Consider the following 57671-nt stretch of genomic DNA (forward strand, 5'->3'; position numbering starts at 1 on the left):
CCACCACGTGCACCACGTCCACCGAACGGTCGGCGAGCCGCTCGGCGTCCCGGATCGTGCGGGCATAGCCGGCAGCCAGGCTGTCCATAATGCAGCGGGTGATGGCGGCAGGATCGTTCGGCAGTACTTCTCCGGTTCGGCGGACCGCTGCACGGATGCGCTCCGGCATATTGTCCGGGGCGATGAAGTAGGGATCGTCCGGGTTGATCTGCGGCCCGCCGGGAGGCAGCGCAGCTGCCGCCGTCAGCAGGGCCGTCAGTTCGGGCTGGAACCCTTCCCCGGCCCAGGTCCGCTGGCATTCGCTGAGGAGCCAGAGTCCGCCCATGTTGCGGAGGTAGCGGATGGTGCCGTCCACGCCGCGCTCATTGGTGAAGTTGGCTTCCCGGCTGGCCTCGGTGAGGACCGGGTGCTTCAGCTCGAGCCCCACGAGGGACCAGGTGCCGGAGGAGATGTACGCAAAGTCTTCTTCCTGCGCCGGGACAGCTGCGACGGCGGAGGCCGTGTCATGTGATCCCACTGCCACTACCCGGGTCTGCTGGGGCAGTCCCACTTGGGCGGCGATGGCCGGCAGGAGGGTGCCGACGGTTTCGCCGGGCTGGATCAGCGGCGGGAACAGGTCCTTCCGCAGGCCCAGGGCAGTAAGGAACTCGGTGGCCCACTCCCCCGCCACGGCATCAAACAAGCCCGTGGTGGAGGCGTTGGTCGCCTCGGTCCTTCGCTGCCCCGTCAGGAGGAACGCGATCAGGTCCGGGATCAGGAGGGCCTGGAGGCCGTCCAGGTCCGGCTCGCTGGCCAGCTGGTAGATCGTGTTGAACTGCAGGAACTGCAGCCCCGTGGTCCCGTACAGCCGTGCCGGGTCCAGCTTCCGGTGCACCGGCTCCACAGCGGTCCGGCTGCGGTCGTCCCGGTAGCTGAACGGCTGGGCAGTCAGCTCGCCGGCGGCGTTGACCAGCCCGTAGTCCACGGCCCAGGTGTCGATGCCAATGCTGGCCACCTCCTCACCCTGTGCCGCTGCCACGGTGGCCGCCGCCGCGAGGCCCTTAAGGACCTCGCTGAAGAGGGCGTTGAAGTCCCAGCGGAGACCGCCGTCGATGTCCACCACACCGTTGGGGAAGCGGTGGACGACTTCGAGTTGCACGGAACCTTCGGCGACCCGGCCCAGGATGACCCGGCCCGAGGAGGCGCCGATGTCGACGGCGGCGAACGCACCGCCGTCGACATTCTGCACGTTGCTCATCGCAGGAAGGCTGCGGCCACTCCGGCGTCCACGGGGATGTGCAGGCCGGTGGTGTGGGACAGTTCGTTGCTGGTGAGGACGGCGGCGGCGTTGGCCACGTGCTCGGGCAGGACTTCACGCTTGAGCAGGGTCCGCTGGGCGTAGTACTCGCCCAGTTTTTCCTCGTCCACGCCGTACACGGCGGCGCGCTTGGCGCCCCAGCCGCCGGCGAAGATGCCCGAGCCGCGGACCACACCGTCGGGGTTGATGCCGTTGACGCGGATCCCGTGCTCGCCCAGTTCGGCCGCGAGCAGCCGAACCTGGTGGGCCTGGTCTGCCTTGGTGGCGGAGTAGGCGATGTTGTTCGGGCCGGCGAACACGGAGTTCTTGGAGGAGATGTAGACGATGTCCCCGCCCAGGCCCTGGGCGATCATGACCTTCGCGGCGGCCTTGGCCACCAGGAAGGAGCCCTTGGCCATGACGTTGTGCTGCAGGTCCCAGTCCTTCTCGGTGGTTTCCAGCAGCGGCTTGGAGATGGACAGGCCGGCGTTGTTGACTACCAGGTCCACACCGCCGAATGCCAGGACAGCGGCGTCGATCGCGGCTGCAACCTGCGCTTCGTCCGTCACGTCGGCCTGGACGCCGATGGCAATGTCCGGGCCGCCGAGCTCTTCGGCCACCTTTTCGGCGTTCTCCAGGTTCAGGTCGGCAATGACCACGCAGGCGCCTTCCGCGGCGAGGCGGGTGGCGATGGCCTTGCCGATGCCGGAAGCGGCGCCGGTGACCAGCGCGATGCGGGTGGCGTGGGACTTGGGCTTGGGCATGCGGGCCAGCTTGGCTTCCTCCAGCGCCCAGTACTCGATCCGGAACTTCTCGGATTCCTCGATCGGGGCGTAGGTGGAGATCGCCTCGGCGCCGCGCATCACGTTGATGGCGTTGATGTAGAACTCCCCGGCAACCCGGGCGGTCTGCTTGTTCGCCCCGTACGAGAACATGCCCACGCCGGGGACCAGCACAATGGCCGGGTCCGCGCCGCGCAGGGCCGGGCTGTCCTGGTCCGCGTGGCGGTCGTAGTAGGCCTGGTAGTCCTCGCGGTAGTCCGCGTGGAGTTCGTGCAGCCGGGCGATCGAGTCCTCGATCGATGCATCGGCGGGCAGGTCCAGGATCAGCGGCTTGACCTTGGTGCGCAGGAAGTGGTCCGGGCAGGAGGTGCCCAGGGCGCCCAGGCGCGGGTGCTCGGCGGCTTCGAGGAAGTCCAGGACGACGGCGTCATCGCTGAAGTGCCCCAGCTGCGGCTTGTCCGTGGAGGCCAGGCCGCGGATCACGGGTGCCAGGGCTGCAGCCTTGGCGCGGCGCTCTGCCTCCGGCAGGGCTGCGTAGCCGGGCAGCTTGGCGCCGAAGGGTTCCGCCTTGCCGTTGTCCGCGATGTACTTCTCGGCCTGCTCGATGATCCACAAGGAGTTGGTCTCGGCCTCTTCACTGGTGGTACCCCAGGCGGTGATACCGTGCCCGCCCAGGATGGTGCCGATGGCCTGCGGGTTGGCCTCCTTGATCGCGGCGATGTCCAGGCCGAGCTGGAAGCCGGGGCGGCGCCAGGGAACCCACACCACTTTGTTGCCGAAGATCTTGGTGGTCAGCGCCTCGCCGTCCACCGCGGTGGCGATGGCGATGCCGGAGTCCGGGTGCAGGTGGTCCACGTGCGCTGCGTCCACCAGCCCGTGCATGGCGGTGTCGATCGACGGGGCTGCGCCTCCCTTGCCGTGCAGGCAGTAATCGAACGCTGCCACCATCTCGTCTTCACGCTCAACGCCGGGGTAGACGTTCTTCAGCGCGTTCAGCCGGTCCAGGCGCAGTACTGCAAGGTTCTCTGCCTTCAGCGTGCCCAGGTCCCCGCCGGAGCCCTTGACCCACAGCAGCTGGACGTCTTCGCCCGTGACCGGGTCCTTTTCGGTGCCCTTCGCGGAGGTGTTGCCGCCGGCGAAGTTGGTGTTCCGCTTATCCGCACCCAGGCGGTTGGAACGCGAAATCAGATCTTCAACAGTCTTGTTAGCTGTGTTCTGCATGTCTGTGTTCTGCATGTTCATGCCTAAGCGCCCCATCCGGCTTGCTGGCCGCCCACGCGGTCCTCGTTGATCTTCTTCTGGTAACCGCTGGCCTTGAACGCTCCCAGCGGGTCCGCGGGCAGGCCGCGGGATTCACGCCACTCGGCCAGGACCGGCCGGACGTCGGTGTAGAACGCATCGTTGAAAATGCCGTTCGCGGCCAGCACATCACCGGAGCGCTGCGCTTCGGCCAAGGCTTCGGTGTCCACGAGCAGGGCCCGGGCAGTCATCTCCTGGACGTTCAGAACGGACCGGATCTGGCCCGGGATCTTCTCTTCCAGGTTGTGGCACTGGTCCAGCATCAGGGCCACACCGGAGTCCTTGCCGAAGCCACCGCCACGGATCACTTCGTACATGATGCGGAACAGCTGGAACGGGTCAGCCGCGCCGACAATCAGGTCGTCGTCGGCGTAAAAGCGGGAGTTGAAGTCGAACGAACCAAGCTTGCCCAGGCGCAGCAGCTGCATCACGATGAACTCGATGTTGGTACCCGGAGCATGGTGGCCGGTGTCCAGGCAGACAAACGCCTTCTCCCCCAGCGCCAGGGTCTGGGCGTAGGAGGTGCCCCAGTCCGGAACATCGGTGTGGTAGAAAGCCGGCTCGAAGAACTTGTACTCCAACACCAGGCGCTGCTCGTCACCCAGGGCGGCGTAGATCTCCTGCAGGGATTCGGCCAGGCGGTCCTGGCGGCCGCGGATGTCGTCCTGGCCCGGGTAGTTGGTGCCGTCAGCGAGCCAGATCTTCAGGTCCTTCGACCCGGTGGCGTGCATGATCTCGATGCAGTCCAGATGATGATCCACTGCACGGCGGCGGACGCTCTCGTTGGACGAGGTCAGCGAACCGAACTTGTACTCATCATCCTGGAAGGTGTTGGAGTTGATCGTCCCCAGGCCCACGCCCAGCCCTGCAGCGTATTCCTTCAACGCGGCGTAGTCATCCACCTTGTCCCACGGGATGTGCAGCGCAACGGTAGGAGCCAGCCCGGTCAGCTCGTGCACCTTGGCGGCATCCGCCAGCTTCTCCTGCACGGTACGCGGGGTGCCGGGCGTGCCGAACACCTTGAACCGCGTACCCGAATTTCCATAAGCCCACGAAGGGACCTCGATGGCAAGCTCCTCGAGCCTGCCCAGCGCCGTTGCTACGTCATTCATGATGATGGTTCTTTCCCGGTGTTGTTGAGCTGTGGTCTGGTTGGTATTGGTGTGTTCCGGTGCGGCCCCACTGCTGGAGCGCCCGGTGCGTGTCAGCGTGCGGAGGACTCTGCCGCCGCGAGCTGGCTGTCGAGGTTGAAGACTTCCTCCAGTACCTGGAACCCCTCGTCGGGCGCCTGGTCCGGGTCTTCGAAAAGTTTGGCCATCTCCGCCTGCCAGCGGGCGTTGACGTCCGCCAGGGCCATGCGGGCCCGTGCTGCGTCGAAGTCGTCGCATTCCAGGTAGCCGATCAGGAGCCCGTCTTCGCCGAGGAAAAGCGAGTAGTTGTTCCAGCCGGCGTCCTTGAGGGCCCGAAGCATCTCGGGCCACACGGCGGCGTGCCGTCGGCGGTATTCGTCCATCAGCGCCGGCTGGACCGAGGAACGGAAGCACACCCTCATTTGGAACTCTCCTGAACTCGCGGATCTTTGAATCGTTTCATTGTTACGATTCAAAGTACTCTTGAACCGGAGCAGGTGTCAAGCATTTCGGGACCTGTTCCACACCAGAACCGGGAGGCGCTAGAACCCGGCCCACCAGCACGGAGAATCATGAACCGCTCAGCCAGCATCAAGGACGTCGCCAACCACGCCAGCGTGGCGGTCGGCACGGTGTCGAACGTGCTGAACTACCCGGACAGGGTCTCGCAGCGGACCAAGGAGCGGGTGCTGCGGGCCATCGACGAACTGGGCTTCGTCCGCAACGACGCCGCGCGCCAACTGAGGGCCGGCCACAGCCGCACCATCGGCCTCATCGTCCTGGACGTGGGCAACCCGTTCTTCACCTCCGTGGTGCGGGCCGCGGAAGATGCGGCCGCCCTCCAGGGCAGCGCCGTGCTGTTGGGTGACAGCGGGCACGACGCCGGCCGCGAGGCCAATTACATCGATCTGTTCCAGGAGCAGCGGGTCCAGGGGCTCCTTATTTCGCCCGTGGGAGATGTCACTGAGCGCTTGGACCTCCTCCGCGAGCGCGGCGTGCCCACCGTCTTGGTGGACCGGCTGGCTGACGAGGAAAAGTTCAGCTCCGTGGCTGTTGACGACGACGCCGGCGGGTATCTCGCTGCCCGGCACCTGCTGGACACCGGCCGCCGCCGGCTCGCCTTTGTGGGTGGCTCCACGTCCATCCGCCAGGTAGCGGACCGCCTTCAGGGTGCCCGGCGCGCGGTGAAGGAAGAACCTGGCGCCACGCTGGAGGTGCTGGTATCTGAAGGCCAGACCGTCCTGGCCGGCCGCAGCGTCGGCAACATGCTGGTGGAGCGGGAGCGCGACGGACTTCCCGACGGGATCTTCTGCGCCAACGACCTCCTGGCGCTCGGCGTCATGCAATCGCTCACCATGACGCACACCTTCCGGATTCCCGAGGACATTGCCTTGATTGGCTACGACGACATTGATTTCGCGGTCTCGGCCGTGGTGCCTCTCTCCTCCATCCGGCAGCCCACCGAGGCCCTGGGCAGGACAGCCATCGAACTCCTGGCTGAAGAGGTTGAAGCCCAGCATCCCCGGCACCGCGCAGTCATCTTCACCCCGGAACTGGTGGTCCGGCAGAGCACCGCGGCGCCGTCCGAGTCCTGATCAGTACACCTACCCGTCCTGCTGCAGCCAGTCCATGCATTCGGTTCTGGACGTGAAGAAGCGGGTGGGGCACGGCGGAACGTGCACGCCCAGGAAGAAGTTCGCCAGGATCCGGTCCACCGGACTGGAACCCAGCAGCGCGATCCGGTTCGCCGCGCAGGGGATGGAGAACACGGAGCGGGCCGCCCTGGTGACGTTTTCCGTGGTGGCCATGTCAACGAGCATGGGGAAAGTCCCTTCCCCTGCTATCTCGTTAACAGCCGCCATTGCCGCCTGGGCGTCATGCTGTTCTATACGGACTTGCGGCTCCCAGATAAGGTGGATGACACCGTCGGAACGCAACTCCACGGTGCCCTTGCCACCATCAACCTTCACAGGCTCCATACCCAGTCTCCCTCCCAGTGCAGACTCCCCTATTCTGCTCCCACTTTGACCCGGCAGCGCCCTTACCTGTTTTCACAGCCCGCCCACAGGCTTCCCGAACCGCCAGCACAGCGCACCTCCGTAAGAAAGAAATATGACCCAACGCCCGAGACGACCATCCGCACTTATTGTTGTGCTGGGAATTGACGGTGCCGGCAAATCCACTTCCGCGCGCGAGGTGGCGGAACTTCTGCCTGGCACGCCAGTGCTGGTGCTCGGCAACTATTCGGGGAGGAAAACCATCGCTGGCCTGGCCCAGCGCTTCGCGGTACCCCTGCCCGTCCAGGCCGCGGATATCCTCGAAACCGCTGTCAGGGTCTTCAACGTCGTACTCAACCATCTGCGCGCCCGATGCTTTGACGGCCTGGTCATCATGGACCGGCATCTGTACTGCCAGCTGGCTCTGCGGAAAACCCGGGGCATCCGCCGCCGCCGGATGCTGGAAGCCCTGCTGGGACTGCTGCCGAAGGCCCAAGCTGTGGTCTACTTCGACATCCCGGCTGAGCAGGCGTACGAACGCATCGCCCTTCGGGGCGAGGACCAGGAAAGCCTCGAGGATCTCCAGAGGTTCCGGAAGGCCTACACGGAGCTTCCCTGGTACCCCGGATTCGCTGTTATTGATGCAAGCGGCACCACTAAGAGCAATGCCCTGCAACTGCAGCAGGTCATCGCCAACGCATTGGAATCTCCTGCCTCCCTCCCCCGATGACGCCACGCCGGAAATCGATTGCGGCAAACACTCTTACTGCTCTTGTGGGGCGGGGGTAGCAGAAGCAAGGATTGGTTATGGATGACCTGCGGCACAGAGCCAGACACCTGCTGCAGCGGAAGGACCTTGGCCTGATCGATCTCTGGATCCTCTACTGGAACCACGGCGGGCACTGCCATCCCTTCGATTTTGATGCCTTTATCCATGACGTCCTGCCTGTCGCGTGGTTCGACCTGGATGCCCTTCAGTCGGCGGTCGAGGAACTGTCCCTGGAAGCCATCGCCTAGGTTAGGGCCTCCGCCCTGCTGGGTACTTACCAGGAAACCAACGGTTCCAGGTAAGGCCGAAGCAGATTGGAGCAGCACATGCAGGGTGAGACGAGGGGATGGCGGCTGGTGGCGGCCGCAGGAAAGGGCGCAGTGTGCGGCCTTGCCGGAGTGGCAGTGATGACAGCCGGTGAAAAAGCCGAACAATTCCTTACGAAACGGCCGAACTCCTACGTGCCTGCCAGGACTCTTTCAACGCTCCTGGGCAGGGGGCCCGGGCAGGCGGAGAAACCATTCGTGTGGAACCACCTGATGCACTGGGGTACCGGGGCGGTGCTGGGCTCCCTCCGCGGCATGTGGGCCGCAACCGGCATCCGCGGACCCCTGGCCAACGCCAAACACACCGCCCTGCGGCTCGCCATTGACCAGACCCTCGAGAATGCCTCTGGGATGGGCGCACCTCCTACAACCTGGACTCCCCGCGAACAGGTGGTTGATGTGCTGCACAAGGCCGTCTACTCCATTGCAACAGGCGTTGCCGCCGACCGCTGGATTCCACCCCTGCTCGAATCGCGCAAAGGGACCACCAGCCACTAGGGCGGATGTGACTTGAGGGTGGCCAAACGGCGCAGCTGGTTGACGGAATCCCTGGCATTGCTGCAGCACTCCCAGGATGTTCTGGAGGAGAGATGGATCGTCCCAAGGAAACGACACTGAATTTTGCTGCCGCGAGCGCCCGGCCCGGAAGCGAGCCCGGGGAGGCACCTGTTCCCGGGCAGCAGGGTCTTGGCCTGGAGCCTGTCCGGGACACCCTGCTCTACGTCCCGTCCGGACTGCAGCCCCGCCAACCGGCCCCGCTTATCCTCCTGCTGCACGGCGCCGGGGGTGAAGCGGCCGGCGGCTTGTCACTGCTGTCTGCCTTTGCCGAAACGCACAAAATCATCCTGGCGGCACCGTCTTCCCGCGGCTCAACCTGGGACGGCGTCCGAGGATCCTTCGGCCCCGACGTGCAGATGATCAACCGTGCCCTGGAACGGATCTTCACACTGGTTTTCGTAGACCCGGAGCGCATCGCCGTGGGTGGCTTTTCGGACGGGGCGTCCTATGCGCTGGCCCTTGGCCTGGCTAATGGGGACCTCTTTTCGAGGGTCATTGCCTTCTCCCCGGGATTTGTCCCGCCCGTCCCGCACGCCGGCCAGCCCCGGGTCTTCGTTTCCCACGGGGACAGCGACAGTGTCCTCCCAATTGACCGCACCAGCCGCTAGCTGGTGCCCGTGCTCCAGTCGGACGGCTACGACGTCACCTACCGGGAGTTCCCTGGCCCGCACGCGGTACCGGCAGGCATCGCCCGGGAAGCTGTCGACTGGCTGGGCTGGCAAAGTTAACGGAACCGGAGCTGGATCTTTTCCACCCACGAGGAGCCGGTAGGCCACGCGGGGCGGCGCCATCTGCCAGGACCCCGGGTATTCCCACGCCGAGCGCCTTTTCCGGTGGATCCCGGGTCGGCTCCCTGGGCAACAAGCATCTTTTGAACCGTTACATGACTGGACGTCACGGACAATCGTGCCCCACACTGGATAAGGGAAAGCGCTTGCCGAATGGTGGGCGCGGAGGAACACCGTGCCCTGTCCGGGCGGAATGGAGCACCATGGGAACGCCAGCCGGCATGGTCGCCGGGACCGAGCCCCGGGACCTTGACAACGAAGTACCCGCCGACGCGCAGGCTGCCGCCGAGCCTGGTTCGGAGTACGCCCGCGGGCCTGCTGCAAGGGTGGCGCTGGTAGGTGTCCACGGCTTCGGCACGCACCACCTGCGGAACCTGGAACGCCTCCAGGCGGCCGGCGTCGTCGAACTCGTTGCCGTCGCTGACCCGAATGCCCCCGCTCCCGGTTCGGTCCCTGCAACAGCGCACGCGTTTTCAGGGCTGGCTGAACTGCTCGCGGAGACCAGCGGACTGGATCTGATTATTGTTGCCACGCCCATCCAGACGCATGCCCCGCTGGGCCTGGCAGCACTGGCCACTGCCGCCGACCTCTACCTGGAAAAACCGCCGGTCGCGTCGCTTGCGGACTTCAACCGGCTTTGCGACGCCGCAGAAGTGAACGGCCGGAGTGTCCAGATCGGCTTCCAGAGCCTGGGTTCCCACGCGCTGAAAGCCATTGAAAAGCTGCTCGCTGACGGAAGCATAGGCACCCTCCAGGGCATCTCGGCCACCGGTCGCTGGGTCCGGGACCGGGCCTACTACAAGCGGTCACGCTGGGCCGGCAAACGCACCATTGACGGCGTGGACGTGGTGGACGGAGTGGCCACCAACCCGCTGGCACATGCTGTGGCAACAGCTCTGAGGATTGCCGGAGCACGCACGACGGCAGATATCTCTTCCCTGGAAACCGAGCTCTACCGGGCCAACAGCATCGAGTCCGATGACACCTCGGTGATCCGGATCCGTACCAGTACAGGCCTGCCCATCACCTGTGCGCTCACGCTGTGCGCCACCGAATCCGTGGAACCCTACGTGACCCTCCAGGGCTCGGAAGGCACCGCCGTCTTCCATTACACGGAGGACCGCCTCACCGTGGAAACAGCAGCAGGGCGTTCCGAAGAGGTCTTCGGCCGGGACGACCTGACGGAAAACCTGTTGGCCCACCGCAACGGCGGAGCTGCGCTCATCAGCCCGCTCCTGGACAGCGGCGCTTTTATGCTCGTCCTGGAAGCCATCCGCACCGCCCCGCTACCGGCGCCCGTCGGCCAGGCGCACTTCCGTTGGGAGGGCGAGGGAGACGCGGCGCACGCCGTGGTCACCGGCGTTGAGGAGGCCCTGGCGCGTGCTGCCGGGCAGCATGCCACCTTCAGCGAGCTGGGGCTCCCCTGGGCCGAAACGGCCCCGCACGTCTTCGAATTGCCAACTTCCTGATATGTCTCCCGCACTCCGGCCGCAAAGCAGGCGCATGCTGTGACGGTCCAAGGCCAGCTGCAGGCCACCCACCTGCTGACGGACGGGCTCTCCCCCTGCCTTACGGCGGGGCCACGCCCCTCCTTCAACTGGCAGCTCGGGCAGCCCGAGGACCCGGATCCATCCCGCGCCCGCCAGACCGGCTACGAGATCGTGGTGGAAGACAGCGCAGGGTCGCCGCTGTGGAGTTCCGGACGGGTTGCGTCAAACTCCCCCGCCGCTGCGGCCTATGAGGGACCAGCGCTGGACGACGACGCGGACTATGCGTGGCGGGTCCGGGTATGGGACGCGGCGGGCTTGCCCGGCGCGTGGTCTGAGCGGCAGCAGTTCAGCACGGGCCTCTCTGATGCCGGATGGGGAGCGGACTGGGTGCACCGCGCGCCGGGTGGCCGCGCTCCGCTGGAGGTCCTTGACTCTGCATTGCGCGTGGCCGGCACACCTTTCCTGCCCGTTCCCTGCCCTCCGCTCCGCCATTTTCGGCTTCAAGCCCGCGTCCGGCCGGTGATGGGCATGGCTGGGCTCATCGTCCGGAGCTCCGGCCCTGGAACGGGGCTGCTGCTGGAGCTCAACGCAGCCGGCGACGTAGTGCTTCGTCGTGCCGCCGAGTGGCAGATTCCCGCACCTTCTGCCCCCGACACCGGGATGCTGGCCAGCACGCAGGCGGGCCCGGCTGCCAGGGAGTGGCGGAACCTGGACGTAACGGACGACGGCGGGACCATCACCGTTGCCGTGGACGGCGTCGAACTCCTCGTGTGGCGGGAGCCGGCAGCTTTCGGCGTGAAGGGCCGGCTGGCACTCCACCAAGGGCCCCGCAGCCGGGCCGAATACCTGTCGTTCCACGTTACGGACACCTCCAGTGGAAACGGAAACCCCGGCGAGCTGCTCCTTGACCACCAGTTCGATGCTGGCACGGACCTCGCCCTCGCCTACCGCGAACATTGGGCCGGCACCACAGCCCACCGACAGCCGGACGAGTGGACGTTGTTCAGCACCACCATCCGGCTCACCGGCACGGTGGCCCGGGCCCGCATCTTTATGGCGGCGAACCATCACGCCCAGCTTTCCCTGGGCGGCACGGTGTGCCTCACCACCACCTCCTTTGGCTATCCCGGTGAAGGGTATTACGACGCTGCCGACGCCACCGGGCTGCTCTCCGGACTTCCGGGCACGACGGCTGCCGACGCATCGCCGGGGCCGGACGTCGAGGTGCCGCTGACAGCGCTGCTGCACTGGTACGGCCCCGGGCAAGGACGCGCCGCGGGCCTGCCCGGCCTGCTGGTGCGGCTGAGCGTTGACTACACGAATGGCCGGCGTGAGGTCTTCGCATCCGGTCCAGACTGGATGGCTTCCGAGGCGCCCTACCGCCAGTCGGGGTACCGAAATGACGAAGGCGACCCCGTGGAGCACCTGGACGGGGCGGCCGCCGCAGCCCTGCCCGCCGTCGAACAGATGCCCCCCGCCCTGAGCTACGGCAGCCACCCGGGCCCGGAATTTCCCGCCGTGCATCCCCGCCGTACCCGGCTTGCGGAAGAGTTTGTAGCGCCGCAGGCGTTCCTGACCGCCGACGACGGAACGCTGGTGGCGGACTTCGGGCAGGTCATTCCCGGCCGGCCCGAGGTGGACTTCCTGACCGGCGTGCCGGGCCGCACGGTGATGATCCGCGCCGGCTATGTCCTGCGCGCGGACGGCAGGGTGGACACCGGCAAGACGGCCAGCCAGAACACCGACATGTCCTTCCCCTACACGCAGACAGCGGGCCTGCAGCAGTACAAGGCCACTGTGCACCTGGGCTTCCGGTACCTGGAGCTGCCCGGCGTGGATGCCGCGGACCTGTCCAAGGTTGGTGCCGTGGTGGTTCACGGCCGGCACCCCGGCGAAGGAAGTTTCAGCAGCTCCGATGCCACGCTGAATGACGTGTTCCGGCTGCTCCGGGACTCGGCGCTTTACGGGGTGCAGGAACAGTTCGTGGACACGCCCACCCGGGAGAAGGGCCAGTTCCTGGCCGACGCCGTTAACATCTCCTACGCCACCATGTCCCTCTTCGGTGAGCACGCGTACACTGCCCAGGCGCTCCGGGAATTTGGCTGGTCGGCGGCCCGCTACTGGACGGACGGCGAAGACAGGGGCCGATACAACGCCGTCTACCCCAACGGCGACGGCAAGCGGGACATCCCCGACTTCTCCCTCATGATCCCTGAGTGGGCCGAGGAGTACCACCGCCGGACCGGGGACCTGGCGTTGGTCACCGAACTGCTGCCGTGCCTCTGCGACACTGCGGACTACGCGCTGCGATACATCCCGGCGGAAGGCCCGACGGCGGGACTGGTCACCACACTGGGTGGCGGCTCCGGGCCCTACCTCCATGGCATCGTGGACTGGCCGGCCCCCGGCCGCTTCGGCTACGACATGGACTGCGCCGCCAAAACCACCGTGAACGCCCAGGCATATTCGGCCCTCATCTCCACAGCAAGGCTCTGCGCCGCCGCCGGGCAGGAGGACGCCGCCGTCGAATACGCCCGGCAGGCCCGCACCCTCGCCGGGACTATCCGCAGCCGCCTCCGGGTAAAGGGCGTGATGGTGGACGGCCTTTATGCCGATGGGACACCGAGCCCCCACGCCTCGCAGCACGCCACGTCCTTCCCGCTTTCGTTGGGGATCACCGGCCCGGAGCATGCCCGGGCCGACGGCCGGCGGATCGCCAGGATGGGGATGCGGCAGGGACCCATGACCGTGCACCGGCTGGTCCGGGCGCTGCTGTCCCAGGGCATGACCGATGCCGTCCTGGACCTCCTCACCAACAAGGACCAGCCCGGGTGGGCACGGCTCCTGGAGCGCGGCGCCACCTTCACCTGGGAAGCCTGGAACCTGGCGGAGGGAACGGATTACAGCCAGTCCCACGCCTGGTCGGCGTCGGTGGCCAAGGAGATCCTCGAGCACCTGCTCGGCGTCCGGTACAGCTCAGCAGGTGGGTGGGAACTCCTGATCGAACCTCCGCTGTGCCGGCTGGAGTACGCCGACGGCTCCGTTCCCGTGGGCAATGGCAGCGTTGAGGTCAGCTGGAACCGGGAGAACGGCCTGGTCCGGCTGGAGTGCACCGTCCCGGCTGGAGTCACTGCCGTTGTCCGGCTGCCCGCCGGACGTTACGGAGTGCAGGGTCCGACGGCGGATGCCGCCGTCGTGCTTTCTGCTGCGGAGGGCGGGGCTGCTGCCGCCGGGAATGCCCCGGATGCGCACAGCGTGCGGGATTTCAGGGTGCACGCCGGGAACTGGACTTTCACGCCCAAGGCGGCCTTGGCCTAGACAGTCGAGCCGCGAGATGGCATTTGGCGGCAATGTCGTTGGCGGACACTGCTGCGAACTGCCATCTCGTGAGTCAGAGCAGGGGGCGGGACCGCCTGCCATTCCTCCATAGCAGGAAACCGATCAGCACTGCGGACAGCATGCCCAGCCCGCCGGTGGCCACAAGCCCCAGCCGCACGCCGAACTGCTCCGTCAGCCATCCGGCCAGCAGGCCGCCCAGGGCGTGTCCGCCCAGCAGCAGTGGCAGATACAGGGCCATGACCCGGCCGCGGATTTCCGGGCCGGCCTCCAGCTGCACGGCGGTGGCGGCGCTGGTAAGGAACAACAATGTCATCAGGCCCACCACCACCAGCATCACAACAAAAAGGATGAGGCTCGGCATCAGGGCCGCAATCAGCTGGGAAAGCCCAAAAAGGCCCGCCGCGAGCACGATTCCCTTCCGGCCCAGGCTCCGCAGGCGTGCGGCCAGCAGCGCACCGGTGAGTGCTCCGATGGCACTGACTGTATTAAACAGACCGAACCCTTCAACCCCGTTGTGCCAGACGCGTTCCGCGAAGGCGGCCAACACCACGGGCCCGTTCATCCCGAACATCCCCAGGAGCCCGGCCAGGGCAATGATCAGCAGCAGCGAGGGCCGTTCGCGGACGTAGCGGAACCCGGCCAGGAGCTGGCCCCGGCCCTGTTCCGCCCGGATGCTCGGATGCAGCTCGGCCGGACGGATGGCGGCAATCAGGCAAAGCACCAGCAGGCACAGCACCGAGTTGGCCGCAAACGCTGCAGCCGAACCAACCTGCGCAATCACTATTCCAGCCAGGGCGGGCCCTGCCATCGCACCTAGTTGGCCGATCGCATTATTGATGCCGATAGCGGGCCTCAGGGCGGCGTCGCCCACGACTTCATTGACGAACACCGTACTGGCGGGCTGGTTGATGGCCGACGTTACGCCGAGCGCTACGCAGCTGGCGTAGACGGCCCAGACGGTGATGGTCCCGCTCGCGGCCCACGCGGCCAGGCCCAGCGCGAGGAAGGCGATAACAGCCTGGCTGACCATCATGATGCGGCGTTTGGGAAACATGTCCACCAGCAAGCCGCTGAGTGGTCCCACAACCAGCATCGGGAGGAACTGCAGGGCAACGGCCACGCCCACCGCGGCGGGGCTGCCGGTCAGCTGCAGCACCAGCCAGTCCTGGGCCAGCCGCTGCATCCACACACCCATGCTGCCCGTGAACACCAGGGCAAGGAAGAGGCGGTAGTTGCGCTGCTTCAGTGGTTGATACCACGGGGGCTGGCTCGTGGAGGTCGGGAGGGACTGTTCGGAACGCTGGCGGTCGGAAGACACGTCGGACTCAACTCAAAATAGTGACGGACAGAGCCAGGAGATGTTCTGGTGGTTTGCTTCAGGCGCGGGTGGAGCGCAGTTTGACCGCCGCGGCGGCGAGGATCAAGGTCCCGGGAACCACCACGAAAAGGGCCGCCAGCATCCAGACAAACACCACCGCCCCGAAGAGCGCAGCGGCCAGCAGGAGGGACCCGGTCCAGTCCTTGAGGGACAGGGACTGGCCGGTCTGGAGCGCGGACCGCCAGGCGCTGCCCGCCTCGGCCCGGTCGCCTGCGAAGTCGGACCAGGCAGCCGTGGTGCGCAGCAGCAGGATGGCCGCCCCTGCAGCCAGGATCAGGGTGGCCGGCAGGACCACTTCCCGGCCGGGAAGCTGCCCCACCCATGCGAGCAAAAGGTTAAGGACAATCACGACGGCGGCTCCCGCCGTCGTAATTCCAAGCTTCCAGCTGCCTGGCAGGGCAGCCTTGAAGGTGTCCCAGAGGCCGCGGACCGAATCGTCGCGGCCTGAGAGGTGCCGTTCGAGATGGGCGATCCCCGCCGCATACGCGGCAGGGATCGTTACCAAAGGGATGGACAGCACCAGGACCAGCACCCCTGCCAGCAGGGTCTCGGAGAACAGCGCAAAGCGGTTCACCGGGACGGGTTCGTGGTGGTTGGGGGCGGGTGTGATGCTGTCCATAACGCTCATTTTCTGTCTCGGTTGTCCGTTAGCCCTTGAGGCCCTGGGTGGAGACGCCTTCAACAATGTAGCGCTGGAACACCAGGAAGAAGATCAGCACCGGCAGCAGGGCCAGTACGGACATGGCGATCATGGCGCCGTAGTCCGAGCTTTGGGTCTGGTCCACGAAGAGGCGCAGCGCCAGCGGCAGCGGGTACTTTTCCGGGGTGTTCAGGTAGAGCAGCGGGCCCAGGAAGTCGTTCCAGCTCCAGATGAAGGAGAAGATCGAGGTGGAGATCAGGGCCGGCTTCATCAGCGGCAGCATGATGGAGGTGAAGATCCGGACGTGCCCGGCGCCGTCAATCCGTGCTGCCTCGTCCAGTTCACCGGGGAGGTTGCGCATGAACTGGACCATCAGGAACACGAAGAACGCGTCAGCGGCCAGGAACTTGCCGATCAGCAACGGCACGTACGTGTCCACCAGGCCGAGCTGCTGGAACACGATGTACTGCGGGATGATCACCACGTGGAACGGCAGCAGCAGGGTGGCGATCATCATGCCGAAGAATACGCTGCGGCCGGGGAACTTGATCCTGGCGAAGGCATAGGCCGAGACGGACGCGGACAGGACGGTGCCGACGACGGCGCCGATGGCCAGGATCAGGGAGTTGGTGAAGAACTGCAGGGTGGACACGCCACCGATGCCGTCCATGGCGGTGACAAAGTTGTCAAAGCTGAAGTTGGTGGACCACAGCGAGGTGTTCGCGCCGCCGATCTCGGCGTTCGGCTTGAACGACGAGGCGATCATCCACAGGCCCGGGTACAGCACCACGGCCGTGAGGGCGAGGGCCACAGCGTGGAAGAGGGTGCTCTTGGCGCGCTTGGCACCGACCGATTCGGACTTGGGGTTGTAGTTCAGGACCTGTGCATCCGTTGCGGACTGCGTGGGGGTTGCCGTGGTTGTCATTTTGCATCACCGCTGTAGTGGACCCAGGACTTGGACGTGCGGAAGAAGATCAGGGTAATGATGCCGACGACGATCACCAGCAGCCAGGCCATCGCCGAGGCGTAGCCCATCCGGAAGTCGCTGAAGCCCCGCAGGTACAGGTAAAGGGTGTAGAAGAGGGTGGAGCCGGCCGGGCCGCCTTCACCGTTGGAGATGATGTAGGCCGAGGCGAAGATCTGGAACGCGTGGATTGTTTCCATCAGCAGGTTGAAGAAGATCACCGGGGAGAGCATGGGCCAGGTGATGTTGAAGAACTTCCGCACCGGGCCGGCGCCATCCATGGACGCAGCCTCGTAGAGGTCCGCCGGGATCTGCTTGAGGCCGGCCAGGAAGATCACCATCGGGGCACCGAACTGCCAGACGGTCAGCAGGATGAACATCGGCATGGTCATGGACGGGTTGCCCACCCAGCCGCCGATGTTGATTCCGAAGAAGGACAGGCCCTGGTCCACCGGGCCGGCGTCGCCGAACATGGCCTTCCAGACGATGGCGATGGAGACGGACGCGCCGATCAGGGACGGAGCATAGAACGCCGAGCGGTAGAAGCCCTGGCCGCGGCGCTTGCTGTTCAGCAGCATCGCCACCGCCAGTGCCGCGGCGAGCTTCAGCGGGGTACCGAAGACCACATAGCCCACGGTCACGCCCACCGACTGCAGGAACCGCTCGTCCTGGAAGAGGGTGGTGTAGTTGTCCAGGCCGATCCATTTGGGCGGATCGAACAGGTTGTAGTTGGTGAAGGACAGGTAGAGCGAGGAAATCATGGGCCCAACAGTGAGGGCGATGAATCCCAGCAGCCAGGGCAGCAGGAAGGTGTAGCCGGCGCGGGCATCCGCCCCACGCTGCCGCGACTTGCGCGGCAGCGTGGAATCGGACTGCGCCGAACGCCTGCTCAATGTTGGGCTTTGAGTCACGAGTTCAATCCGTCAGTTGGGAAAGCCTGGATCAGGCGTTCTGCTTGATGAGGTCTTCGGCTTCCTTGAACCATGCGTCGGCTGCGCCGTCGATGGTCAACTTGCCATAGTTCAGGTCCGAGCTGACGCGCTTGAAGGAAGCCTCGAGGGTACCGAAGCCCACGATGGGCGGCTCGGGGGCGTCCTTGAGGTACTGCTCGATGGACTTCTCGTAGTCCACCACAAGCTTGTCCGTACCTTCGAAGGTGGTGCCGTCGCGCTGGGTCTTGGACGCCGGAACACCGCGGGAGGTCTTGAAGATCTGGCCTACCTCGGGGTCGTTGACCATGAAGTCGATGAAGCGGGCGGATGCGTCCTTGAACTTGGTCTTGGCGCTGGCCACCATCAGCATGGACGGCTTCAGGAACAGGCCCAGGTTTTCCGGGTCATCGGACGGGACGGGAACAAGCTTGAGTTCCTTGGCGCCGCTGTCCCCAAGATAGCCGGCCATGAAGTTGTCCCACGTCACTTCGGTGGCGGTGACGTTCGAGCCAAAGGGAGACTTCGGGGCGAGCTGGGTGACGCGCTCTTCGGAAATGATGGCCGGGGTGCCGCGGAGGCCCGCCGTCGTGTTCCACCACTTCTTCATATCGTCCTTGGTGAATCCGAGTTTGCCATCCTCGGTGAAGGCTTCGATGTTGTTCTGGCGGAGCCAGATGTTGAACATCCACCAAACACCGGTGTAGTCCGTTGAGCCGAAGAGCGCACTGTTGCTCTTGGTGCCCACCTCGGTCAGGAAGTCATTGAATTCCTTGTAGGTCCACTTTCCTGTCGGCTCTGCGATGCCCAGGGACGCCAGCTTGGCGGGATCGTAGTAGACGGCGAAGGCGTTAGTGCTGGTGGGGATGCCGTAGGTCTTGCCCTTGATCTGGCCCGAGGGCAGGAGGGACTTGTCGAAAGCGTCGGTGTTGATATTTACGGTGCCCAGGTCCAGGAGCTGGTTGCGCTGGCCGTAGTCACGGAGGTAGGAAAGGTCCCACTGCATGACGTCCGGCAGGCCGCCGCCGGCCGCCTCAGTGGCACGCTTCTGCCAGTAGCCGGCGAAGTCGGTGAAGTTGCCGTTGACCTTGATGTCAGGGTTCTTCGACTCGAACAGCGCGATTGCCTTGCGGGTACGCTCTGCGCGGTCGTCGTTGCCCCACCAGGTGTAGTTGATGGTGACGGGGTTTTCCGCGGAGCCAGTCTCGCCGGCGCTGGTGCCGGAGCCCGATCCGCAGGCCGCAAGCGCGGCGGCAGATGCGGTTCCGACGGCTACGGTGGTGAGGAAATGCCTTCTGTTGATCATGGGAGCCTCCTTGCTCGATGTGTGCAACCCCAGTCGCTTTATCTACAACGTAAGTAGTGAGCTGGCTTACACGGCTTCTGAAACGATACAATATCGGCATTCCCGGAAATGGGCAAGCGTTTTCCAAAGATCTGATTTTCGAACCAGTTCCATCTTCCCAGCAGACAAAGGAGTCCCATGACTTTGCAGGAAACTTCCAGCCCGGCCAGTGTCTGGAACAACATCGAAGGTATTGCCTACGGGGGCGACTATAACCCGGAACAGTGGCCGGTCAGTGTCCGGCTGGAGGACCTGGAGCTGATGAAGGAAGCCGGCGTGAGCTTCCTCAGCGTGGGGATCTTTTCCTGGGCACTGCTGGAGCCGGAAGAGGGCAAGTATGACTTCGGCTGGCTGGACGAGGTGATGGACAACCTTGCGGGAATCGGCGTCAAGGTAGCCCTGGCCACTGCCACCGCCGCTCCCCCTGCCTGGCTGGCACGCAAGCATCCGGAGATCCTCCCCGTCACGGCGGACGGAACCGTGCTGGGACCGGGCTCGCGCCGGCATTACTCGCCGTCGTCGGCCGTCTACCGCCGCTACGCAAGCGGCATCACGCGCGTACTCGCCGAGCGTTACAAGGACCATCCCGCCCTGGCGCTCTGGCACGTGGACAACGAACTGGGCTGCCACGTCTCAGAGTTCTACGGCGAGGAGGACGCCGCCGCTTTCCGCACATGGCTTGCACGGCGTTACGGAAGCATCGGCGCACTCAACGCGGCCTGGGGAACGGCTTTCTGGTCCCAGAACTACGGGTCGTTCGAGGAGATCCTGCCGCCGGGCGTTGCCCCGTCCACCTTGAACCCGGGCCAGCAGCTGGATTTCCAGCGTTTCAACTCCTGGGCCCTGATGGACTACTACCGGGAACTTGTTGCGGTCCTGCGCGAGGTCACTCCAGGGGTCCCCTGCACCACCAACCTGATGGCGTCCAGTGCCACGAAGTCCATGGACTACTTTGACTGGGCCAAGGACCTGGACGTCATCGCTAATGACCACTACCTTGTGGCCGCCGATCCCGAACGGCAGATCGAACTCGCGTTCAGCGCGGATCTCACCCGCGGCATTGCGGGCGGTGACCCGTGGATCCTGATGGAACATTCGACGTCGGCCGTCAACTGGCAGCCGCGCAACCAGCCCAAGATGCCCGGCGAAATGGTGCGCAACTCGTTGGCCCACGTGGCCCGCGGCGCGGACGCGGTGATGTTTTTCCAGTGGCGCCAGAGCTTCGCGGGCTCCGAGAAGTTCCACTCGGCCATGGTGCCGCACGGCGGTAGGGACACGCGCGTGTGGCGCGAGGTGGTTGACCTTGGCGCGGCGTTGAAGCGGCTGGCTGCGGTGCGCGGTTCCCGGGTGGAATCACGCGCAGCAATCGTCTTCGACTACGAGGCCTGGTGGGCGAGCGAAATCGACTCCAAGCCGAGCCAGGACGTGAAGTACCTGGACCTGCTGCGGGCTTTCCACCGGTCGCTGTTCCTGCGGGGAGTTTCCGTGGACATGGTGCACCCGTCGGCGTCGCTTGAGGGCTACGACCTCGTCCTGGTGTGCACCCTGTACTCCGTCACCGATGAGGCTGCAGCCAACATTGCGGCTGCTGCTTCTGCCGGTGCCACGGTGCTGGTGAGCTACTTCAGCGGCATCGTGGACGAAAAGGACCATGTACGGCTTGGCGGCTACCCGGGCGCATTCCGGGAACTGCTGGGCGTGCGCGTGGAGGAGTTCCACCCGCTCCTGGCCGGCGGGCAGTTGAAACTCAGCGACGGCGGAGTCTCCTCGATCTGGAGCGAGCATGTTCACCTTGCCGGCGCCGAAGCGGTCCAGACTTTCACGGAGTATCCGCTGGAAGGCGTGCCGTCGCTGACCCGGCGGGCCGTGGACTCCGGCGTGGCCTGGTACCTCGCCACATTCCCGGACCGCGACGGGATCGAGTCGATTGTGGACCGGCTGCTCGAGGAGTCAGGCGTTGCACCCGTGGCCGCGGCCGATCCCGGGGTGGAGTTGACGCGTCGGCGTTCTGCCGATGGCAGCAGTTTCCTGTTTGCCATCAACCACGCCCGCACCGCCGGTACTGTCCAGGCTTCCGGCCTTGACCTGCTCTCCGGCCAGCCGTTCAACGGGGTTGTGCCAGCCGGCAGCGTTGTGGTGGTTGCCGAGGACTGACGGGATTTTTCACTGCGCCCCGGTCGCGGCTCTTGCCCGCGGCCGGGGCCGATTTCCTTTAGTTGTCGGCTCCGTGTCAAAGGCCGCGGCCGGTTATCCACATAGCTTCTCCGGGAGGCACTTTTGTCAGTGCCCTTTGGCAGAGTTGTCCTATGGAAGCCATTGGGGAGCAGCTTGAGGAGCACAGCGGCTCCGTCGTTGTACTCGGGCGTGTTTGTGATGGCGCCCGGCCGGGACTTCAGGGGTACGGCATTCCGGCATCAAGCACCCCAGGTTTCCTTGACGGCTCCGGCGCTTACGACGGCGGCTCCCTGCTTAGTCCCGGCTGGCCCCTTCGCGCTGTGCCAGCTCGGGTTACTCCAGCCGCGTCGACGCCAGCTGCTGCGTCGCTACCAGGTGGAGCTGCGGTGGGTATAGCTGAGTCCCTCACTGCAGCCGCAGGCGGTGCTGATGAGCCGCCGCGAGTGGTAAACATCGGTGGGCTCCTGGCTGCTGCCGCCGCTGCTGCCCCCTCAAGGCTTGCGGCGGCTGACTACGTTGAAGCCGCTGATTTTGCCGGGCAGGTGGAGGACCTCTCCCGGGGCGTGGAATACCTGCAAATCCTGGCCGCCGGTGTCGTTGACCGTACCCGGGCACGGGCCATAGCGGACGCCGGCACCGCCCGCGCCTGCCGCTCCCGGACGGGCAAAAACTGGGTGACCGGCTGGGACCACGGCGCTGAAACCCTGGATGAAACGGACGCCGCCTGGCCCGAGGGCGCAGCAGCAAGTGGTTCAACTGCCAGCGGCCCAACCACCAGCGGTTCAACTGCCAGCGGTTCAGTCGGCAGTGGCACCGGGGCCGGGACCGGGACCGACAGGCCGGATCGCGTTGTCACGTCGCCGGCCGACGACGGGTGCGCCAACACCGCCGAGTTCCTCCGCCAGCGGCTGCGTATCGGCAAGAGCGAAGCCCACCGCCGCCTCGCCCTCGCCGCGGACATCCTGCCCGCCACCACCCTCACAGGCGACACCATCCCGGCCCCGCGCGAACACCTCGCCGCCGCCCTCGCGCCCACACCCGCCCCAAACCTCGACAACACCGGCACCAGCACCAGCACCGACGATTCCAGCACCAGCACCGGCTCCGGCCCCGATCCGGGCGATCGTACCGAAAACACCGCCGGCACCGGTGCGGTCACGGCACCCGGTCAGGGCCCGGCCAGCCCTGCCGTGTCATCCCGGGCCGGGACCATCATCAGCCTGACCCTGAACCGGCTCCAGCACCTCACCACACCGGAAAAACTCGCGCTGATCGAGGAGAACCTCACCACCACCGCCGCCACCGTTGACCCGGACTTCCTCGCCCGCGTCGCCCGCCGCTGGGCCGACACCATCGACGCCGACGGCACCGAACCCAGCGAAGAAGCCCTCCGCCACACCCAGGGCGCGTTCATCCGCAAACCCCGCCACGGCCTGCACCACCTCGAAATCTTCGCCACCACCGACCAATACGAACACCTCCTCACCGTCATGAACGCCGCCACCAACCCCCGCACCACCACAGGCACCAGCACCGGCACTGGAAGTGGCACCGGCACCGGTACTGGTACTGGTACTGGTAGTGGCACCGGCACCGGCACTGGTACTGGCAGTGGAAGTGGCACTGGTACCGGACTGAGCCCCTGGCACGACGGCGAGGTGGAGCTCGACCGCCGCACCCGGTCGCAGAAACAACTCGACGGTCTCGTCGGTGCCGCGAAAGTTGCCCTGGCCACCAACACCCTGCCCAGCACCGGCGGCAACCGACCCCAAATCATCGCCACCATCAACTACCAAGACCTCCTCCCCCACCGGACGGGCACCAATTACACGGGCAACGGCGGCACACGCACCGGCACCGCCGCTACCACAAACACCACCACTACCGGCACCGGCACGGGCACGGGCAACTTCGTGTTCACCGGACCCGTCGCCGCAGCCGCCCTCCGCAAACTCGCCTGCGACGCCGACATCATCCCCGCCGTCCTCGGCACCCACGGCGAACTCTTGGACCTCGGCCGCAAAGCCCGGCTCTTCACCACCGCTCAACGCCTTGCCCTCACCGCCCGCGACCAAGGCTGCACCTTCCCCAACTGCACCATCCCCGCCCCCTGGTGCGAAGCCCACCACATCACCTACTGGTCCCACGGCGGCCCCACCACCACCGACAACGGCGCACTCCTCTGCTCCGCCCACCACCACCTCATCCACAAAGAACAATGGACCATCACCACCATCAACGGCACCCCCAGGTACACACCCCCAAAACACCTCGACCCCCACCAAAAACCCCAACAAAACAACTACTTCAAACCACCCCCACCACCAACGCCCCGGGAATGAACACCGCCGGAACGACAATCCAGGCAGGGACGGCAGGCCGGTTAAACGGCTCCGTCCCGGAAGGAACCAGAGGTTCCCACCGGGACGGAGCTGCCACCCGCCCTCGAACGTTTTGGGTGGAGGAGGCGCCTCCCAAATCGTCCAAAGCCGTGTTGTTGGCGGCGTGAAATCTAGCTGCTGATGGCGGACGCCATCTCGGCATGTGCCTTCTTGCCGGCTTCCTCCGTGGAGAGCCGCTCGAAGAGAACCTCGGAGGTGTAGCGCTTGATGATTTCCTGGATTGCGCCGGCACCCTTTGGCGGCGGGGCGGGAGCCTCGCCGAGCTCATCCTTGATCTGGTCGATGAACTTGACCACCTTGACGTCGGCAGGGGTCAGCTTGGATTCGATCGCTGCCCGGACGTCCGAGTTCGGGTAAACGCCACGGTCGGCCAGGAGGGTTTCGCCGGCTTTGACGTTGTTGGTGAGGAAGTTGATGAACTTGGCGGTTTCCTCAGGGTGCTTGGTGCGTGAGGAGGCCGACCAGAACTGTGATGCCTTGTACCAAAGTCCGGCATCAGCGGAGGCTCCGGTCTTGGTGGGGAACCTCAGGATCTTCAGGTCAGCGCCGGATGCCTTTTCCAAAGCAGGAGCCTGGTTGGACCACCAGAACGCCATGCCGTTCTTGCCAGTCGCGAGTCCGGACTGGTCAAGCGGGGCAGCTTCAGCTTCCACTACCTCGGAGGCCGTGGGAACCGCCTTGTTCTGGCTAAGCTGCTTCAGGAATTCCCACCATTCGGCGATGTCGCTCGGCTCGAAGCCCAGTTTGCCCTCGGCGGTGTACAGGGATTTGCCGTTCTGGCGGAGCCAAACGCCCAGCGAAGCCTCATCCGTGCCATAGGCTGCGGCGCCGAAAGTACCCTTCGGGGACTTCTTCGTGATCTCGGAGGCAATCCGCTCGAAGTCGTCCCAGGTCCACTTGGAGTCATCGGGCAGGGGAACACCCGCAGCTTCAAAAACCTTCGGGTTGGCCAGGATGGTGGCGGCATTGATGCCGGCCGCAATACCGGTCAGCCCGTCCTCGCTCTTGCCGGCGTTCAGTGCGGCTTCGTCGAGCTTGGAGGTGTCGATCTCGTACTTGGAGAGGTCAAGAAGGGCGCCGCGGCTGGAGTACTCGGTGATGTACTTCTCGTCCATCTGGATGATGTCCGGCGCATCGTTCGCCGCGACCTGGGTGGCCAGCTTGTCCCAGTAACCGCTCCAGTCGCCGAACTCGGGCTTGATCTTGATGTTGGGGTTTTCAGCCTCGAACTGCTTGATGGCTTCCTGGGTCAGCTGGGCGCGCTTGTCGCCACCCCACCAGGAGAACCGCAGTTCAACGGGACCGTCCGCGCTTTCCGAAGCAGCTCCCCCGCCGCAGGCACTGAGGGCCATAACGACGGCGGCAGCCGCGGCTACGAGGCCGGTCTTACGTATCGGGCGGCGTGTGCCCGTGGAGGGCGTCTCTGCCGATGGCTTGGCAGCAGACGCAGGGCGGGAAAAAAGCGGCACTGGGTACTCCGATCTTCTTTGATCATGGTGCTGGTTGATCAGGTGTGGGGATGTTGGGGCATGAAACCAGGAGCAGGAGGGGAAGGCGGGAAACCGCTTTCTGAACCTAATGCTACAAGTGCTTAACTTGTATTACAAGAAGTTTTTGAGGAATTTTTCGTAGTGGCAGAGACGGCCCGCCAACGGACGGGCCGTCTCACCAAAACGCCTTTGCTTCGCGGCGCAAACAGCGGTCGCAAGCGGCAGGGACTACTTGATGCCGGTGGTCGCGATGCCCTTGATGAGGAACCGCTGGCCAAAGAGGAAGACCAGGAATACCGGCAGGAGGGACACGATGGACATAGCGAACAGCGATCCCCAGCTCGTGGCGGACTGCGCATCAACGAAGGCCCGCAATGCCACCGGAACGGTGAACATATCGGGGTCCGTCAGGTAGATCAGGGCGCCGAAGAAGTCGTTCCAGGTCCAGATGAAGGTGAAGATGGTGGTGGTGGCCAATGCCGGGACCATCAGCGGCAGGATGACCCGCAGGAAGATGCGGGGGTGTCCTGCGCCGTCGATCCTGGCTGCCTCGTCCAGCTCACGGGGAATGCCGCGGATGAACTGGACCATCAGGAAGACGAAGAACGCTTCGGTTGCCAGCAGCTTGGGGACGATCAGCGGCCAGAAAGTGTTCACCCAGCCAATCTGGGAGAACAGGATGTACTGCGGCACGATCACCACGTGGAACGGAAGCATGATGGTCAGCAGCATGATGCCGAACAGCAGCTTTTTGGCGGTGAACTGCAGCCGGGCGAAGGCATAAGCAGCCATCGAGCACGAGATCAGGTTACCCAGGATCGATCCAATTACCACGATCGCCGAGTTGATCATGTAGTGGCCGAAGGGGTGGGTCAGGGCCGACCAGCCGGAAGTGTAGTTACTCATTTCGAGGCTGTTCAGCCACAGGCCGGGCTCCCGGAAGATGAGCTCGTTGGGCCGCAGTGAGGAAACCACCATCCACAGCAGCGGGTAGATCATCAGGCCGCCGGCAAGGATGAGGATGGCATGTTTCATGAGCGCTTTGCTGCGCTGCGCCTTGCTGAAGGCCAGGGTACCCCTGGACTCCCTGGCTTTGGGTTTGCGGCGGTTCGTTGGCTTGCCCGCGCCGGCAGTCTCCGGGGTGGGCAGCGTCTCAAGCTTAGTCGTCATAGAAAACCCAATACTTAGAAGCGATGAAGTTGATGGCGGTGAAGATGCCGATGATCACCAGGAGGAGCCAGGCCATGGCGGACGCGTAGCCCATGTCGAACTGGCCGAAGCCCTTTTGGTAGAGGTACAGGGTGAAGAACATGGTGGAGTCCGAGGGCCCGCCGTTGCCGCCGGAGACGATGAACGCCTGGGTGAACGACTGGAACGAACCGATGATCTGCAACACCAGGTTGAAGAAGATGATGGGGCTCAGCATCGGCATGGTGATCCGCCAGAACTGCTGGAGGGTAGTGGCGCCATCAACTTTTGCGGCCTCGTAGTACATCACCGGGATCTGGCGCAGGCCTGCCAGGAAGATGATCATGGGAGCGCCGAAGGTCCACACGTGCAGCAGGATGATGGAACCAAGCGCTGTGCTGGGGTCCGAGATCCAACCCGGCCCCTGGATGCCGAACATCGCGAGGACCTGGTTGACCAGGCCGGTAGTTCCGAAGATCTGCTTCCAGAGGATGGCAACGGCTACGGATCCGCCCAGGAGGGACGGCAGATAGAACACCGAGCGGTAGAACGGCAGCCCGCGCAGGCCCTTGTCCAGGACAAGGGCGATCAGCAGGGCCACGGCGAGCTGGAGCGGGACACCAACGAACACGTAGGTGAACGTCACGCCAAGGGAGTTGTGCAGCCGGGCGTCGGTGAGCATCCGGGTGAAGTTCTCCAAACCGACCCATTCCGGGGGCTGAAGGAGGTTGTAGTCCGTGAACGACAGGTAAAGGGACATCAGCATGGGTCCGATGGTGATGGCGACAAGGCCCACCAGCCACGGCAGCAGGAAGATGTAGGCGGCCTTGTTATCGCGGCTGTTCGCCTTCTTCTCCTCAGGGGTGGCTTTACCCTTCTTCCGCGAGATCGAGCTGAGTTCGCTGATGGCGCTCACTGCGGCAACCCCGTTCCGTGCAGCAGGCCCGCTGCAGCCGGCATTCCAGCCGGGCGCGGTGCCCTGGGTATGTGTTTAGCGGCCATGTGGTCTCCTTTGGTCATCGTGGCCTCCACGTGTTTGATATCGCCTGGGCGATATGGGGACGTTCGCCGTTCCGGCCGTACTTCCGAAAGAAGCGGAGCGGGAGTGGCAATCATCCGTTGCGCCACCTGGCGGTGGTCCGGTTTCAAAAGCGGCTCCGTACCAAAGTAAACGGTTTCTTGACTCTTGTATAGCCCTTTGTTAGTTTTTGAGAAAGCGTTTTCTGTAACGGGCGTCACTACAAGGTAAACCACTTACTAAGGGGCAGGACAATGAGGTTTAGTCTCAAAAAGTCATCGATGGCAGTCGCCGGGGCATCAGCAGCGCTGGCACTGCTTTTGACAGGCTGCGGCAACAGCAGCCCGGAAGCCGGCAAGGTGGGGACGGTCGAAGATCCCGTCACTATCCGCTTCGCTTGGTGGGGCAACGATTCCCGCGCCAAGACCACTCTTGAAGTCATCAAGGACTTCGAAGCGGCGAACCCCACCATAAAGGTCCAGGGCGAGAACACCGAATTCAGTTCCTACTGGGACAAGATGGCCACCCAGATCGCCGGCGGCACCACGCCCGACGTCTTCGCCATGAGCGGTGCCTATCCCAGTGAATACGCGAGCCGGGGCGTGCTGCTGGACCTGGACGAGGTCAAGGACCAGATCGATACGTCAAAGTTCGCAGAGGGCACTGTGGACCTCGGCAAGATCGACGGCAAGCAGTACACCATCACCGCCGGGGTTAACTCCATGTCCATGGTCATCGATCCGAAGGTCTTCGAGGCCGCCGGAGTTGAGCTGCCGGATGACGAGACGTGGACCTGGGACGAATACGCGGAGATTGCCGCCGAGATCACCAGGAAGTCCCCGCAGGGAACATTCGGCACCACCCCCATGACCAACGACTCGTTCCTTGCCGTATGGGCCCGCCAGCACGGCGAGGACCTCTACACAGATGACGGCAAGAAGCTCGGCATCAGCGAGGACACCGCCGCCAAGTGGTTCGAGATGAACAAAAAGCTGATGGAAACCGGCGCCGCGCCCTCAGCCTCCCAGACCGTTGAGGACAACTCGGCCCAGCCCGAGCTGACGCTAATGGGCCAGGGCAAGCAGGGCATGAAGATTTCCTGGAGCAACCAGATGAACTCGTACTCAGGCTCGCCGCTGGTCATGATGAAGCTGCCAAACGAGAGCAAGCAGCCGGGCACGTGGCTGCGGTCCTCGATGGAATACGCCATCTCGTCGAAGTCCGCCCACCCCAAGGAAGCAGCAATGTTCATCAACTACCTGGTGAACAACGTGGACGCGGCCACCAAGATCAAGAGCGACCGGGGCATGCCTGCCAACACCGAGCTCAAGGCCGCCATCACGCCTCTCCTCAAGGAATCCCAGCAGAAGGAAGCTGAATACCTGGACCGCATCGCTGAGCTGAAGATCGAACCGCCGCTGCCGTTCCCTGCCGGTTCGTCGGCCACCATGGAGGTCCTGAACCGGCTCAACTCGGATGTATTGTTCGGAAAGACCTCACCGCGGGACGCTGCCAAGGCCATGATTCAAGAGGTCAACTCGAACCTGGGCTAAACCCGCGCACGGACAATTCCGCACTACAACCTCAGAACAGGAGGCAGGCCAGTGAGCCCTTATGCCGAACTAACCGATGCCCGGCCACCACGGCCGAGCGCGATAGCCGGCTACGGGGACTGGCCTGCCTACGTTCAGCGACACTCCCGGTACGGCGCCGCTACCCCGGCGGCGCAGGAACTTGCGGACGCGCTCGGGGTACCGGGTGCACAGCAGCGGCCAGAGGTAACGGTCCACTGGCAGGAATCGTACGACGGCGTCACCACCTCCCAGCTCAGCTGGCAGTTGGGCTTCGGCCCCCGCACTACCGGCTGGCTGATGCGGCCGGCCGGCGTTCCCGGACCCCTGCCCGGTGTCCTTGCGCTGCACTGCCACGGGGGCAACAAGTTCGGCGGGGCAGACCGGCTGGTGGAGCTCCCGGAGTCACATCCTTCAGCCGAAAACGCGCGGGCAGGCCACTACGACGGCCGGGCACTCGCCACGGAGGTTGCCCGCCGGGGCTTCGCCGTCCTCGCCCACGACACGTTCGCCTGGGGCAGCCGCCGCTTTGAGCTCTCCGTACCGCCGTGGCGGACAGCCTCCGCACTGGAGGCGAGGCAGGCCCAGTGGCGGGAGGACGGCGTCGTGCCTTCCGAAGCCGACGAATACAACGCCGCCGCCTCGTTCCACGAAGAAACCGTGGCCAAGGCTGCTGGTCTCTTGGGCACCAGCTTGGCCGGCATGGTGGCCCATGACGACCTGGCTGCGCTGGAAATTCTCGCCGGGCTGCCTGACGTGGACCAGGACCGGCTGGGCTGCATCGGCTTCTCAGGTGGCGGCGGCCGCTCCCTGGCCCTTTCCGCGTTGAGTCCACGAATCCGCAGCTACGTGGTGACCTGCATGATGACCACTTTCCAGTCGCTACTTCCCGCCCATCTGGACGCGCATTCCTGGCTGCTGCAAACTCCAGGGTTGTGGCGCCTGGGGGACTGGCCGGAGTTGACGGCAAGATCAAGGGCCAGCCACTTCCTGGTCCAGTACGCCCTGGCCGACGAACTCTTTCCCGAAGCCGGAATGCGCGACGCCCACCGCAAGCTGGAAACACTGCACCGGCCCGGGAGCTATACCGGAAGCTTCTGGCCCGGGGGCCACGTGTTCACCTCTGAGATGCAGACGGAAGCGCTGGACTTCCTCGCCACCACACTTCACAACCAACCGACCTCCAGCTTCCAATCCACCTCCAGCTCCCAATCCACTTTCAGCTCGCAAGGACCGTCCTCATGAATCAACAATCCGCCACCGCGGAAAGCGGCATGCACCCGGCCGGGGACAACCCGCGCCCCGCTGACCCCGCGGCTGTTCCACGCATAGCCTTGGTAGGCGTCCACGGCTTCGGCGAACGGCATCTGGTCAACCTGGCGCGGCTCGAGGAAGCCGGCGCCGTCGAACTTGTCGCCGTGGCGGACCCCAACCCGCCCGCCGAGGGACGGCTTGCGGAGTCGGTTGCCGTTTTCGACGACCTCGCGCAGCTGTTGGCCGCAGACCCGGGCGTCGACGTCGTTATTCTTGCCACCCCCATCCAGACCCATGCTCCCTTGGCCCTCGCGGCCCTGTCAGCCGGCAAGGACGTCTATGTGGAAAAGCCACCTGTGGCATCCATCGCCCAGTTCCAGGAAGTGCTCACAGCCGCCGAGACTGCCGGGCGGCTGGTGCAGGTGGGCTTCCAAAGCCTTGGTTCCCATGCGTTGCCTGCCATCAGAAACCTGGTGGAATCCGGCGGCATCGGTGACGTCCTTGGCCTGAGCGCCAAAGGGCAGTGGGTGCGGAGCAAGGCCTACTTCAAGCGTTCACGGTGGGCCGGGAAGCGGAGCCTCGCCGGTATCGACGTGGTGGACGGCGTGGCTACCAACGCGCTGGCCCACGCCGTGGCCACAGCCCTTCACATGGCCGGGGCGCATACGCCCGCGGACGTGGAGTCGGTGGAGACGGACCTGTACCGGGCACACGAGACGCAAAGCGATGACACCTCCATCATCCGTGTCCGTACCACCGGCGGCATCACACTGCTCTGCGGCCTGACGCTGTGCGCGCCCGAGCAGCAAAGCCCGTCCGTGACGGTCCACGGCACTCTCGGCGAAATCACGCTGTTCTACACCGAGGACGAGGTGGTCATCAGCACGGCCGACGGCGAGCGCCGCGAGACATTCGGCCGGACCGACCTGCTGGAGAACCTGCTGGACGCCCGGTCCAGCGGCGCCCCCCTGCTCTGTTCCCTGCCGGACACCGGCGCCTTCACTACGGTGCTGGAAGCCATCCGCACCGCACCGGCGCCGCAGCAGATCAACCCGGACCACATCACCTGGGAGGGAGAGGGCGACGACGCCCATCCGGTGGTGCATGGAATCGGGCCGTTGATTGAGCGTGCTGCCAAGGCCCAGGCTACTTTCGCCGAGCTCGGGGTGCCCTGGGGCCGGAAACTGCCGCCGGTCCGCACCTTGACGCTGGACGGGCACTCCATTGCGGAGCACCAGGACGGCAGCCGCATCCGCGCCGTCTCATCACCGCGGCCGTACCTGCACCCTGTCCGGACCCACGGCGGCACCGTTGTCACGGATCACCAGCCGCTGGACCATGTGTGGCACCTTGGTGTTGGGGTGGCCCTGCAGGACGTGGACGGCATCAACTTCTGGGGCGGCCGCACGTACACCCGCGAAGCCGGCCAATACGTCTGGCGCCCGGACCACGGGAGCATCACCAGCACCGGAACGTCCGTTGAAGAAACTGATGCCCTGACAGGCGGTCCTGACGGCGGGCTGCGGGAGACCCTGAGCTGGAACGGACCCCACGGCGCGCCGGTCCTGGTTGAAGAGCGCACCTGGACCTGGTCCGGTGTCAGCTCCGCCGTCTGGCGGCTGTCCCTGGACTTCGCCCTTTCCCCCGCCGGCGACCAGCCGGTGAGCTTGGGCAGCCCTGGGTCCAACGGCCGCCACGAAGGCGGTTACGGCGGGTTCTTTTGGCGGCTGCCTGAATGTGACGGTGCCTCCGTGTGGACGCCGGCCGGCGCCGGCGAATCCGAGGTGCATGGTTCAGTTACGCCCTGGCTCGCCTGGGCCGGGAAGTTTCCAGGCGGCGGCAGCGCAACCCTCGTTTTCGTGCCGGCCGGGGATTTCACCGACCCCTGGTTCGTCCGGGTGGACGGCTACCCGGGGGTGGGCCAGTCACTCGCATGGGACACCCCGGTCATGGCCGAACCAGGCACTCCAGTACAGCGCAGCATCACCGTTTTTGTGGCCGACGGCATCTTGGGCACGGCAGACATCGAAGCACTAATCAACCGGCAGGGGAACCGTTCATGAGCCAGACAACAGCTGTACCCACATCGCTTGCGGGCAGGGTTGCCCCGGCGTCCGCGGACGACCGCGCCATCAAACGCCGGCGGGTCCTGGACATCCTCGATGCGAAGGGAAAGGATTCCCTGCTGCTGACCACCAACACGGCGCTGACCTGGTACCTGGACGGCGGCCGCGTGCACATCAGCCTGGCCGGCGATCCGGTCGCCGCCCTCCTGGTGGACCGCGACGGCGACCACCTCGTCACCTTCAACAATGAAGCCGGCCGTATAGCTGCCGAGGAACTGCCCGCGGGCGTCGCCCTCCACTCCGTGCCCTGGTACGCCAACCTGCACGAGGCGGCGGCCGCCGTCGGCACTGCTGCCGCAAGCGGGTCCGTGCCGCTGCCGGAAGCGGACGTCACCGCAGAGCTGCGCGCGGCCCGCCAGCAACTGCTCCCGGCGGAGAGCGCCCGCTACGCCCGCCTCAGCGCCGAAGTTGCAGCCATAATGACGGACGTCCTCTCCGCGGCCCGGCCGGAAACCACCGAGTTCGAGCTGGCATCCGCCCTGGCCGCCCGGGTTGTTGCCGCCGGAGCCGAGCCCTTGGTACTCCTGTGCAACGGCACTGGCCGGAGCGAGTTCCGGCACCCGCTGGCCACGCATTCGCCCCTGGGGCGCCGCGCGATGGCTGTGGTGTGCGCACGCAGGGACGGCCTGGTCGCCAACATCACCCGCTGGGTGAGGTTCGACGCCGGCACTCCCGAAGAGCGCGACGCCGAGGCACGCATCGCAGCAGTAGAAGCAGACATCTTCGACGCCACCGTCCCCGGTGCCCGGCTGGACCGCATCTTTGGTGAGATCCAGGCTGCCTACACGCGGCACGGTTTCGGAGCCGGGCAGTGGGAACAGCACCATCAGGGCGGGCCCGCCGGCTACGCTGGCCGCGACCCCCGTGTCACCGCTGCAGCGACGGACACCGTGGTCCTGAACCAGGCCTTCACCTGGAACCCGTCCGGGCCTGCGGTGAAGATCGAGGACACCGTTCAGCTCACCGAATCGGGCCTGCAGGTCCTCACCGTCGATCCCCGCTGGCCTGTTGCCACTGTCAATGGGCTCGCGCGGCCGGTGGCACTCGAGCTGTAGCGGAACACGCAAAAACCCCGGGACGCAATGTCCCGGGGTTTTTTGCGCCTTGTGGGCTACGGCAGAACCAGTTCTCCGTCGACCCGGCGCGGGATACCCAGCGGGTTGCTTTCGAGCAGTGCCGGGTGCAGGACCGTCTCGGGCGCATCCTGGTAGGCGACCGGACGCTGGAACCGGCGGACCGCCGTCGCGCCTACCGAAGTGAAGAGCGAGGTGGTGGCCGGGTACGGGCCGCCGTGCTGCTGGGCCCAGTTCACGGCCACGCCGGTGGGCCAGCCGTCGAAGAGGACGCGTCCGGCGAGGTTGGACAGCTGCTCCACGAGGGCGGTGATGTCCTCGCCCGGCCGGGCATGCACCGTGGCGGTCAGGCTGCCGGGAACCTTGGCCAGGACTGCGGAGAGTTCCTCCTGGTCCGCGTATTCGATCAGCATGGTGGTGGGGCCGAAGCATTCCTCCAGCAGTTCCTCGGGGCGCTCCAGGACCTTCGCAGCCGGGGTGGAGAAGACCACCGGCGCAGCCCCATCGGAGACCGCATCCTGGTCAACGCTGCCGCTGACCACCTCAACGCCTTCCACGGAAGCGAAGCTGCGCAGCCCGTCCGGGTACGCCTCGGCGATCCGGCTGGTGAGCATGCCGAGGGCCGGCTTGTCCTTGCTGGCCGCCGCCACTTTCGCGGCGAAGTCCGTTCCGGCAGGGATAAAGACCAGCCCGGGCTTGGTGCAGAACTGTCCGGCGCCCAGGGTGAAGGACGTCGCCAGCCCTTCCGCAAGCTGCGCGGAGCGCTCCGCCAGTGCTGCCTCGGTGACGACAACGGGGTTTAGGCTGCCCAGTTCGCCGTAGAACGGGATGGGCTCGGGGCGGGACGTGGCAAGGTCGAAGAGGGCGCGGCCACCGGGGATGGAGCCGGTGAAGCCGACCGCTTTGATGGCGGGATCCTGCACGAGCGCGGTTCCCACCTCGCGGCCTGCGACGAGGGCAAAGAGGCCTTCCGGCGCTCCTGCGGCAGACAGTGCCTCGGTCATGATTTCGGCGGTCCGCTCCGAGAGGCGCAGGTGGCCCGAGTGGGCTTTGACGATGACGGAGCAACCCACCGCAAGGGCGGAAGCGGTATCTCCGCCGGCCACCGAGAAGGCGAACGGGAAGTTGGACGCGGAGAACACGGCCACCGGGCCGATGGGCCGCAGGATGCGGCGGAGGTCCGGCTTGGGCGGGGTGGAGTTGGGGTCCGCGTGGTCGATCACGGCTTCGAGGTAGGACCCCTCGGTGATCACGCGGGCGAACAGGCGCAGCTGGCCGGTTGTCCGGGCCACTTCGCCGGTGAGGCGGGGTGCGCCCAGGCTGGTCTCTGAATCGGCGAGCTCCACCAGCTCGGCGGCGTTGGCGTCAAGCGCATCGGCCACGGCCGTGAGCCAGGCCGCTCGTTCGGCATCGGAGGCTGCTGCGGAGATCTTGGCTGCCTCGGTGGCGGCGGCCGTGAGCTCGGACAGGGAAAGGGTTGCAGTTGTCACTTGAGGTACCTGTTCTTCGTTTCTGGATTCATCGAGTCTGCGTTGATCTGCTTTAGCCTGCATCGTGAAAGCGGAAGCCGAGCCCGGGCTGGTCCGTGAGGGTCACCCTGCTGTCGCTGAACCGGACCGGCGAGGGGCCTGCCAGGATACCCAGCTGTTCAAAGGATGCCTCCTCCACGTCCTCCACCAAGGTTGGCTCGGCGAGCGTCAGGGCCAGCTGGCCGGACAGTTCGGGGAGCAAGTGCGGCATCACCTTGATGCTGTTGGTGCGGGCAAGCTCAACAATGCGCCTGAACGGCGTAATACCACCCACCCGGATGATGTTTGGCTGGATAATGTCCACCGCCTCGGCTTCCATGAAATCCCGGAAGCGGTAGATGGTGTGCAGGTTTTCACCAAGGGCGATCGGTACCGGCGAGTGCTTGCGGAGCCTGCGGTAGGCCCAGAGGTCGTCCGCCCGGATGGGTTCCTCGAGCCACTCCAGGCCGAAGCCGGACAGGACGTCCAGTGCTTTGAGCGTGGTAGGCAGGTCCCAGCGCTGGTTGGCGTCGATCATCAGCTTCCGGTCGGGCCCCAGGACGGAGCGGACGGCGGCCACCCGTTCGGCGTCCTCGCGGATGTCCGGTTTGCCTACCTTGATCTTCACTGCCTGGTGACCGGCGGCTACCCACCGCTCAGTCTGGGCCACGAGCTCTTCGAGGCTGTAGTGCAGGTTCACCCCCGAGCCGTACACCTCCGCGGACTCCTGGCGTTGTCCCAGGAGTCCGGTGACGGAGATGTGGGCGCGGGAAGCCTGAAGGTCCCACAGCGCCAGGTCCACTCCTGCCATCGCAATGGTGGTCAGTCCCCCGCCGCCGGCCTCGTGCAGCCGTTTCCACAGCGAGTCCCAGACAACCTGCGGGTTGGCGGGCAGCCCGGTGATAAAAGGGGCGATGTCGTAGTCCAGCAGGGCCTTAACCGCCTGCGGACCAATGGTGGGCGTCCACGAAAAACCGTGCCCCGCACCGCCGTCGTCCGTGTGGATTTCCGTGACGATCACGTGGTTTTCCGGAGCCTCAGCACCCCAGCTGCGGCGCAGTGGGACGGTGATGAGCCGGGTGGAGAGGCCTGTGATGCGCGGTACCGTGCGGACGGCGACAGTTGCGGGGGCACTCATCAGCGGCCGGCCAACTCGTAGCCTTTGGCGAGGATAGCCTTCAGCTGCACGAGCTGTTCCTCGGTTGGGTCCACCAGCGGCGGGCGTACGGAACCGACCGGCATTCCGCCCAGGCGCAGGCCCGCCTTGATCAGTGAAACGCCGAAGCCGGGGGTCTGGTCGCGCAGGCGGACCAGCGGTGCGTAGAAGCCCTCCAGCAGGGCGTTGCGGCGTTCCTCATCTCCGGAGATGTAGGCGTCGTAGTAGGCTTTGGCGATTTCCGGGGCCATCGCGAATGCCGCGGAGGAGTACAGCGGGATGCCGAGGCCGCGGTAGGCGCCCTGGGTCAGTTCGGCGGTCAGCAGGCCGTTGAAGAAGGCGAAGTCCTCGCGTCCCGTGGCACGCACTGCAGACACGATTTCCTGGGCGAGGCCCACGTCGCCGAGGCCGTCCTTGAAACCGATGACCTTGGGGTTGGCGGCCAGCCGGGCCATCGAGGCGGCGGTGAACTTGGCGTTGCCGCGGTGGTAGACGATCACCGGCAGGCTGCTGGCGCCGGCCACGGCCTCGATGTACGCCACGAGCCCGTCGGTGGGGCCGGTGACCAGGTACGGCGGGAGGACCAGGAGGGCGTCAGCACCGGCTTCTTCTGCCGCGCGGGCGGCGGCGATCGCGTGGCCCAGCGGACCGCCGGCGCCTGCCACTACGGGCACCTTTCCGGCAACAACCTCGACGGCGGCGGTCACCACAGTGCGGACCTCATCGATGCTAAGGGCGTGGAATTCGCCGGTCCCGCAGGCGGGGAAAACGCCGCCGGGTCCGAACGGGAGCCGGGAGCTGATGTGTTCCTTGAGCAGCCCTACGTCAACAGCGCCTTCAGCCGTGAACGGGGTGACGGGAAAGAACAGTACGCCGTCGAATTTCATGGTGTCTCCTTGGCTCCGCTGCCGGCAGTGACCAGCGCGGAGTTCTCGTCGTTGAGGGTGGGGTGGGACTTAAGTTCGGTGCGCCAGCTGCGCGTGGGGTGCCAGCCCAGGAGTTCCTGTGCCTTGGCGATGGAGAAGGCCGGGCTAGTACCGGTGAGTCCTGCGCTGAGGACTTCACTTCCGGACAGGAACTTCGGCATCAGTTCCGCGAGGGGCGCGGTGGCCAGGGCATCCGCGGCTCCCACGAAAAAAGTTTCCCCGTTGGGGATGGACGGCATCTTCGCCAGCAGCAGGTCCAGGAAGTCTGCCACGTCCCGGGCATCCACGTAATTGAACAGTGCGGGCGCTGACAGGGCGGGATCGGCGAGCCGTTCAGCGAGGGTGTGGCCCTGCTGCGTCAGTGCGCCTTCCCATTCCTCAGGCGAAATGACAAAGCAGGGGCGGAATGCCGCGTAGTGGATCTTGTCGCCCTGGGCGGCAGCGAACGTCTGCACTGTCTGCTCGGCAATGAGTTTGGACAGGGCGTAAGCGTTCCAGGGCCGCGGCGGGGTCCGCTCATCCAGCGGGAACGACGGCGGCAGCCACCCCGCGGGTGAACCGTAGCCCAGCACGGTGGGGCTGCTGGCGGTCACGATCTTCTGTACGCCAACTTCGGTCGCCGCACTGATCACGGCAAAGGCGAGCCGTGTGTTCGTGGCGAAGATGACGTCCTCGGGCGCACTGAACGGTACCGCTATCGCTGCCAGGTGGATGACGGCGTCGGGCGTGGTTTCCCGGAGGAGGCGCAGCGCCTCGCCCGGCGCCAGGAGGTCGGCAGTTTCCTGCACGACGCCGGCGGGCAGCTGTTCGGCCGAAACGGCGTCGCGGTCCACCGAAATCACCTTGTGGCCCTTTTCGGCGAGTCCGGCCACAACGCTGCGTCCCAGGCGGCCGGAGCCGCCGGTGACAAAAATCCTGCTCATGTTATTCCTTCGGATCCGGTGCTGCGGTCACTTGCCGCGGCGGAGGTCGACGCCGAGGTCCAGGTCCTCGATGCGTACGGGCAGGGAGGTCTCGAGGGAGCGGTTGCCGGCGATGCCCACGGAGACGGAGCGCAGCCCGTCCAGGTAGCCGGAGGGGCGACCCAGCGGATCCTCGCCCGGGCCGTTGAAGAGGTCCGAGAGCAGGAGCTCGTCGCCGCCGCCGTGGCCGCCTTCGCCGTTGACGATCGGCACCTCGTAGGCGGACTCCCAGTGGCGCTGGACTACGAGGCGTTCGCCGTTGCGGCGGATGGCGTCATCCTCTTCGATGGGGGTTGCGCTCGGATCCACTACGGTCTTCTTGTCCGTGCTGGATTCGACGGCGGCGCGCTCCACCACCTCCAGCTCGGCGCGGCCTTCGGTGCCGTTGACCGCCACGCGGTAGCCCTCCCAGGGGCTGTGGGCGTTCAGGGAGTAGCTCAGCCGCGGGCCACCCTGGTACTCCACTACCAGTGCGAGGTTGTCCTCAATAGTGATGCCGCCGGTGAACACGTCCTGGTCGCGGCGGTATCCGTCGTAGTGCTCGTTGTCCAGGAACAGTGCCCTGAGCCGCTCGTCCTCCCGCAGGTCCAGCGTGAACGGATCCTTCTCCGCTGTGGCGGGTGCATCGGCGTCGGGCGTGCCGCGTTCGGGACGAGGGCCCAGGCCGCGCTCGGCGGCGTTCTTGTCACCGTAGAACTTCAGGCCGCCGGAGGCGAACACGCGCTCGGGGACGTCGTCAATCCACCAGTTGACGAGGTCGAAGTGGTGCGAGGCCTTGTGGATCAGCAGGCCGCCGGAGTTCTTCTTCTCGCGGTGCCAGCGGCGGAAGTAGTCCGCGCCGTGCACGGTGTCCAGGACCCAGCTGAAGTCGATGGAGGTGACCTTGCCGATCACACCGCTCTGGATGATTTCCTTCAGTGCGCTGTTGCGTGGCGAGTAGCGGTAGTTGAAGGTCACCACCACATTGCGTCCGGTTTCGTGGACGGCCTGGGTGATGCGGCGGCAGCCCTCGGCGTCGATGGTGAGGGGCTTTTCGACGACGACGTCGGCACCTGCCCGGAGTGCCTCAACAATGTAGTCCGCGTGGGTGTAGTCCGGCGTAGTCACCACAACGCGGTCGATGCTGTTGTCCTGGATGAACGCAGTGAGGTCGGCAGGATCAAAGGACGCTACCGGCCCCGGTGCGCCGAGTTCCTGGATGAGCTTCTGGTAGAACTCCACGCGCCCCGGGTTGACGTCCGAGAACGCCACGAGTTCGGCGGTTTCTGCGTGCTCGCCGAAGATGGCGCGGATGTACATCTCGGACCGGCCGCCGGTGCCGATCAAAGCAATGCGCGCTTTACCGCTGCCTCCTGCAGCGCCGACAGCGGCGGTGGTCTCCGCGGCAGCTGATGCCGCTTCTGCAGCAGTACTTGACTCGGCTGTGTTGACCATGAGGGGTCCCTTTCGAAAGCTGATACCCGGCCGCGCCGGCGGCCTCTGATGTTCGACATTGAGTGCCCTGCTGCACCCAGCCCAAGAAAGCGTTTTCTCAGGTCGCTATTAGATTTGTACCAACCGGAACGGCTATCCGTCAACCATTATCAGCGTTGAGAGAAAGCGTTTTCTACTCCTCTGCGGGATGAAGTGCGCCACTGTAGGCGGAAAGTTACGGGAAAACTTGGGAAAACAATAGAAATCGGTTTCCCAAGCCGGTATATGCTTTGTTCCAATACCCCGTCGGGCAAAGGCGGAAAGCACCTGCCCGCGGGCAGCACAACGGCGCAGGGCGGGTCCCGCCGCGCTACAGAAGGGACCACCATGGCCAGGAGATCGGCAACCGGCAGGATCGGGATCGCGGATGTTGCGGTCAAGGCTGGGGTTTCCCATGCGACAGTATCCCGCGTGATGAACGGCAACTTCACCGTGGACCCTGACATTGCGTCCCGCGTCCGCGCCGCCGCGGCGGAGTTGAAGTATCAGCCCAACCCGGTGGGCCGCAGCCTGGCCCTGGGCAAGACCGACACGATCGGTATTGTGGTGCCGGACCTGGCCAACCCCACTTTCCAGGCAATCCTGCGCGGCCTGAGCCGCGCCGCCGCCCAGGACGGTTACCGGGTCCTGATCGCTGACTCCTTCGAGGTGTCCAGCGAAGAGACCATCCTCGCCGGCGAAGCCCGCCGACGGTGCGACGGCCTCGTCCTTTGCGCTCCGCGCATGAGCGACTCCGAACTGGAAGAGATTGCGCCGTCGCTCCACCCCTTGGTGCTGATCAACCGCATCACGGCAGCCGCGGATGTACCCAGCCTGGTGGTGGATTACGGGCGGGGGGTGCAGGACCTTGCAGAGCATCTGGTGGACCTGGGCCACACCCGCCTGGCATTCCTGTCCGGCCCGCCGCGAAGCGCCTCCAACGGCATGAGGCTCCAGGGCCTGGAGGCGTTCAAAGCCGCTCATCCGCAGGTGGATGTCCGGATGGTTGAGGGCGGCTCAGACTTCGACACGGGGCATGAAGCCGTGGACGCGGTACTGGAAAGCGGCGCCACCGGAATACTTGCCTTCAACGACCTGGTGGCCATGGGCCTGATGAGCGGACTCCATGAACGCGGGCTCAACGTCCCTGGTGACATCTCGGTGACCGGATTCGACGACATCCCCTTCGCCAGGTACACCACCCCTGCCCTCACCACCGCCGCCGTCCCGATCACGGAACTGGGCGAGCAGGCGTGGCACCAGCTCCGCGCGCTGATCCGCAAGGAAGATAGTGACGCGCCCGGCAGCCGGTACCAGCCGCGCCTCCAGGTCCGGGCCAGCAGCGGCCCGGCCAAGGCCCCTCGCTCAACGGTGCACGGCTGACCCCTGGGCTACACCTGGGGCTGGGGCAGCGGCTTCAGGAGCACGTCGATGAACTGGGACAGTCCGTCCGCCACGTCCACCTCCTTGTTGTAAAGCCACTGCAGCTGCAGGCCGTCGGAAACAGCCACCACCAGCCGTGCAAGATCCCTCGCCGGCAGGTCCGCGCGCGCCTCTCCAGCCTCCTGCCGGCGTTTAATGTCGGTGGCCAGAACGTCAACCACCTCGGCAAACCGCTCTTCAAAATACCGGTGTGAATCATGATGAGGGTCATTGGCGGTAGCTGACGCCACTGCATACAACGTGGTGAGCCCCGGTTCATGACGGTTGCGCTCGGCGGCCCGGACCATCAGCGGGAGGCCGGCTACTTTTTCCTCTGTGGCTGCGAGGCTCCGGCGGTCCCTTTCGGCGAGAACGGCCGTCAGCAACTCCTGCTTGCCGCGGAAGTAATGGAAGAGGGTGGCTTCCTTTACGCCCACCAGCTCAGCCACCCGCTTCATCGCGGTGCCTTCAAAACCTTCCGTGGCGAAGACGTCGGTTGCGGTTTGGATGATCTGTTCGCGGCGCTCTGCACCCTTTGCATATTGTCCACGCGGCTTTGAGGAAGGCATCAAGCCAGTGTATTTCACTGCTTCGCCGCAAAACCTAGTCAAACTCGGTTTTTGTCGGTACCATCTTCTTCAGGACCCAACGGAGGGTCACTTTTTGTCAGGAGGCACCGTGGTCAGCAGCCTCGCAGGCGGCTGGAGCGTGGACCTTCGTTGCTTCGGAGCTGTTGACGTAGCCCTCATCACTGACCTCCTGCCCAAAGTCCAGAGCGAGAACGCCAAGACGTTCGGCGTCTTCAACATCGCCCAGGCACTGCCCCAGTCACTGGTCCCCGCACTCTTCATCGGCGGGGCCGTCGTCGGCATCGTCGGCGCCGTCCTCGTTACCCGCATCAAAAGGAGTTAAGTAAGTGAATCCCACCCTTTCCCCGGCCGTCACGGCTCCGGCCGCCGGTTCCCCGGACGCCGAAGCGCGGATCAAAGAACTCGCCGAGAGCCTTAGCCTCGAGCAGCAGATCCAGCTGCTGACGGGCGCAGATGTGTGGGCCACGCATGCCCTCCCCTCGATCGGACTCTCCCGCGTTGTCCTGTCCGATGGCCCGTCGGGCGTCCGGGGCGAAGACTTCGACGAGCGCCACGACTCCGTCTCGCTGCCGTCGTCGTCCGCCCTGTCTGCCACCTGGAGCGCCCAGATGGCGCACCGCTACGGACAGGTCCTCGGCCAGGAAGCCCGCCGCAAGGGCGTCCACGCCGTGCTGGGACCCACCATCAACCTGCACCGCTCACCGCTGGGCGGCCGGCACTTTGAGTGCATGAGCGAGGATCCCCGCCTGACTGCAACCCTGGCAGCCGGGTATGTTGCCGGTGTCCAATCGATGGGCGTCGGCGCCACCCCCAAGCACTATCTCGCCAACGAGGCGGAGACGGACCGTTTCACCGCAGATTCCGTGGTGGACGAGCGTCCGCTGCGCGAACTGTACCTGGCGGCCTTCGAGGATGCGATCACCGAGGCGCAGGCCTGGCTGGTCATGAGCTCCTACAACTCCATCAACGGCACCACGGCCAGTGAGAATGAACTCCTGACGACACCGCTGTCCACGGAATGGGGCTTCGACGGTGTGGTGGTCTCGGACTGGACCGGCGTCCGCTCCGTGGAGGCGGCGAACGCCAACCAGGACCTGGAGATGCCCGGACCGGTAGGCCACTGGGGTCCCAAGCTGCTGGCTGCCGTGAACGACGGCCGGGTCAGCCGGTCCGCCATCCTCGAAAAAGTCATCCGCATCCTCCGTCTCGCAGCCCGTGTGGGTTCACTCGAAGGCGTCAGCCCCGCAGTGGCCGGACTTCCGGCAGCCCTCAACGCCGCCGTCGTGGCCCGTGAAGTGGCCATGCGCGGTGCGGTCCTGGTCCGCAACAGGGACGGGCTCCTTCCGCTGAAGCCGGCTTCGCTGCACAACGTCGCGGTCATAGGCCACAACGCGGAGGAAGCCCGTACGCAGGGCGGCGGGAGCGCCACCGTAATGCCCAAGTACACGGTCTCGCCCCTTGAAGGCCTGCGGGAGGCACTGCCCGAAGGCATTAGCCTGAGCTACACCCGGGGCGCCAAGGTGGCCGAAGGCCTGCAGGCCTTCCCGCGCACCTCGCTGCACAATCCGGTGTCCGGCGTTCCCGGCATGCGGGTGACCTTCCTTGCTGAAGACGGCTCGGAGATCTCCGGCGAGGACCGGCTCGCTTCGCACCTGATCTGGTTCGGCGTCGGGATCCCGGAAGGCGCGGCCGCCATCCGCATGGAGGCCGAATGGACCGCCCCGACGGCCGGTGTCCACCACCTGGGCGTCGGAACCGTTGGCCAGATCCAACTGTCCCTGCAGGGCGAAGAGGTGTTCCACGGCGATATTGAGGACGACACCGACGTGCTTGGCGCCGCCCTTTTCGACCCGCCCAAGACCGTCCACCCCGTGGAAACAGGTGCCGGCGAATCAGTCCGCATCCAGGCGGTCTACCAGCTGCCAAAGCAGCAGGTCATTCCTTTCACCGCCATCCTGCTGGGTGAGGAAACCGTGGTGGCGGACCCGCAGGCCGAGATCAAGGCGGCAGTGGAAGCGGCAAAGGCTGCTGACGTGGCCATCGTGGTGGTGGGAACCAGCGCAGCCATCGAATCCGAGGGCTTCGACCGCAAGGACCTGGACCTGCCCGGCCACCAAAACCAGCTGGTGGAGGCAGTCGCAGCGGTAAACAGGCGCACCGTGGTTGTGGTCAACTCCGGTTCGCCGGTCCTCATGCCGTGGCTCGACAAGGTGGGCGCCGTCCTGCTGGGTTGGTTCGGCGGCCAGGAATTCGGCCGTGCCATCGCCGACATCCTGCTGGGTGCGGAGGAACCGGGGGGCCGTTTGCCCACCACCTGGCCCGCCGCGCTGGACGACGTGCCGGTGCTGAACACCACCCCCGTTGCCGGCAAGGTGGTGTACACCGAGGGCATCCACGTGGGCTATCGTGCCTGGCTCAAGCAGCAGGCCGAAGGAGGCGCCGCCCCTGCCCTCCCCTTCGGCTTCGGGCTCGGCTACACCACCTTCGAACTGGGCACCCCGCATGCACCGCAGTCAGTCCCTGCGGGCAATGACGTGGTAGTGCACGTGCCTGTCCGCAACACCGGAGACCGCTCCGGCCGCGAAGTAGTCCAGGTGTACCTGGAGCGGACCGAGTCCGCGGTGGAGCGCCCCGTTCGCTGGCTGGCGGGCTACGCGGGAACACACCTGGCGCCCGGCGGTGCGGACAGCGTGGAGGTCCGGATTCCGGCCAGGTCCTTCGCGCATTACGACGGCGGCTGGCAGTTCGAGCCGGGCACGTTCCGGATCCTCGTGGGCCGCCACTCGGCCGACGACTTCCAGGCATTGGAGATCGGCCTGCGCTAGCAGCCGTCCCCGCATACAAGCCGCCGCTAAGGCCGGGCTGGCTCCGGACCTCCGGACGCCAGCCCGGCCTCTTTGTAGTACCCCTCAATGTGCGCGGCCACCAGTTGTGCCGCCCGCTCGCCGTCGTCATTCTGCACGGCCGCAAGGATGCCATGGTGCTCTGCCCGCAGCCGCGCCGCTGTGGCATCCCAGTCCGGCAGGTTACCGGTGAACCGCGATGCGTAGCCGGTGATGGATTCCCGCAAAGATCCCATCATGGCGCTGACTACTGCGTTGCCGGCCGCGTCGGCGAGGGCCAGGTGGAAACGGACGTCCAGGGCCAGGAACTCGTCCACCGCTACCGCTTCCGCATCCATCTCGTCCAATAGCCGGGCGGCGCCCTCAAGTTCCGGCGAATCAGGCTTGGCATGCGACACCGCCCATGACTCGAGGAGCACGCGCGTCTCTACGATGTCCGCCACGGGAAGATGCTGGGTGGCAACGTGCAGCCGCAGCGCAGAGCCAAGCGCCGCCGTCGGATCCGAAATGACCACCGTTCCCGCCTCGGGGCCGGACCCTACGCCGGCCCTGACGACGCCCATCGCCTCCAAAATGCGGATGGCCTCCCGGACAGAGGTCCGGGATACCTGCAGCTGCTCGGCCAGTGAACGCTCGGCGGGCAGGCGGCCGCCCACGGCCAGCCGCCCCTCGGAGAGCTCGGTCTCAATCCAGGCCAGGACAAGCTGATGGGTTTTCATGTGGCAATAGTAGTTGATGTGGTTGGACCACATGGCCTACAGTGTGGTTAGACCACAGAACGGTTTGCGCGACGGCAGACCTGTCACCGGCTCAACGGAGGACGCCATGACCCACACCATCCAGCCCAACAATCCGGAAATCACGCCTGCCCCGGACACCACTGATGTTCCGGCAACGTCCGCAGCCCCAGCAGCGGGGGCTCCGGCCGGTGCGGCTTCAGCCGTCCCGGCAGCGTTGAAGCGCCGTGTCCCCAAGTACTCCGACCTGGCTCCCCTGATGCAGTTCAAGAAGCCGGAGTTCAGCAAGGAAGCCCGGCTCAAGCGCGCCAGCACGGTGTGGGAACTGCGGGACATCGCCAAGCGCCGGACTCCGCAGGCGCCTTTTGATTACACGGACGGAGCAGCCGAAGAGGAGATCACCCTCCGCCGGGCCCGCCAGGCCTTCCTGGACATCGAATTCCGGCCGGGCATCCTGCGTAACGTCTCCGCCATCGACCTGGGAACCGAGATCCTGGGCAAGCCCTCCCGCCTCCCGGTGGGCATCGCCCCCACGGGTTTCACCCGGATGATGCAGTCCGAAGGCGAGTACGCCGGATCCCAGGCTGCCGAAGCCGCTGGAATCCCGTACACCCTCTCCACCATGGGCACCGCCTCCATCGAGGATGTGGCCGCGGCCGCGCCGAACGGCCGCAACTGGTTCCAGCTCTACCTGTGGACGGACCGCGACCGCTCGCTTGAGCTCATCGAGCGTGCCGCCAAGGCCGGCAACGACACCCTGATGGTCACCGTGGACACCGCTGTGGCCGGCGCCCGCCTCCGCGACGTCCGCAACGGCATGACCATCCCGCCGGCCCTCACCATCAAGACCGTCCTGGATGCCTCCTACCGCCCGGCCTGGTGGTTCAACTTCCTCACCCACGAACCGCTTACGTTCGCCTCACTGTCCCGCTACACGGGTACTGTGGCGGAGCTGATCAACTCCATGTTCGACCCCACCCTCACGTTCGAGGACCTGGACTGGCTGCGCGAAACCTGGAAGGGCAAGCTGGTGGTGAAGGGCATCCAGACCGTCGAAGACGCCCGCCGGGTGGTTGACCATGGCGCAGACGGCGTGATCCTCTCGAACCACGGCGGCCGGCAGCTGGACCGCGCCCCCATCCCGTTCCACTTGCTCCCCGAGGTCAAGAAGGCGTTCACCGCGGACAACACGGACGCCGCCATCATGCTGGACACCGGCATCATGAGCGGCGCTGACATCGTGGCAGCCCTGGCCCTCGGCGCGGACTTCACGCTGATCGGCCGCGCATACCTCTACGGCCTGATGGCGGGCGGCCGCGCCGGCGTCGACCGCACCATCCAGATCCTCGAAAAGGACATGGCCCGCACCATGGCCCTGCTGGGTGTCAGCAAGATCTCCGAACTGACCCCGGACCACGTGCGCCTGCTGAACAAGTAAGCGCCCCAACCAAGTAGCGCCAAGTGTCGCTTTGACTGCTCAGAAGGACATTTGGCGCTACTTACTTGGGTTCTGGGGCTACTTTTTTCGGCCGAACTTGGGAAGGTTGGGCAGGTTCGCCAGCAGGTCTGCGGCCTTGGTGGCCGCGCGGCCCACGGTCCGGCCGATCTGCTGGGGCACGGTGTCGTCGCTAAGCGGCGCCGTAGTTCCGCCAGGGATGACGACGGCGGGACTCAGGTCAGCGCCGTCGGGCGCCAGGACGCCGGCTGAGACAGCGTCAGCGGCAACGGCGTCGGCTGTCACGTCTTCCCGCGGGGTCGAAGCAATAGGCGCGGGAGCAGCGTGCGCCGCAGGAGGGCCGTCCGGGGTGGAGGCAACAGCGGCCGGTGATTGCGGAGCGGAAGCTGCAGCGCCGACGTCGAACGTCTCAAGCCAGGTGGCGATGCCCTCCAGCGGCTTGCGGTTCAGCGCGTAGTAACGCTTTTGGCCCTGCGCCCGCATGCTCACCAGCTGGGCTTCACGCAGGACCTTCAGGTGCTTGGAAATGGTGGGCTGGCTTGCCGCCAGTTCTTCCACGAGCTCCCCCACGGCCTTGTCTCCGGAACGAAGGGAGGTCAGGATGTCCCGCCGGGTCGATTCCGCAATGACGGCAAATACGTCGTCTGTCACCATGTCTCCAACCCTAGCGACATATGCCCCCAAAGGCATCAACTATTTCGCCCGTCAGGGGGCATTGGGAAGGGAAGGCTGTCAGTCGAACCAGGGATCCAGTCCATGCAGCGGAAAGACCGCCTTACGGGTGGCCATGACTGTGCGGTCCACGGCGTCGTTGGGATCGAACCCCACTTCCCAGGACCGCCACCACAGCTCCACGTCGTCGCCCATCAGCCCAGGCGCTGCTGTCCCGAACTTCTCCTCGACGTACCTCCGCCAATCCTCGGGCACGGCGGTCCGCAGCGGCACCGGCCTGCCCGCGGCGATGGCAATCAGGTGGCTCCAGGACCTCGGAACAACGTGCAGCACGTTGTACCCGCCGCCGCCGGTGGCAATCCAGCGGTTGCCGCAGTAGCGGGCGGCGAGATTCCCGACGGCGGTGGCCGCCTCCCGCTGCCCGTCCACGCTGAGGTTGAGGTGCGTGAGCGGATCGGTCCGGTGCGAGTCACAGCCGTGCTGGCTCACGATTACCTCGGGCTCGAACGCTGCCACCAGTTGCGGCACCACGGCATGGAAGGCCCGCAGCCAGCCTGCGTCACCCGTCCCTGACGGCAACGCGACGTTGACGGCAGTCCCCTCGGCCCGGGGTCCGCCGATTTCGTTGGCGAACCCGGTGCCGGGAAACAGGGTGAGTCCGCTTTCGTGCAGGGACAGAGTGAGCACCCTGGGATCGTCCCAGAAGATGCTTTCCGTCCCATCGCCGTGGTGGGCGTCGACGTCGATGTACGCAACCTTGCGGATGCCGCCGTCGAGCAGCTTCTGCACGGCAAGAGCGGCGTCGTTGTAAATGCAGAACCCGCTGGCCTTGTCACGGGCGGCATGGTGCATGCCGCCGCCGAAGTTCACTGCATGCAGGGCCGACCCCTCCAGGATCCGGTCAGCGGCCAGCAGGGAACCGCCGGCCAGCCTCGCAGCCGCTTCATGCATACCCGCGAACGCAGGATCGTCCTCGGTGCCCAGGCCGCGGGACTCGTCAGTTGCGTAGGGATCATCGCTGACCCTGCGGACCGCAGCCACGAATTCGGCGGAGTGCACGGACTCCAGCTCGGCATCCGTAGCGACGCCGGGCGCTGCCACTGCAAGGTGCTCGAGGTCGAAGAGTCCCAGGCTTTGGGCAAGACGGGCCGTGAGGTCCATCCGTTCGGGCGCCATGGGGTGGCCCGGACCGAAGTTGTAAGCGGTCATGTCAGCGCCCCACACCACCGTCGTTGGCGGCGCGGGCTTGCTGAGACCGGGCAGATATGTCATCAATCACAGGCTACCTGAGCCTGCAGCCCTTCCCGCCCGGCCATTACACGGGCATAAGTGGTTTACTACTGAGGGAAGCAGAACCAACCGAGGAAAAGCCACATGACCCAAAGCCAGTCGAGGCCCCGGACTCCGGCCAGCTGGCATCCCGCCGCGCAGGAGCGGGAGGGCCTATGGGTTCTGACGCGGCTCCGCGACTTTATCGACGACATTGCCAACACGTCGCCGGCCCGGCTTGCCCTGAGTGCGTTCGCCGCCGTGTGCCTTGTGTTCACGTTCCTGCTGTCCCTGCCCATCTCCTCCGCCGCCGGTACTGTCACACCGCCCCACCAGGCTTTGTTCACGGCAGTCTCCGCAGTCTGCGTCACTGGCCTGACAGTGGTTTCGACGGCGGTGCACTGGTCCTTCTTCGGCCAGCTGGTCATCCTGATCGGCATTTTCATCGGTGGCCTTGGCACGCTGACCCTGGCGTCGCTGCTGGCGCTGATGGTGAGCAAACGCCTCGGTGTCCGCGGAAAAATCATTGCAGCGGAATCCATGAACAACGCCGGCCGCCTGGGCGAGGTGGGTACCCTGCTGCGGATCGTTATCACCACTTCCGTGGTCATCGAAGGAATCCTCGCCCTGGCCCTCATCCCACGGTTCCTGACCCTGGGCGAACCGTTCTGGCAATCCGTCTGGCACGGCATTTTCTATGCCATTTCCTCCTTCAACAACGCAGGCTTCACCCCGCACTCGGACGGCATCGTCCCTTATGAGACAGACCTGTGGATCCTGGTTCCCCTAATGCTGGGCGTCTTCCTGGGCAGCCTCGGATTTCCCGTGGTGATGGTCCTGCAGCAGAACGGCCTGAACTGGAAGAAATGGAACCTCCACACCAAGCTCACCATCCAGGTCTCTTTCATCCTGCTGCTGGCCGGCATGTTCCTGTGGGGCCTCATGGAATGGGACAACACCCGCACGATCGGGGGGATGGACTTCGGTGACAAGATCACGCATTCCCTCTTCGCCTCCGTGATGACCAGATCGGGCGGATTCAACCTGGTGGACCAGAACCAGATGGAGTCCACCACCATGCTCCTGACCGACGCCCTCATGTTTGCCGGCGGCGGGTCAGCCTCGACGGCGGGCGGCATCAAAGTGACCACCATCGCCGTGATGTTCCTCGCCATCATCGCCGAAGCCCGTGGTGACGCCGACGTCAAGGTCTACGGCAGGACCATTCCGCAGGGCACCATGCGGGTGGCTATCTCGGTGATCGTCGCCGGCGCAACCCTGGTGTCCGTCTCCGCTTTCCTCCTGCTCCAGATCAGCGGCGCCTCCCTGGACCGGGTGTTGTTCGAGACCATCTCGGCTTTCGCCACGGTGGGGCTGAGCACCAACCTCAGTGCCGAGCTGCCGCCGTCGGGCGTGTATGTCCTCAGCGCCCTGATGTTCGCCGGCCGCGTGGGCACCGTGACCCTCGCCGCTGCCCTGGCCCTGCGCCAGCGCAGCCAGTTGTACCACTACCCCGAAGAAAGGCCCATCATTGGCTAGTTCCCCAGACACCCCCCGGCGGCCCGCCCATAACGCCCCGGTGCTGGTCATCGGACTGGGCCGCTTCGGTTCCTCCACCGCAGAGCAGCTGGTCAAGCAGGGCCGTGAAGTGCTCGCCATCGAACGCGACCGGACCCTCGTGCAGAAATGGGCGCCACTCCTGACCCACGTTGTCGAGGCCGACGCCACCAACATTGATGCGCTCCGCCAGCTGGGCGCACAGGAGTTCAGCTCCGCCGTCGTGGGCGTTGGCACATCCATCGAATCCTCGGTGCTGATCACCGTGAACCTGGTGGATCTTGGCATCGAGCACCTGTGGGTGAAGGCGATTACGCCTTCCCACGGCAAGATCCTTACCCGCATCGGCGCCAACCACGTGATCTACCCGGAGGCCGACGCCGGCGTTCGGGCAGCCCACCTGGTGTCCGGGCGCATGCTGGACTTCATTGAGTTCGACGACGACTTCGCCATCGTGAAGATGTACCCGCCGCGCGAGACCGTCGGGTTCACCCTGGACGAGTCCAAGGTCCGCTCCAAGTACGGGGTGACCATTGTGGGCGTCAAGTCGCCCGGCGAGGACTTCACTTATGCACGCCCCGAGACCAAGGTGTCTTCCCGCGACATGCTGATCGTGTCCGGGCACGTGGACCTGCTGGAACGCTTCGCCGCCCGTCCTTGAAACTCCTGGGTCAGCCGAGCTGTTTGGTGATCTCCGCGGCCCTGTCTGCAGCTGCCCGCGCGCCCGCGGCGATGATGGACGGAATCCCCTGCTCATCGAATGTTGCAATGGCCCGCTCCGTGGTGCCGTTCGGGCTGGTGACCGCTTTGCGGAGGGCGGACGGATCAGCGCCGGGTTCGGCAAGCATCAGGCCCGCGCCGGCAACTGTTTCCCGCGCCAGGAGCAGGGACAACTCGCGGTCCAGGCCGAGTTCCTCCCCTGCTGCGGCCATGGCTTCGGCGAGGTAGAACGCGTATGCCGGTCCTGAACCGCTGATGGCCGAAAGGGCATCCACCTGCTCCTCGGGAACTTCGACGACGGTTCCTGCGCCCTGCAGGATGTCCTTGACCTTCTGCAGCTGCTCAGGTGTGCAGCTGGAGCCCGGCGAGACTGACACAACGCCGCGGCCCAGCTTGGCAGGGGTATTGGGCATGGTGCGGATCACCGGCTGGCCGGTGGGGAGCGCCGCTTCCAGTTGGGCAATGGATACCGCCGCGGCCACGCTGACCACCACGGTGTCCGGCGCGAGGGCACCGCTGATTTCCCTGGCAAGGTCCGTGATGCCAACCGGCTTTACACCCAGGATCACGACGGCCGACCCCTTGGTCGCCTGCTTGTTGTTGTCCGGCTCCTCCTCACCGGCGATCGCGGTGATGCCGTGATGGCGCTCCGCCAGTTCCGCGGCACGCTCGGCGCGGCGGACGGTGGCTACGATGTCAGCCGGGTCGGTCCCGGCTTCCAGCAGTCCGCCAAGGATGGCTTCGTTCATGGACCCACAGCCAAGGAATGCGATTCGGTTGCTCATGGCTCCATCATTGCAGTTTGGCCCTGCCGGCGCAGAAATCCGTTAAGCAGCAATAACCGGGAACTCGGAAAAATGGGTTCACAGGTGGCTCACATGTTGGGCGCAGCTTCCTCACAAGTGGCGGCCCTAAAGTAGTTAGTACCTCATTGAGGGTGCGAGTGATGCGGCAGGCATGGGGATGCCTGCCAGGGCACCGGCGAACGCAACAGGTTTTCCCCCATTTTCCTGTCGCGCCCGCCGGTGCTTCCGCTTTTAAACCGGTGGCCGCGACTCTTTTCAGACCGCCGCTTCGATGGCGGCCGGCGCTTCGATAGCGGCCGGCGCAACGTGCGGAGCGGGCTCCAGCGGCCCGGAGAACACCAGCTGGTCGAGGCGGCGAAGGATCAGGCCCTCACGGAGCGCCCACGGGCAGATCTTGATTTTCTTGAACTTGAAGAGTTCCAAAGCCGCCTCGGCGACGAGTGCCCCGGCAAGCAGTTGGTGGGCCCGGGCTTCTGAAACTCCCGGCAGGTGGAGCCGGTCTTCGGCTTTCATGGCCGAAATGCGCTGCGCCCAGACCCCGAGATCGGAGGCGTGCAGCTCGCGCTTGACGTAGGGGCCGGCAGCGCTGGGGGCGGCTCCCGCGACCCGGGCGAGGGACCGGAAGGTCTTGGAGGTCCCGGCCACCACGTTGGCGCGGCCCAGCCCGTCGAATTCGCGGACAGCGGGTTTAAGGGTGGCCCGGATGTAGCGCCGCAGCTCTTTGACACTCTTCGCCGAGGGTGGGTCCTCAGCCAACCAGTCCCGGGTAAGCCGGCTCGCACCCAGGGGCACAGATGTCGCGACCTCCGGCAGTTCGTCCTGGCCGAAGGCCATCTCGAAGGAACCACCGCCAATGTCCAGGTTCAGGATGGGTCCGGCTCCCCAGCCGTGCCAGCGCCGGACGGCGAAGAAGGTCATGGACGCTTCTTCGCTTCCTGTAAGTTCCTGCAGCGTGACGGTGGTTTCGTGCTTGACCCGGGCCAGGACTTCGGGGCCGTTGGTGGCCTCGCGGATGGCGGACGTACAAAAAGCAAGGAGGTCCTCGGCCTTGTGCCGGGCCGCGAATTCCCACGCCTCCAGCACGAATTCCGTGAGTTCGTGCTGTCCGGCGTCACTGATGCTGCCATCCGCCTCCAGGTACTGGACCAGGGAGAGCGGGCGCTTGTGGGAAGCGAACGGCACTGGCCGCGCGCCGGGGTGGGCATCCACCAGTAGGAGGTGGACAGTGTTGGACCCGATATCGAGGACGCCTAGCCGCATGCTGCCATTATTCCCCGGCCCGGTGGTTCTGGCCCAACCGGCATGTCATTTCACAACGCGCCGTCGGCGGGAAAGTCAGTTCTCGGCCGGATCCGCAGGCGCGCCGTCAGGAAGCTCGTCGGCGCGCTTGAAATCGCGCTTGATGTTGGCAATGCCTTCGGGATTGATCTCGAAACCGTAGGCTGCACCAGGATTGATGACCATGCCCAGCTCTTCACCGATGTTGGCGATGATGGCAGCACCCTGCGTGCCGAGCACGTTGGGCGCTGCTTCCAGGTACGGCTGGTCAACGCGGGTGGGGTGGGAGAAGACGGCCAGGACCGGATCACCGTCGGCATTGGCCAGGACCAGTGGCTCCACCTGGGAATCCTCGCCCTCGATGCCGTCCGAGCTGATGATGTAGACCTCACTGTTCAGGAAGGACAGGATGACGTCCACGGGACTGGCATCAGGCTGTCCGCCCTGGGCGAGTTTCTCCTCAAGGTCGTTCAATGGAGTCGGGTCGTCAATTCCAGGCTGTTCAGTCATACATCTACCCGATCATGTGGCGGACCATAGCGCAATTCCCCCTATCGCCCGCCTGCCGGCTGGGAGGAATCCGGCAGCGTGCGTCTAAGCGAGGAACGAGCGAGCACGCCGAGGATTTCTCCCAGCCGGGGCCATCCCCTACTTCTTGGCAGTGGCCTTCTTCTTGGCCGGAGCCTTGCGGGTGGCGGTGCGCTTGACCGGGCCCTTGGCGCGCTTCTCGGCAAGGAGCTCAACGGCCTGTTCACGGGTGAGTTCCTCAAGGGAGGTGGCCCGCGGGACCGTGATGTTGGTGATGCCGTCGGTAATGTACGGGCCGAAGCGGCCTTCCTTCACCACAATGTTCTTCTCCGATACCGGGTCCGGCCCGAACTCCGCCAGTGGCGGCACGGCCGCACGGGCACCGCGCTGCTTCGGCTGGGAGTAGATCTCCAGCGCCTGCTCCAGGGTGATGGTGAAGATTTCCTCTTCCGAGCCGATCGAGCGGGAGTCGGTCCCCTTTTTCAGGTAGGGACCAAACCGGCCGTTCTGCACGGTGATGAGGTTGCCTTCCGCGTCCTCACCCAGCGCACGCGGCAGGCTCATCAGCTGCAGCGCCTCGTCGAGGGTTACGGAGTCAACAGTCATGGACTTGAACAGCGAGCCCGTGCGCGGCTTGGCCTTAACCGGCTTCTTGGGCGGCTTGGGCTTGCCGTTCTTGTAGTACTCCACCGGCTGGTTGGCAATTTGTTCCTCGGTCATCTCGGGGATGACTTCGGTGACGTAGGCGCCGTAGCGGCCGTTCTTGGCGACAACGGTGTGCCCGGTGTGCGGATCGGCGCCCAGCACGCGTTCCTCGGGAGCGGCGGTTTCCATCAGCTCGATGGCCTTGGCGGCGGTCAGCTCGTCCGGGGCAAGGTCCTCCGGCACATTGGCCCGGGCTGACTCCACAATTTCCCCCGTCTTTGCGTCCACCGTGGCAGCGGAGCTTTCCAGGTACGGGCCGAATTTGCCCACGCGGAGCGTGATCTCGTCCGTAATGGGGATGGAGTTGATTTCCCGCGCGTCGATCTCGCCAAGGTTGTTGACGATGCTCAGCAAGCCCGGATCGGCGTCCTCACCGAAGTAGAAGTGCCGGAGCCAGGAGGCGCCCACGGCCTGACCGTTGGCGATCTTGTCCAGGTCGCCTTCCATGTCCGCGGTGAACTCGTAGTCCACATAGTCGCTGAAGTGCTGTTCAAGCAGCCGGATCACGGAGAAGGCGATCCAGCTCGGAACCAGGGCCGAGCCCTGCTTCCGCACGTAGCCCCGGTCCTGGATCGTGGAGATGGTGGAGGCATAGGTGGACGGGCGGCCAATACCCTTCTTCTCCAGCTCCGCGGTGAGCGATGCTTCGGTGTAGCGCGGTGGCGGGGACGTTTCGTGGCCGATGGCGATGATGTCGGCGGCGCTGAGCGCATCGCCCTTGGCAACGTTGGGCAGGCGGCGGGCTTCGTCAGAATCGTCGTCGCCGCGGGTCTCGTCCTTGCCTTCCTCATAGGCTGCCAGGAAGCCGGGGAACGTGATCACGGTACCGGACGCGGAGAACTCGGCGTCGCGCCCGTCGGAAGCCACGGCGCCCACGCGGATAGTCGCCGTCGAACCCTTGGCGTCAGCCATCTGCGAGGCGACCGTACGCTTCCAGATGAGCTCGTAGAGCCGGAATTCGTCGCCGGACAGCTGCTTGGCCACCTGGGCGGGGGTGCGGAAGGAGTCCCCGGCGGGGCGGATGGCCTCGTGGGCTTCCTGGGCGTTGGCTGCCTTGCCGGTGTACACGCGGGGCGACTGCGGGATGTACTCGGGGCCGTACAGCTCGGAGGCCTGGCGCCGGGCAGCCGTGACGGCTTCATCGCTCAACGAGGAGGAGTCCGTACGCATATAGGTGATGTAGCCGTTTTCGTACAGCCGCTGGGCCACCTGCATGGTGCTCTTGGAGGAGAAGCGCAGCTTGCGGCCCGCCTCCTGCTGGAGCGTGGAAGTTGTGAACGGCGCCGCCGGACGGCGGGTGTAGGGCTTCGTGTCAACGGAGCGGACGCGGAACTCGGCGTTCTGCAGGCCCGCCGCCAGGGACGTAGCCAGTTCCTCATTGAGGTGAGCAACGTTCTTCGAGGTGAGGACGCCGTCGTCGTTGAAGTCCCGGCCGCTGGCGACCTTGGCGCCATCAACGGCGGCGAGCTTGGCTTTGAAGGAGCCGGCGTCGGCACCGAACTGGCCGGTGAGGTCCCAGTAGGAGGCGGCCTTGAAGGCCATGCGTTCGCGTTCGCGGTCAACCACCATGCGGGTGACCACGGACTGCACGCGCCCTGCGGACAGCCCCCTCGCCACCTTGCGCCACAGCACCGGGGAAATTTCGTAACCGTACAGGCGGTCCAGGACACGACGGGTCTCCTGGGCGTCCACCAGAGCTGAATCAACATCGCGCAGGTTGCCCATGGCGCGCTGGATGGCTTCCTTGGTGATTTCACCGAACGTCATCCGGTACACGGGGACCTTGGGCTTGAGCACTTCCAGCAGGTGCCACGCGATGGCCTCGCCCTCGCGGTCCCCATCGGTTGCGAGATAAAGTTCGTCGGCGTCCTTGAGCGCAGCCTTGAGCTCGGTCACCTTCTTCTTTTTGTCGGGGGACACCACGTAGTAGGGCTTGAAGTCGTGCTCAATGTCGACGGCGAACTTGCCTACGGAGGTTTTCTTCAGCTCGGCGGGGAGTTCGGACGGCTGCGGCAGGTCGCGGATGTGACCAATGGAGGCCTCTACGATGAAGCCCTCGCCCAGGTACTTGGCGATGGTCTTGCTCTTGGCCGGAGACTCCACAATCACGAGTTTCTTGCCGGTTTTGGCCTTGCTTGGCACGGTGCTCCTACAGAAAAAGGTTGCTCGGGCAGATGCGCCCATACTGGCCTAGTTCACCATATTTTGCAGAAATGTGCGCATCCATGTGGAAAACAAGGGGGTTATCCGGCATGCCTTCGGTGCCTTATTCCGCGGCCGGGATCAGGAACCCGTCCCGGACCAGGTTGGCCACTTCGGCGAGCAAACCACTCCGGAATGAACTGGCGTCGAACCCTTCCTCCCCCGTCTGGCCGATACCCAAGCCGCCGCCCAGCAGGGCCTCCAGCGCACCGGCGATCTGGCCGGCGGACAGGTCGCCGTCGCAGGCGGAAATGAACCCGGCGAGTTCGGTGCTGAGCAGGTTGGTCCGGCGCAGCCCGGCACCCTGCCGGAGCAGGATCACCCCCGGGTGCTCGGCGCCGGGACGCTGGTGGCGTTCCTCGGTGACGTCGTCTGCCACCAGCAGGTGCGTGTCGCTGACGCTGTTCGCCGCCAGCCAGTCCTGGCGTTCCAAGGCGGCGCCCAGGTGGGGGCCGATGGGTTGTTCGATGGGGTAGGTGATTTCCTCAAACCTGTTGAAGGCAGCCTGCCCGGAAGAAAGGGGCCGCCGGAGCAGCACCATGCCGAAGCCGACTCCCGCCACGTTCCGGGACTCGAAGTCTGCAAGGTAGGCAGCGTAGGCGTCCTTGTAGTGCTGCCGGTCCCGGCTCTCGGACGCGTCGCGCAGCCACGTCTCGGCGTATTCCTCCGGGCCTACCATTTCCCGCTGGATGAACCAGGCGTCCGCGCCGGCCGGTACCCAGCCCTGGGGGCGCTCCTGCCAGGCCGCCCCGGCCGGCACCTCCCAGTTTCCGAGCATTTGTGCCGTGGCGCCGGGAGCCAGTACGGCGGGCAGCCCGGCCACGAGGGCGGCCACAATTTCATCGCCGGGAAGGCCGCCGTCGCGGTAAGTAAACTGCCCGGATGCCTCCTCCCCGGCGCTCCGCGGCGTGATGACGAAGGGCGGGTTGGAGACCACCAGGCCGAATTCCTCGCCGGCCACGGGTTCCAGGAGCGAACCCAGTCGCAGGCTCAGGCGGTCTTCCAGCCGGGCGGGATCCACCGACAGCGCCTCGGCGTTAAGCAGGATGTTGAACCGCGTAAAGGCCAGGGCACGTTCGGAGATGTCCGTGGCTGTAACGTGCTCGCAGTGGTGCAGCAGGTGGAAGGCCTGGATGCCGCACCCTGTCCCCAGGTCCAGGGCGCGCTGTGTGTGCCGGCGGAACGTTGTCTGCACCAGGGTGGTGGAGGCCTGGCCGATGCCCAGGACGTGGTCGTGCCGGAGAACGCCCTCCTGCTGGTGTGCCGCGAGGTCGCTGGCAACCCAGAGTTCCGCCCCGCCGCTGCCGTCTTCATTGGCGTCCCAGCCATACGGCCGCAAGTCTGCTTTCGCTGCCATGAGTAAGCCGCCGGGAACGGGCTCCACCAGCCCCAGCTCCAGCAGGCCCTCCGCACGGATGCCCGGCAGGGCGGCGTCGAGCGTATCGTTTGGCTGCGGCTCGGCGAGCAGCCAGAGGCGGACGACGGCGGCGAGCGCCGCGTTGCCCTCGTCCCGCTGCACGGCCCGCTCCGCAGCCAGCAGGGCGGGGATGATCTGGTCCCGGTTCAGCGCCGTGT

At 65.5% G+C, this 57671-nt stretch carries 46 protein-coding genes (2 of these 46 cut by a window edge); 19 read left to right on the forward strand and 27 right to left on the reverse strand.

Features of this window, described 5'->3' with window-relative positions:
• The 4 genes from M1E07_RS16525 to M1E07_RS16540 form a co-directional block, all read right to left on the reverse strand.
• Nucleotides 1-1237: the 5' portion of a rhamnulokinase gene (locus tag M1E07_RS16525; RefSeq protein WP_461187712.1), read on the reverse strand. Its footprint begins 215 nt before the window's first position; only the first 1237 of its 1452 coding nucleotides appear in the window; its start codon is at nt 1235-1237; its stop codon lies beyond the left edge, outside the window.
• Complete coding sequence (locus M1E07_RS16530; RefSeq protein WP_461187713.1) at nt 1234-3294, reverse strand: bifunctional aldolase/short-chain dehydrogenase; 2061 nt, start codon at nt 3292-3294, stop codon at nt 1234-1236. Before M1E07_RS16530 ends, M1E07_RS16525 begins: the two co-directional genes overlap by 4 nt.
• Before the next feature lie 8 nt (nt 3295-3302).
• Nucleotides 3303-4469: an L-rhamnose isomerase gene (gene rhaI, locus M1E07_RS16535; RefSeq protein ID WP_461187714.1), complete on the reverse strand. Its 1167-nt coding sequence runs from the start codon at nt 4467-4469 to the stop codon at nt 3303-3305.
• 92 nt (nt 4470-4561) lie between these two features.
• The gene (locus M1E07_RS16540; protein WP_461187715.1) at nt 4562-4909 is read right to left on the reverse strand and encodes an L-rhamnose mutarotase; all 348 of its coding nucleotides are present in this window, start codon (nt 4907-4909) and stop codon (nt 4562-4564) included.
• Nucleotides 4910-5059: 150 nt separating this feature from the next.
• Between M1E07_RS16540 and M1E07_RS16545 the strand changes: the two genes are divergently transcribed.
• Nucleotides 5060-6082 carry a LacI family DNA-binding transcriptional regulator gene (locus M1E07_RS16545; protein WP_461187716.1) on the forward strand — a complete coding sequence of 341 codons (1023 nt, stop codon included), beginning with the start codon at nt 5060-5062 and terminating at the stop codon, nt 6080-6082.
• Between the two features lie 9 nt (nt 6083-6091).
• Here the strand turns inward: M1E07_RS16545 and M1E07_RS16550 are convergent, their stop codons facing one another.
• Nucleotides 6092-6466 (reverse strand): DUF7793 family protein, encoded by a 375-nt coding sequence (locus tag M1E07_RS16550; protein WP_461187717.1) that lies wholly within the window; start codon nt 6464-6466, stop codon nt 6092-6094.
• 133 nt (nt 6467-6599) lie between these two features.
• On the opposite strand from M1E07_RS16550, the gene M1E07_RS16555 reads away from it, so the two are divergent.
• The 6 genes from M1E07_RS16555 to M1E07_RS16580 all read left to right on the forward strand — a co-directional run bounded on the left by M1E07_RS16555 (nt 6600) and on the right by M1E07_RS16580 (nt 13733).
• Nucleotides 6600-7214 carry an AAA family ATPase gene (locus tag M1E07_RS16555; protein WP_461187718.1) on the forward strand — a complete coding sequence of 205 codons (615 nt, stop codon included), beginning with the start codon at nt 6600-6602 and terminating at the stop codon, nt 7212-7214.
• 77 nt (nt 7215-7291) lie between these two features.
• Nucleotides 7292-7501, forward strand: coding sequence for a hypothetical protein (locus M1E07_RS16560; protein WP_458781085.1), 210 nt, complete (start codon nt 7292-7294; stop codon nt 7499-7501).
• Between the two features lie 78 nt (nt 7502-7579).
• Entirely contained in the window at nt 7580-8077 is a 498-nt protein-coding gene (locus M1E07_RS16565) for a hypothetical protein (protein WP_461187719.1), read from the forward strand.
• Between the two features lie 92 nt (nt 8078-8169).
• Nucleotides 8170-8745 (forward strand): alpha/beta hydrolase, encoded by a 576-nt coding sequence (locus M1E07_RS16570; protein WP_461187720.1) that lies wholly within the window; start codon nt 8170-8172, stop codon nt 8743-8745.
• Between the two features lie 383 nt (nt 8746-9128).
• Nucleotides 9129-10394, forward strand: a complete 1266-nt coding sequence (locus M1E07_RS16575; RefSeq protein WP_461187721.1) for a Gfo/Idh/MocA family protein — start codon at nt 9129-9131, stop codon at nt 10392-10394.
• A 39-nt stretch (nt 10395-10433) separates the two neighbouring features.
• Entirely contained in the window at nt 10434-13733 is a 3300-nt protein-coding gene (locus M1E07_RS16580) for a family 78 glycoside hydrolase catalytic domain (protein WP_461187722.1), read from the forward strand.
• 73 nt (nt 13734-13806) lie between these two features.
• On the opposite strand, the gene M1E07_RS16585 is transcribed toward M1E07_RS16580, so the two are convergent.
• From M1E07_RS16585 to M1E07_RS16605, 5 genes are read right to left on the reverse strand one after another with little or no spacing between them, the layout of a single operon-like run.
• The gene (locus M1E07_RS16585; protein ID WP_461187723.1) at nt 13807-15072 is read right to left on the reverse strand and encodes an MFS transporter; all 1266 of its coding nucleotides are present in this window, start codon (nt 15070-15072) and stop codon (nt 13807-13809) included.
• Between the two features lie 58 nt (nt 15073-15130).
• Nucleotides 15131-15760: a Poxvirus protein I5 gene (locus M1E07_RS16590; protein ID WP_461187724.1), complete on the reverse strand. Its 630-nt coding sequence runs from the start codon at nt 15758-15760 to the stop codon at nt 15131-15133.
• A 19-nt stretch (nt 15761-15779) separates the two neighbouring features.
• A complete protein-coding gene (locus M1E07_RS16595) occupies nt 15780-16697 on the reverse strand; it encodes a carbohydrate ABC transporter permease (RefSeq protein WP_461187725.1) in 918 nt (305 codons plus the stop codon).
• Entirely contained in the window at nt 16694-17647 is a 954-nt protein-coding gene (locus M1E07_RS16600; RefSeq protein WP_461187726.1) for a carbohydrate ABC transporter permease, read from the reverse strand. Before M1E07_RS16600 ends, M1E07_RS16595 begins: the two co-directional genes overlap by 4 nt.
• A gap of 31 nt (nt 17648-17678) precedes the next feature.
• Nucleotides 17679-18971, reverse strand: a complete 1293-nt coding sequence (locus M1E07_RS16605) for an ABC transporter substrate-binding protein (protein ID WP_461187727.1) — start codon at nt 18969-18971, stop codon at nt 17679-17681.
• Between the two features lie 177 nt (nt 18972-19148).
• On the opposite strand from M1E07_RS16605, the gene M1E07_RS16610 reads away from it, so the two are divergent.
• Entirely contained in the window at nt 19149-21164 is a 2016-nt protein-coding gene (locus tag M1E07_RS16610; RefSeq protein WP_461187728.1) for a beta-galactosidase, read from the forward strand.
• A gap of 152 nt (nt 21165-21316) precedes the next feature.
• Nucleotides 21317-23527, forward strand: coding sequence for an HNH endonuclease signature motif containing protein (locus M1E07_RS16615; protein ID WP_461187729.1), 2211 nt, complete (start codon nt 21317-21319; stop codon nt 23525-23527).
• 170 nt (nt 23528-23697) lie between these two features.
• On the opposite strand, the gene M1E07_RS16620 is transcribed toward M1E07_RS16615, so the two are convergent.
• From M1E07_RS16620 to M1E07_RS16630, 3 genes are all read right to left on the reverse strand, one after another.
• A complete protein-coding gene (locus tag M1E07_RS16620) occupies nt 23698-25056 on the reverse strand; it encodes an ABC transporter substrate-binding protein (protein WP_461187730.1) in 1359 nt (452 codons plus the stop codon).
• A gap of 249 nt (nt 25057-25305) precedes the next feature.
• Nucleotides 25306-26247 carry a carbohydrate ABC transporter permease gene (locus tag M1E07_RS16625; RefSeq protein ID WP_461187731.1) on the reverse strand — a complete coding sequence of 314 codons (942 nt, stop codon included), beginning with the start codon at nt 26245-26247 and terminating at the stop codon, nt 25306-25308.
• Nucleotides 26237-27181: a carbohydrate ABC transporter permease gene (locus tag M1E07_RS16630; protein ID WP_461187732.1), complete on the reverse strand. Its 945-nt coding sequence runs from the start codon at nt 27179-27181 to the stop codon at nt 26237-26239. Before M1E07_RS16630 ends, M1E07_RS16625 begins: the two co-directional genes overlap by 11 nt.
• Before the next feature lie 356 nt (nt 27182-27537).
• Between M1E07_RS16630 and M1E07_RS16635 the strand changes: the two genes are divergently transcribed.
• The 4 genes from M1E07_RS16635 to M1E07_RS16650 are packed head-to-tail and all read left to right on the forward strand — an operon-like array spanning nt 27538 to nt 33289.
• On the forward strand, nt 27538-28836 hold the full coding sequence (locus M1E07_RS16635; RefSeq protein ID WP_461187733.1) for an ABC transporter substrate-binding protein: 1299 nt from the start codon (nt 27538-27540) through the stop codon (nt 28834-28836).
• A gap of 51 nt (nt 28837-28887) precedes the next feature.
• Nucleotides 28888-30099 (forward strand): acetylxylan esterase, encoded by a 1212-nt coding sequence (locus tag M1E07_RS16640; RefSeq protein ID WP_461187734.1) that lies wholly within the window; start codon nt 28888-28890, stop codon nt 30097-30099.
• A gap of 29 nt (nt 30100-30128) precedes the next feature.
• A complete protein-coding gene (locus M1E07_RS16645) occupies nt 30129-32171 on the forward strand; it encodes a DUF6807 family protein (protein ID WP_461190421.1) in 2043 nt (680 codons plus the stop codon).
• Nucleotides 32168-33289 carry a M24 family metallopeptidase gene (locus M1E07_RS16650; protein WP_461187735.1) on the forward strand — a complete coding sequence of 374 codons (1122 nt, stop codon included), beginning with the start codon at nt 32168-32170 and terminating at the stop codon, nt 33287-33289. The genes M1E07_RS16645 and M1E07_RS16650 overlap by 4 nt, the downstream gene beginning before the upstream one ends.
• A 56-nt stretch (nt 33290-33345) precedes the next feature.
• On the opposite strand, the gene M1E07_RS16655 is transcribed toward M1E07_RS16650, so the two are convergent.
• The 5 genes from M1E07_RS16655 to M1E07_RS16675 are packed head-to-tail and all read right to left on the reverse strand — an operon-like array spanning nt 33346 to nt 39293.
• Nucleotides 33346-34797: an aldehyde dehydrogenase (NADP(+)) gene (locus M1E07_RS16655; protein ID WP_461187736.1), complete on the reverse strand. Its 1452-nt coding sequence runs from the start codon at nt 34795-34797 to the stop codon at nt 33346-33348.
• A gap of 52 nt (nt 34798-34849) precedes the next feature.
• Entirely contained in the window at nt 34850-35953 is a 1104-nt protein-coding gene (locus tag M1E07_RS16660) for a mandelate racemase/muconate lactonizing enzyme family protein (RefSeq protein ID WP_461187737.1), read from the reverse strand.
• Nucleotides 35953-36858 carry a 5-dehydro-4-deoxyglucarate dehydratase gene (locus tag M1E07_RS16665; protein WP_461187738.1) on the reverse strand — a complete coding sequence of 302 codons (906 nt, stop codon included), beginning with the start codon at nt 36856-36858 and terminating at the stop codon, nt 35953-35955. The genes M1E07_RS16660 and M1E07_RS16665 overlap by 1 nt, the downstream gene beginning before the upstream one ends.
• A complete protein-coding gene (locus M1E07_RS16670; protein WP_461187739.1) occupies nt 36855-37820 on the reverse strand; it encodes an NAD-dependent epimerase/dehydratase family protein in 966 nt (321 codons plus the stop codon). The genes M1E07_RS16665 and M1E07_RS16670 overlap by 4 nt, the downstream gene beginning before the upstream one ends.
• A gap of 27 nt (nt 37821-37847) precedes the next feature.
• Complete coding sequence (locus M1E07_RS16675; RefSeq protein ID WP_461187740.1) at nt 37848-39293, reverse strand: Gfo/Idh/MocA family oxidoreductase; 1446 nt, start codon at nt 39291-39293, stop codon at nt 37848-37850.
• A 366-nt stretch (nt 39294-39659) separates the two neighbouring features.
• Here M1E07_RS16675 and M1E07_RS16680 point away from each other — a divergent pair, with 366 nt between their 5' ends.
• Nucleotides 39660-40694 carry a LacI family DNA-binding transcriptional regulator gene (locus M1E07_RS16680; protein WP_461187741.1) on the forward strand — a complete coding sequence of 345 codons (1035 nt, stop codon included), beginning with the start codon at nt 39660-39662 and terminating at the stop codon, nt 40692-40694.
• Nucleotides 40695-40702: 8 nt separating this feature from the next.
• Here M1E07_RS16680 and M1E07_RS16685 read toward each other — a convergent pair whose 3' ends face one another.
• On the reverse strand, nt 40703-41302 hold the full coding sequence (locus M1E07_RS16685) for a TetR/AcrR family transcriptional regulator (protein ID WP_461187742.1): 600 nt from the start codon (nt 41300-41302) through the stop codon (nt 40703-40705).
• Between the two features lie 109 nt (nt 41303-41411).
• Between M1E07_RS16685 and M1E07_RS16690 the strand changes: the two genes are divergently transcribed.
• Both M1E07_RS16690 and M1E07_RS16695 read left to right on the forward strand, forming a co-directional pair.
• The gene (locus tag M1E07_RS16690; RefSeq protein ID WP_461187743.1) at nt 41412-41645 is read left to right on the forward strand and encodes a hypothetical protein; all 234 of its coding nucleotides are present in this window, start codon (nt 41412-41414) and stop codon (nt 41643-41645) included.
• Nucleotides 41646-41649: 4 nt separating this feature from the next.
• Nucleotides 41650-44148 (forward strand): beta-glucosidase family protein, encoded by a 2499-nt coding sequence (locus M1E07_RS16695; protein WP_461187744.1) that lies wholly within the window; start codon nt 41650-41652, stop codon nt 44146-44148.
• A gap of 26 nt (nt 44149-44174) precedes the next feature.
• Here the strand turns inward: M1E07_RS16695 and M1E07_RS16700 are convergent, their stop codons facing one another.
• On the reverse strand, nt 44175-44885 hold the full coding sequence (locus M1E07_RS16700; RefSeq protein ID WP_461187745.1) for a FadR/GntR family transcriptional regulator: 711 nt from the start codon (nt 44883-44885) through the stop codon (nt 44175-44177).
• 106 nt (nt 44886-44991) lie between these two features.
• Between M1E07_RS16700 and M1E07_RS16705 the strand changes: the two genes are divergently transcribed.
• Entirely contained in the window at nt 44992-46341 is a 1350-nt protein-coding gene (locus tag M1E07_RS16705) for an alpha-hydroxy acid oxidase (RefSeq protein WP_461187746.1), read from the forward strand.
• Between the two features lie 78 nt (nt 46342-46419).
• Here M1E07_RS16705 and M1E07_RS16710 read toward each other — a convergent pair whose 3' ends face one another.
• Together M1E07_RS16710 and M1E07_RS16715 are read right to left on the reverse strand one after the other, a co-directional pair.
• Nucleotides 46420-47013: an ArsR/SmtB family transcription factor gene (locus tag M1E07_RS16710; RefSeq protein ID WP_461187747.1), complete on the reverse strand. Its 594-nt coding sequence runs from the start codon at nt 47011-47013 to the stop codon at nt 46420-46422.
• 78 nt (nt 47014-47091) lie between these two features.
• Entirely contained in the window at nt 47092-48303 is a 1212-nt protein-coding gene (locus M1E07_RS16715; protein ID WP_461187748.1) for an acetoin utilization protein AcuC, read from the reverse strand.
• 102 nt (nt 48304-48405) lie between these two features.
• On the opposite strand from M1E07_RS16715, the gene M1E07_RS16720 reads away from it, so the two are divergent.
• The gene (locus M1E07_RS16720) at nt 48406-49839 is read left to right on the forward strand and encodes a TrkH family potassium uptake protein (protein WP_461187749.1); all 1434 of its coding nucleotides are present in this window, start codon (nt 48406-48408) and stop codon (nt 49837-49839) included.
• Nucleotides 49840-49879: 40 nt separating this feature from the next.
• Nucleotides 49880-50518 (forward strand): potassium channel family protein, encoded by a 639-nt coding sequence (locus M1E07_RS16725; RefSeq protein ID WP_172801511.1) that lies wholly within the window; start codon nt 49880-49882, stop codon nt 50516-50518.
• A 10-nt stretch (nt 50519-50528) separates the two neighbouring features.
• Here M1E07_RS16725 and proC read toward each other — a convergent pair whose 3' ends face one another.
• The 5 genes from proC to M1E07_RS16750 all read right to left on the reverse strand — a co-directional run.
• The gene (proC, locus tag M1E07_RS16730; protein ID WP_461187750.1) at nt 50529-51362 is read right to left on the reverse strand and encodes a pyrroline-5-carboxylate reductase; all 834 of its coding nucleotides are present in this window, start codon (nt 51360-51362) and stop codon (nt 50529-50531) included.
• A 276-nt stretch (nt 51363-51638) separates the two neighbouring features.
• Nucleotides 51639-52643 (reverse strand): Ppx/GppA phosphatase family protein, encoded by a 1005-nt coding sequence (locus M1E07_RS16735; RefSeq protein ID WP_461187751.1) that lies wholly within the window; start codon nt 52641-52643, stop codon nt 51639-51641.
• Between the two features lie 75 nt (nt 52644-52718).
• A complete protein-coding gene (locus M1E07_RS16740; RefSeq protein WP_461187752.1) occupies nt 52719-53171 on the reverse strand; it encodes an SseB family protein in 453 nt (150 codons plus the stop codon).
• Nucleotides 53172-53309: 138 nt separating this feature from the next.
• On the reverse strand, nt 53310-56036 hold the full coding sequence (gene topA / locus M1E07_RS16745) for a type I DNA topoisomerase (protein WP_461187753.1): 2727 nt from the start codon (nt 56034-56036) through the stop codon (nt 53310-53312).
• Nucleotides 56037-56160: 124 nt separating this feature from the next.
• Nucleotides 56161-57671: the 3' portion of a DUF7059 domain-containing protein gene (locus M1E07_RS16750; protein ID WP_461187754.1), read on the reverse strand. 151 nt of this gene lie beyond the right edge of the window; 1511 of the gene's 1662 nt are visible here — the last part of the coding sequence; the start codon falls outside the window, past its right edge; the stop codon is at nt 56161-56163.

The organism is Arthrobacter sp. Z4-13 (assembly GCF_054792705.1).

What these genes read in the sequence shown, in the direction of transcription:
- M1E07_RS16530 (WP_461187713.1), bottom strand. Translation starts at nt 3,294, where the DNA reads ATGCAGAACACAGACATGCAGAACACAGCTAACAAGACTGTTGAAGAT.
- rhaI (WP_461187714.1), bottom strand. Translation starts at nt 4,469, where the DNA reads ATGAATGACGTAGCAACGGCGCTGGGCAGGCTCGAGGAGCTTGCCATC.
- M1E07_RS16540 (WP_461187715.1), bottom strand. Translation starts at nt 4,909, where the DNA reads ATGAGGGTGTGCTTCCGTTCCTCGGTCCAGCCGGCGCTGATGGACGAA.
- M1E07_RS16545 (WP_461187716.1), top strand. Translation starts at nt 5,060, where the DNA reads ATGAACCGCTCAGCCAGCATCAAGGACGTCGCCAACCACGCCAGCGTG.
- M1E07_RS16550 (WP_461187717.1), bottom strand. Translation starts at nt 6,466, where the DNA reads ATGGAGCCTGTGAAGGTTGATGGTGGCAAGGGCACCGTGGAGTTGCGT.
- M1E07_RS16555 (WP_461187718.1), top strand. Translation starts at nt 6,600, where the DNA reads ATGACCCAACGCCCGAGACGACCATCCGCACTTATTGTTGTGCTGGGA.
- M1E07_RS16560 (WP_458781085.1), top strand. Translation starts at nt 7,292, where the DNA reads ATGGATGACCTGCGGCACAGAGCCAGACACCTGCTGCAGCGGAAGGAC.
- M1E07_RS16565 (WP_461187719.1), top strand. Translation starts at nt 7,580, where the DNA reads ATGCAGGGTGAGACGAGGGGATGGCGGCTGGTGGCGGCCGCAGGAAAG.
- M1E07_RS16570 (WP_461187720.1), top strand. Translation starts at nt 8,170, where the DNA reads ATGGATCGTCCCAAGGAAACGACACTGAATTTTGCTGCCGCGAGCGCC.
- M1E07_RS16575 (WP_461187721.1), top strand. Translation starts at nt 9,129, where the DNA reads ATGGGAACGCCAGCCGGCATGGTCGCCGGGACCGAGCCCCGGGACCTT.
- M1E07_RS16590 (WP_461187724.1), bottom strand. Translation starts at nt 15,760, where the DNA reads ATGAGCGTTATGGACAGCATCACACCCGCCCCCAACCACCACGAACCC.
- M1E07_RS16595 (WP_461187725.1), bottom strand. Translation starts at nt 16,697, where the DNA reads ATGACAACCACGGCAACCCCCACGCAGTCCGCAACGGATGCACAGGTC.
- M1E07_RS16605 (WP_461187727.1), bottom strand. Translation starts at nt 18,971, where the DNA reads ATGATCAACAGAAGGCATTTCCTCACCACCGTAGCCGTCGGAACCGCA.
- M1E07_RS16610 (WP_461187728.1), top strand. Translation starts at nt 19,149, where the DNA reads ATGACTTTGCAGGAAACTTCCAGCCCGGCCAGTGTCTGGAACAACATC.
- M1E07_RS16615 (WP_461187729.1), top strand. Translation starts at nt 21,317, where the DNA reads ATGGAAGCCATTGGGGAGCAGCTTGAGGAGCACAGCGGCTCCGTCGTT.
- M1E07_RS16625 (WP_461187731.1), bottom strand. Translation starts at nt 26,247, where the DNA reads ATGACGACTAAGCTTGAGACGCTGCCCACCCCGGAGACTGCCGGCGCG.
- M1E07_RS16635 (WP_461187733.1), top strand. Translation starts at nt 27,538, where the DNA reads ATGAGGTTTAGTCTCAAAAAGTCATCGATGGCAGTCGCCGGGGCATCA.
- M1E07_RS16645 (WP_461190421.1), top strand. Translation starts at nt 30,129, where the DNA reads ATGCACCCGGCCGGGGACAACCCGCGCCCCGCTGACCCCGCGGCTGTT.
- M1E07_RS16650 (WP_461187735.1), top strand. Translation starts at nt 32,168, where the DNA reads ATGAGCCAGACAACAGCTGTACCCACATCGCTTGCGGGCAGGGTTGCC.
- M1E07_RS16660 (WP_461187737.1), bottom strand. Translation starts at nt 35,953, where the DNA reads ATGAGTGCCCCCGCAACTGTCGCCGTCCGCACGGTACCGCGCATCACA.
- M1E07_RS16665 (WP_461187738.1), bottom strand. Translation starts at nt 36,858, where the DNA reads ATGAAATTCGACGGCGTACTGTTCTTTCCCGTCACCCCGTTCACGGCT.
- M1E07_RS16670 (WP_461187739.1), bottom strand. Translation starts at nt 37,820, where the DNA reads ATGAGCAGGATTTTTGTCACCGGCGGCTCCGGCCGCCTGGGACGCAGC.
- M1E07_RS16675 (WP_461187740.1), bottom strand. Translation starts at nt 39,293, where the DNA reads ATGGTCAACACAGCCGAGTCAAGTACTGCTGCAGAAGCGGCATCAGCT.
- M1E07_RS16680 (WP_461187741.1), top strand. Translation starts at nt 39,660, where the DNA reads ATGGCCAGGAGATCGGCAACCGGCAGGATCGGGATCGCGGATGTTGCG.
- M1E07_RS16685 (WP_461187742.1), bottom strand. Translation starts at nt 41,302, where the DNA reads ATGCCTTCCTCAAAGCCGCGTGGACAATATGCAAAGGGTGCAGAGCGC.
- M1E07_RS16700 (WP_461187745.1), bottom strand. Translation starts at nt 44,885, where the DNA reads ATGAAAACCCATCAGCTTGTCCTGGCCTGGATTGAGACCGAGCTCTCC.
- M1E07_RS16705 (WP_461187746.1), top strand. Translation starts at nt 44,992, where the DNA reads ATGACCCACACCATCCAGCCCAACAATCCGGAAATCACGCCTGCCCCG.
- M1E07_RS16710 (WP_461187747.1), bottom strand. Translation starts at nt 47,013, where the DNA reads ATGGTGACAGACGACGTATTTGCCGTCATTGCGGAATCGACCCGGCGG.
- M1E07_RS16715 (WP_461187748.1), bottom strand. Translation starts at nt 48,303, where the DNA reads ATGACATATCTGCCCGGTCTCAGCAAGCCCGCGCCGCCAACGACGGTG.
- M1E07_RS16720 (WP_461187749.1), top strand. Translation starts at nt 48,406, where the DNA reads ATGACCCAAAGCCAGTCGAGGCCCCGGACTCCGGCCAGCTGGCATCCC.
- proC (WP_461187750.1), bottom strand. Translation starts at nt 51,362, where the DNA reads ATGAGCAACCGAATCGCATTCCTTGGCTGTGGGTCCATGAACGAAGCC.
- M1E07_RS16735 (WP_461187751.1), bottom strand. Translation starts at nt 52,643, where the DNA reads ATGCGGCTAGGCGTCCTCGATATCGGGTCCAACACTGTCCACCTCCTA.
- M1E07_RS16740 (WP_461187752.1), bottom strand. Translation starts at nt 53,171, where the DNA reads ATGACTGAACAGCCTGGAATTGACGACCCGACTCCATTGAACGACCTT.